Origin of the sequence: Streptomyces sp. NPDC050263 (assembly GCF_040655955.1) — a bacterium.
Lineage (GTDB): Bacteria > Actinomycetota > Actinomycetes > Streptomycetales > Streptomycetaceae > Streptomyces.
This window is the reverse complement of sequence record NZ_JBFAKW010000066.1, coordinates 1-53,202: the sequence shown is the minus strand read 5'-3', so window position 1 is coordinate 53,202 and position 53,202 is coordinate 1. Positions and strand designations below refer to the sequence as shown.

Annotated in this window: 50 protein-coding genes, 1 other RNA gene and 1 pseudogene; 25 read left to right on the top strand and 27 right to left on the bottom strand. The window is 71.5% G+C overall.

What is annotated here, in order from left to right; translation table 11 throughout:
* Positions 1-639: ATP-binding cassette domain-containing protein (locus AB0J04_RS26860; protein WP_363171112.1), on the bottom strand; the 639-nt coding region annotated here is incomplete at its 3' end.
* A gap of 131 nt (positions 640-770) precedes the next feature.
* Here AB0J04_RS26860 and AB0J04_RS26855 point away from each other — a divergent pair.
* The 4 genes from AB0J04_RS26855 (at position 771) to AB0J04_RS26840 (ending at position 4,077) form a co-directional block, all read left to right on the top strand.
* The gene (locus AB0J04_RS26855) at positions 771-1,976 is read left to right on the top strand and encodes a histidine kinase (RefSeq protein ID WP_363171111.1); all 1,206 of its coding nucleotides are present in this window, start codon (positions 771-773) and stop codon (positions 1,974-1,976) included.
* Positions 1,973-2,719 carry a response regulator transcription factor gene (locus AB0J04_RS26850; protein ID WP_363171110.1) on the top strand — a complete coding sequence of 249 codons (747 nt, stop codon included), beginning with the start codon at positions 1,973-1,975 and terminating at the stop codon, positions 2,717-2,719. Before AB0J04_RS26855 ends, AB0J04_RS26850 begins: the two co-directional genes overlap by 4 nt.
* Positions 2,720-3,160: 441 nt before the next feature.
* On the top strand, positions 3,161-3,511 hold the full coding sequence (locus AB0J04_RS26845; protein WP_363171109.1) for a type II toxin-antitoxin system Phd/YefM family antitoxin: 351 nt from the start codon (positions 3,161-3,163) through the stop codon (positions 3,509-3,511).
* Positions 3,512-3,537: 26 nt separating this feature from the next.
* Positions 3,538-4,077 (top strand): Fic family protein, encoded by a 540-nt coding sequence (locus AB0J04_RS26840; protein ID WP_363171108.1) that lies wholly within the window; start codon positions 3,538-3,540, stop codon positions 4,075-4,077.
* Positions 4,078-4,542: 465 nt separating this feature from the next.
* Here AB0J04_RS26840 and AB0J04_RS26835 read toward each other — a convergent pair whose 3' ends face one another.
* Positions 4,543-4,983 carry a MarR family winged helix-turn-helix transcriptional regulator gene (locus AB0J04_RS26835; protein ID WP_363171107.1) on the bottom strand — a complete coding sequence of 147 codons (441 nt, stop codon included), beginning with the start codon at positions 4,981-4,983 and terminating at the stop codon, positions 4,543-4,545.
* Positions 4,984-5,053: 70 nt separating this feature from the next.
* On the opposite strand from AB0J04_RS26835, the gene AB0J04_RS26830 reads away from it, so the two are divergent.
* Positions 5,054-5,428 (top strand): cupin domain-containing protein, encoded by a 375-nt coding sequence (locus AB0J04_RS26830; RefSeq protein WP_363171106.1) that lies wholly within the window; start codon positions 5,054-5,056, stop codon positions 5,426-5,428.
* A 24-nt stretch (positions 5,429-5,452) separates the two neighbouring features.
* On the opposite strand, the gene AB0J04_RS26825 is transcribed toward AB0J04_RS26830, so the two are convergent.
* Together AB0J04_RS26825 and AB0J04_RS26820 are read right to left on the bottom strand one after the other, a co-directional pair.
* The gene (locus AB0J04_RS26825) at positions 5,453-7,051 is read right to left on the bottom strand and encodes an IS1634 family transposase (RefSeq protein WP_363171105.1); all 1,599 of its coding nucleotides are present in this window, start codon (positions 7,049-7,051) and stop codon (positions 5,453-5,455) included.
* A 770-nt stretch (positions 7,052-7,821) separates the two neighbouring features.
* A complete protein-coding gene (locus tag AB0J04_RS26820; protein ID WP_363171104.1) occupies positions 7,822-8,808 on the bottom strand; it encodes an AraC family transcriptional regulator in 987 nt (328 codons plus the stop codon).
* Between the two features lie 158 nt (positions 8,809-8,966).
* On the opposite strand from AB0J04_RS26820, the gene AB0J04_RS26815 reads away from it, so the two are divergent.
* Positions 8,967-9,527, top strand: coding sequence for an NAD(P)H-dependent oxidoreductase (locus AB0J04_RS26815; RefSeq protein WP_330291455.1), 561 nt, complete (start codon positions 8,967-8,969; stop codon positions 9,525-9,527).
* A gap of 263 nt (positions 9,528-9,790) precedes the next feature.
* On the opposite strand, the gene AB0J04_RS26810 is transcribed toward AB0J04_RS26815, so the two are convergent.
* From AB0J04_RS26810 to AB0J04_RS26780, 7 genes and pseudogenes are all read right to left on the bottom strand, one after another.
* Entirely contained in the window at positions 9,791-10,132 is a 342-nt protein-coding gene (locus AB0J04_RS26810; protein ID WP_363171103.1) for a DsbA family protein, read from the bottom strand.
* A gap of 22 nt (positions 10,133-10,154) precedes the next feature.
* Positions 10,155-10,481, bottom strand: coding sequence for a TcmI family type II polyketide cyclase (locus tag AB0J04_RS26805; RefSeq protein WP_363171102.1), 327 nt, complete (start codon positions 10,479-10,481; stop codon positions 10,155-10,157).
* A gap of 48 nt (positions 10,482-10,529) precedes the next feature.
* Entirely contained in the window at positions 10,530-12,014 is a 1,485-nt protein-coding gene (locus tag AB0J04_RS26800; RefSeq protein WP_363171101.1) for an FAD-dependent monooxygenase, read from the bottom strand.
* Positions 12,015-13,220: 1,206 nt separating this feature from the next.
* Positions 13,221-13,624, bottom strand: an RNA gene (rnpB, locus tag AB0J04_RS26795) — RNase P RNA component class A.
* A 115-nt stretch (positions 13,625-13,739) separates the two neighbouring features.
* Positions 13,740-14,486: pseudogene (locus AB0J04_RS26790) on the bottom strand (DMT family transporter); the annotation flags it as partial.
* Positions 14,487-14,537: 51 nt separating this feature from the next.
* Complete coding sequence (locus AB0J04_RS26785; protein WP_363171100.1) at positions 14,538-15,368, bottom strand: AraC family transcriptional regulator; 831 nt, start codon at positions 15,366-15,368, stop codon at positions 14,538-14,540.
* 92 nt (positions 15,369-15,460) lie between these two features.
* Entirely contained in the window at positions 15,461-16,096 is a 636-nt protein-coding gene (locus AB0J04_RS26780) for a TetR/AcrR family transcriptional regulator (RefSeq protein WP_363171099.1), read from the bottom strand.
* Between the two features lie 48 nt (positions 16,097-16,144).
* Here AB0J04_RS26780 and AB0J04_RS26775 point away from each other — a divergent pair, with 48 nt between their 5' ends.
* Positions 16,145-17,809 carry an FAD-dependent oxidoreductase gene (locus tag AB0J04_RS26775; RefSeq protein WP_363171098.1) on the top strand — a complete coding sequence of 555 codons (1,665 nt, stop codon included), beginning with the start codon at positions 16,145-16,147 and terminating at the stop codon, positions 17,807-17,809.
* A 29-nt stretch (positions 17,810-17,838) separates the two neighbouring features.
* Here AB0J04_RS26775 and AB0J04_RS26770 read toward each other — a convergent pair whose 3' ends face one another.
* Positions 17,839-19,314, bottom strand: coding sequence for an RNB domain-containing ribonuclease (locus AB0J04_RS26770; RefSeq protein ID WP_363171097.1), 1,476 nt, complete (start codon positions 19,312-19,314; stop codon positions 17,839-17,841).
* 177 nt (positions 19,315-19,491) lie between these two features.
* Between AB0J04_RS26770 and yaaA the strand changes: the two genes are divergently transcribed.
* Both yaaA and eda read left to right on the top strand, forming a co-directional pair.
* Positions 19,492-20,274, top strand: coding sequence for a peroxide stress protein YaaA (gene yaaA, locus AB0J04_RS26765; protein WP_363171096.1), 783 nt, complete (start codon positions 19,492-19,494; stop codon positions 20,272-20,274).
* Between the two features lie 136 nt (positions 20,275-20,410).
* The gene (gene eda, locus AB0J04_RS26760; protein WP_363171095.1) at positions 20,411-21,091 is read left to right on the top strand and encodes a bifunctional 4-hydroxy-2-oxoglutarate aldolase/2-dehydro-3-deoxy-phosphogluconate aldolase; all 681 of its coding nucleotides are present in this window, start codon (positions 20,411-20,413) and stop codon (positions 21,089-21,091) included.
* On the opposite strand, the gene AB0J04_RS26755 is transcribed toward eda, so the two are convergent.
* The 3 genes from AB0J04_RS26755 to AB0J04_RS26745 form a co-directional block, all read right to left on the bottom strand.
* Positions 21,063-22,754 carry a bifunctional RNase H/acid phosphatase gene (locus tag AB0J04_RS26755; protein WP_363171094.1) on the bottom strand — a complete coding sequence of 564 codons (1,692 nt, stop codon included), beginning with the start codon at positions 22,752-22,754 and terminating at the stop codon, positions 21,063-21,065. The two genes, eda and AB0J04_RS26755, sit on opposite strands and share 29 nt — an antisense overlap.
* A 61-nt stretch (positions 22,755-22,815) precedes the next feature.
* The gene (locus AB0J04_RS26750; protein ID WP_363171116.1) at positions 22,816-23,559 is read right to left on the bottom strand and encodes a C4-type zinc ribbon domain-containing protein; all 744 of its coding nucleotides are present in this window, start codon (positions 23,557-23,559) and stop codon (positions 22,816-22,818) included.
* Positions 23,556-24,419, bottom strand: a complete 864-nt coding sequence (locus tag AB0J04_RS26745; protein WP_363171093.1) for a Nif3-like dinuclear metal center hexameric protein — start codon at positions 24,417-24,419, stop codon at positions 23,556-23,558. Before AB0J04_RS26745 ends, AB0J04_RS26750 begins: the two co-directional genes overlap by 4 nt.
* A gap of 208 nt (positions 24,420-24,627) precedes the next feature.
* On the opposite strand from AB0J04_RS26745, the gene AB0J04_RS26740 reads away from it, so the two are divergent.
* On the top strand, positions 24,628-25,884 hold the full coding sequence (locus AB0J04_RS26740; protein WP_363171115.1) for a hypothetical protein: 1,257 nt from the start codon (positions 24,628-24,630) through the stop codon (positions 25,882-25,884).
* A 96-nt stretch (positions 25,885-25,980) separates the two neighbouring features.
* Positions 25,981-26,139, top strand: coding sequence for a hypothetical protein (locus AB0J04_RS26735; RefSeq protein WP_363171092.1), 159 nt, complete (start codon positions 25,981-25,983; stop codon positions 26,137-26,139).
* A gap of 116 nt (positions 26,140-26,255) precedes the next feature.
* Here AB0J04_RS26735 and AB0J04_RS26730 read toward each other — a convergent pair whose 3' ends face one another.
* The 3 genes from AB0J04_RS26730 to AB0J04_RS26720 form a co-directional block, all read right to left on the bottom strand.
* Entirely contained in the window at positions 26,256-27,206 is a 951-nt protein-coding gene (locus tag AB0J04_RS26730; protein ID WP_363171091.1) for a 3-oxoacyl-ACP reductase, read from the bottom strand.
* A gap of 17 nt (positions 27,207-27,223) precedes the next feature.
* Positions 27,224-28,300: a Zn-dependent alcohol dehydrogenase gene (locus AB0J04_RS26725; RefSeq protein ID WP_363171090.1), complete on the bottom strand. Its 1,077-nt coding sequence runs from the start codon at positions 28,298-28,300 to the stop codon at positions 27,224-27,226.
* A gap of 77 nt (positions 28,301-28,377) precedes the next feature.
* The gene (locus AB0J04_RS26720) at positions 28,378-29,247 is read right to left on the bottom strand and encodes a MaoC/PaaZ C-terminal domain-containing protein (RefSeq protein WP_363171089.1); all 870 of its coding nucleotides are present in this window, start codon (positions 29,245-29,247) and stop codon (positions 28,378-28,380) included.
* A 321-nt stretch (positions 29,248-29,568) separates the two neighbouring features.
* Here AB0J04_RS26720 and AB0J04_RS26715 point away from each other — a divergent pair, with 321 nt between their 5' ends.
* From AB0J04_RS26715 to AB0J04_RS26705, 3 genes are read left to right on the top strand one after another with little or no spacing between them, the layout of a single operon-like run.
* Positions 29,569-30,912, top strand: coding sequence for a sensor histidine kinase (locus tag AB0J04_RS26715; protein WP_363171088.1), 1,344 nt, complete (start codon positions 29,569-29,571; stop codon positions 30,910-30,912).
* Between the two features lie 5 nt (positions 30,913-30,917).
* Positions 30,918-31,550 (top strand): response regulator transcription factor, encoded by a 633-nt coding sequence (locus AB0J04_RS26710; protein WP_363171114.1) that lies wholly within the window; start codon positions 30,918-30,920, stop codon positions 31,548-31,550.
* Positions 31,551-31,608: 58 nt separating this feature from the next.
* A complete protein-coding gene (locus tag AB0J04_RS26705; protein ID WP_363171087.1) occupies positions 31,609-33,084 on the top strand; it encodes a hypothetical protein in 1,476 nt (491 codons plus the stop codon).
* 12 nt (positions 33,085-33,096) lie between these two features.
* Here AB0J04_RS26705 and AB0J04_RS26700 read toward each other — a convergent pair whose 3' ends face one another.
* From AB0J04_RS26700 to AB0J04_RS26690, 3 genes are all read right to left on the bottom strand, one after another.
* On the bottom strand, positions 33,097-33,747 hold the full coding sequence (locus AB0J04_RS26700; RefSeq protein WP_363171086.1) for a class I SAM-dependent methyltransferase: 651 nt from the start codon (positions 33,745-33,747) through the stop codon (positions 33,097-33,099).
* Between the two features lie 86 nt (positions 33,748-33,833).
* Complete coding sequence (locus AB0J04_RS26695) at positions 33,834-34,859, bottom strand: helix-turn-helix domain-containing protein (RefSeq protein WP_363171085.1); 1,026 nt, start codon at positions 34,857-34,859, stop codon at positions 33,834-33,836.
* A 63-nt stretch (positions 34,860-34,922) separates the two neighbouring features.
* Positions 34,923-36,677, bottom strand: coding sequence for an MFS transporter (locus AB0J04_RS26690; RefSeq protein ID WP_363171084.1), 1,755 nt, complete (start codon positions 36,675-36,677; stop codon positions 34,923-34,925).
* 261 nt (positions 36,678-36,938) lie between these two features.
* On the opposite strand from AB0J04_RS26690, the gene AB0J04_RS26685 reads away from it, so the two are divergent.
* The 6 genes from AB0J04_RS26685 (at position 36,939) to AB0J04_RS26660 (ending at position 41,898) form a co-directional block, all read left to right on the top strand.
* The gene (locus AB0J04_RS26685) at positions 36,939-37,496 is read left to right on the top strand and encodes a SigE family RNA polymerase sigma factor (protein ID WP_363171083.1); all 558 of its coding nucleotides are present in this window, start codon (positions 36,939-36,941) and stop codon (positions 37,494-37,496) included.
* The gene (locus tag AB0J04_RS26680) at positions 37,496-38,338 is read left to right on the top strand and encodes a hypothetical protein (protein ID WP_363171082.1); all 843 of its coding nucleotides are present in this window, start codon (positions 37,496-37,498) and stop codon (positions 38,336-38,338) included. Before AB0J04_RS26685 ends, AB0J04_RS26680 begins: the two co-directional genes overlap by 1 nt.
* A gap of 23 nt (positions 38,339-38,361) precedes the next feature.
* Entirely contained in the window at positions 38,362-39,366 is a 1,005-nt protein-coding gene (locus tag AB0J04_RS26675) for an N-acetylmuramoyl-L-alanine amidase (RefSeq protein ID WP_363171081.1), read from the top strand.
* A gap of 187 nt (positions 39,367-39,553) precedes the next feature.
* The gene (locus AB0J04_RS26670; protein ID WP_363171080.1) at positions 39,554-40,387 is read left to right on the top strand and encodes a hypothetical protein; all 834 of its coding nucleotides are present in this window, start codon (positions 39,554-39,556) and stop codon (positions 40,385-40,387) included.
* 117 nt (positions 40,388-40,504) lie between these two features.
* Positions 40,505-41,515 (top strand): LLM class F420-dependent oxidoreductase, encoded by a 1,011-nt coding sequence (locus AB0J04_RS26665; RefSeq protein WP_363171079.1) that lies wholly within the window; start codon positions 40,505-40,507, stop codon positions 41,513-41,515.
* An 89-nt stretch (positions 41,516-41,604) separates the two neighbouring features.
* Positions 41,605-41,898 carry a hypothetical protein gene (locus AB0J04_RS26660; RefSeq protein WP_363171078.1) on the top strand — a complete coding sequence of 98 codons (294 nt, stop codon included), beginning with the start codon at positions 41,605-41,607 and terminating at the stop codon, positions 41,896-41,898.
* Positions 41,899-41,973: 75 nt separating this feature from the next.
* Here AB0J04_RS26660 and AB0J04_RS26655 read toward each other — a convergent pair whose 3' ends face one another.
* Genes AB0J04_RS26655 through AB0J04_RS26645 form a run of 3 tightly spaced genes read right to left on the bottom strand, consistent with a single transcriptional unit; the run spans position 41,974 to position 45,223 of the window.
* Positions 41,974-43,044: a prenyltransferase gene (locus AB0J04_RS26655; protein WP_363171077.1), complete on the bottom strand. Its 1,071-nt coding sequence runs from the start codon at positions 43,042-43,044 to the stop codon at positions 41,974-41,976.
* On the bottom strand, positions 43,041-43,802 hold the full coding sequence (locus AB0J04_RS26650) for a class I SAM-dependent methyltransferase (protein WP_363171076.1): 762 nt from the start codon (positions 43,800-43,802) through the stop codon (positions 43,041-43,043). The genes AB0J04_RS26655 and AB0J04_RS26650 overlap by 4 nt, the downstream gene beginning before the upstream one ends.
* A complete protein-coding gene (locus AB0J04_RS26645; protein WP_363171075.1) occupies positions 43,796-45,223 on the bottom strand; it encodes a glycosyltransferase family 4 protein in 1,428 nt (475 codons plus the stop codon). Before AB0J04_RS26645 ends, AB0J04_RS26650 begins: the two co-directional genes overlap by 7 nt.
* Before the next feature lie 177 nt (positions 45,224-45,400).
* Here AB0J04_RS26645 and AB0J04_RS26640 point away from each other — a divergent pair, with 177 nt between their 5' ends.
* A complete protein-coding gene (locus tag AB0J04_RS26640) occupies positions 45,401-46,021 on the top strand; it encodes a TetR family transcriptional regulator (RefSeq protein ID WP_363171074.1) in 621 nt (206 codons plus the stop codon).
* A gap of 229 nt (positions 46,022-46,250) precedes the next feature.
* On the opposite strand, the gene AB0J04_RS26635 is transcribed toward AB0J04_RS26640, so the two are convergent.
* Positions 46,251-46,523 carry a ferredoxin gene (locus tag AB0J04_RS26635; RefSeq protein WP_363171073.1) on the bottom strand — a complete coding sequence of 91 codons (273 nt, stop codon included), beginning with the start codon at positions 46,521-46,523 and terminating at the stop codon, positions 46,251-46,253.
* 5 nt (positions 46,524-46,528) lie between these two features.
* Positions 46,529-47,986: an aldehyde dehydrogenase gene (locus AB0J04_RS26630; protein WP_363171072.1), complete on the bottom strand. Its 1,458-nt coding sequence runs from the start codon at positions 47,984-47,986 to the stop codon at positions 46,529-46,531.
* 112 nt (positions 47,987-48,098) lie between these two features.
* Between AB0J04_RS26630 and AB0J04_RS26625 the strand changes: the two genes are divergently transcribed.
* The 3 genes from AB0J04_RS26625 (at position 48,099) to AB0J04_RS26615 (ending at position 51,377) form a co-directional block, all read left to right on the top strand.
* Entirely contained in the window at positions 48,099-49,127 is a 1,029-nt protein-coding gene (locus AB0J04_RS26625) for an MBL fold metallo-hydrolase (protein WP_363171071.1), read from the top strand.
* A gap of 42 nt (positions 49,128-49,169) precedes the next feature.
* Positions 49,170-49,616, top strand: coding sequence for a nuclear transport factor 2 family protein (locus tag AB0J04_RS26620; protein WP_363171070.1), 447 nt, complete (start codon positions 49,170-49,172; stop codon positions 49,614-49,616).
* 75 nt (positions 49,617-49,691) lie between these two features.
* Complete coding sequence (locus AB0J04_RS26615) at positions 49,692-51,377, top strand: serine/threonine-protein kinase (RefSeq protein ID WP_363171069.1); 1,686 nt, start codon at positions 49,692-49,694, stop codon at positions 51,375-51,377.
* Between the two features lie 120 nt (positions 51,378-51,497).
* Here AB0J04_RS26615 and AB0J04_RS26610 read toward each other — a convergent pair whose 3' ends face one another.
* Complete coding sequence (locus AB0J04_RS26610) at positions 51,498-52,157, bottom strand: phosphotransferase (RefSeq protein WP_363171113.1); 660 nt, start codon at positions 52,155-52,157, stop codon at positions 51,498-51,500.
* Positions 52,158-52,629: 472 nt separating this feature from the next.
* Here AB0J04_RS26610 and AB0J04_RS26605 point away from each other — a divergent pair, with 472 nt between their 5' ends.
* Positions 52,630-53,052, top strand: a complete 423-nt coding sequence (locus tag AB0J04_RS26605; protein ID WP_363171068.1) for a transglycosylase SLT domain-containing protein — start codon at positions 52,630-52,632, stop codon at positions 53,050-53,052.
* Positions 53,053-53,202: the final 150 nt, after the last annotated feature.

The window sequence follows — 53,202 nt, the reverse complement described above, 5'->3', positions numbered from 1 at the left end:
TACGTCCAGTACGAGGACTTCCGGCCGGCACACCGAGAGCACGCACCGGACGCCGCTCCTTGACGGGCAAACGTTGCCTGCCGCGGCACTAGACATGAACACGGTGCGTCCCTCGGCGGCCAACTCCCTGACCAGCGTACGGATCCAGCGCACGCCGTCCGGGTCCAGACCGTTGACCGGCTCGTCGAACAGGACGATGTCCGGTTCGCCGAGCAGCGCGGTCGCGATGCCGAGTCGCTGCCCCATGCCGAGCGAGAATCCGCCGGTACGCCGGCCTGCGGCGCTGTCCAGACCGGTCTGGGCGAGCACCTCGTCCACCCGGCGTCTGGGCAGCCTGTTGCTCTCGGCGACACACAGCAGGTGGTGATAGGCGGTGCGTCCAGGGTGCGCGGCCCTGGCCTCCAGCATCGCGCCCACCGTCCGCAGCGGATCGCGCAGTTCGCCGTACCGGCGTCCGTTCAGCAACACCTGTCCGCCGTCGGGGCGGTGCAGCCCGACCATGGCCCGCATCGTCGTCGACTTCCCGGCACCGTTCGGGCCGAGGAAGCCCGTGACGCGCCCGGGTTCGGCCCGGAAGGAGAGCCGGTCGACGGCGAGGGCCGTCCCGTACCGCTTCGTCAGATCCTGCACTTCGATCATGTCGACCAGACTGTCCCGGCCCTGCGCACGGCGCATCGGACCGCGGTCCACGGAACGACCGGGGATCCGACCCTGGTCGTATGTCCTCGGTCCGATGCGGTCCCCGACGGGCTGGATCTACCCTGGACCGGGTGTCGATCTCTGACCTGACCGTACGGTTCCCGCAGCGGCTCGGCCACCGCCAGTTGATCGGACTGGACGCGGCGGCCTCACTCGCGTATCTCACGTTCCTCGTACCGATCGTGATCGCCGGTGGGGGTGGTGCGGCACGGGTGCCCCTCTGGGCCCGGTGCGCGCTGGTCGCGGCGGCGGGGGTCCCGCTCGTGGTCCGTCGGCGGTGGCCCCGTCAGGTGTTCGTCCTCGTGTTGGCCGCCACCTTGTTCCAGGTGGTTCTCGGGATCGCCGTCGACCCCTTCGTCGCCGCGGCTTTCGCGCTGTATCCCCTGGCGCTGACGACCTCGTCGCAGCGCCTGGTCCCGACACCCGCGGTGGCCGTGTTCTGCGCGGCGGTCGTGCTGGCCGGAATCGTCGCGGGGTCGCCCCGTTCGTGGCAGAACGGGGCGGGGTTCCTCGTGGTCGGCGCCGCGATCCTCGGGGCGGTGTGGACCGCCGGCTTCGCGGTACGAGGACGGCGGACGCTGGCGCGGGTGGAGGCCGCACGGCGCGAGGAGCAGGCCGTGCACCGCGAACGCCTGCGGATCGCCCGCGAACTCCACGACGTCGTCACCCACAGCATGGGGCTCATCACCGTCAAGGCGAGCATCGCCAACCATCTCCTCGCGTCCCGTCCCGAGGAGGCGCACGACGCGCTCAAGGTGATCGAGACCGTCAGCAGGGAGGCCATGACGGAGATGCGCGGCATCCTGCGTGTCCTGCGTGTTCCTCCGGACGGCGAACCGGCCGATCTGGACCCGGCACCCGGCCTGTCCGACCTTCCGGCACTCGTACGGCGGGCCGAGCAAGCGGACGTCCGGATCGACCTTGTCATGAACCCGAACGTCCAGGTACCGGACGGGATCGGCCTGGCGGGCTATCGCATCGTGCAGGAGGCGCTCACCAATGTGCTGACCCATGCCGCTCCGACCCGCTGCACCGTCCGGATCGAGACGACCGCGGCCGAGTTGCGCCTGGAGGTCCGCGACGAGGGACCACCCGCCCGGGACCGAGTCCGACGCCGCACGAGGACGGGGGGCGGTCATGGCATCACCGGAATGTGCGAACGGGCCATGATGTACGGCGGCAGTCTCACCGCCGCCCCGCATCCCGACGGCGGATTCCAGGTGACCGCGTGCCTGCCGTTCCTGCCCTCCCGACCGAAGTCCCGGGAGTCCCTGTGACGACCTCCGCCGCGACCCGGATCCTGATCGCCGAGGACCAGGCCCTGCTGAGCGGCAGCTTCCGCATACTGGTCGACTCCGAACCGGATCTGACCACCGTGGGCGAGGCGAGCACCGGCGCGCAGGCCGTCGTCATGGCCCGCAGCGAACGCCCCGACCTCGTCCTCATGGACATCCGCATGCCCGAACTGGACGGCATCGAGGCCACCCGCCGTATCTGCGGATCACCGGTGACCGCCGACGTACGGGTCCTCATCCTCACCATGTTCGACATCGACGAGTACGTCTTCGACGGCCTGCGCGCCGGGGCCAGCGGCTTCCTGCTCAAGGACACCCCGCCCGCCGACCTCCTGACCGCCATCCGCGTCATCGCGGGCGGCGACGCACTGCTCGCCCCCGCCGTGACGCGCCGCCTGATCGCCGAGTTCTGCCGGCGCCCGGAAGGGCCGGCGTCCACGCCCAGTGGCCTCGACGGGGTCACCGACCGCGAACGCGAGGTGCTCCTGCTGATCGCCGGAGGCCTGTCGAACACGGAGATCTCCGACCGACTGCATCTGAGCCACGGCACGGTGAAAACCCATGTCGGTCGACTCCTGGCCAAACTGGAGGCGCGTGACCGTGCCCAACTCGTCATCGCCGCCTACGAATCCGGATTGGTCCGCCCGTCGGGCAGGGACGGTAAGGCGCATCAGGACGTCACCAGCCGAGCCCTGCCTCCCTGGCGCGGAGCGCCGCCTCGGTGAGACCGTTCACCCGCCAAGGCAAAGCCGCAAGCGGCGGCAGACGAGTCGGGCTGTACGCCGGGGAGAATCACCGCAACGCTATGACCTGCACAAACGTGCAGGGAGGACGTTTCCGTGGCTACCTTGACGGCTGCGCAGGGAGGCGCCTCGCGCCGGAGCGGTTCGGACGGGGGCTTCGTCGTTCTCGGAGAGGCCGGTTCTGGTGGCTACCGAGGCGGACGGCATCACCGCCGACATGGTGATCACCGAACTCAACCGGCGCGATGTACCGGTGGTCCGGTTCAACCCCGACGACATCGGCGAGGACCTCGCAGTTTCGGCTGGTGGCAGCCTCCGGGACGGGGTTGGGGATACCTCCAGGGCTGCCCGAGGCGGGACACTCACCGGAATCCGTACTAGAATCTGTACAGAATCAAGCCTCTATATGGGTACGGTGACAGCATGGAGATTCCTGAGGTCGTGACCGTCAGCGACGCGCGCGCACGACTGTCGCGGATCCTGACCGACCTGTCGGAGTCCGGCGCGGATGCCGACCCGGTCCTGATCGGCGCCCACCGCAAGCCCCAGGGCGTCCTCCTGTCAGTCGAGGCCTTCGAGGCGCTGAGCGGCCGCGCGGCACGACGTGCGGCCGTCGCCTCGGCCACCGGCTCCATCGAGGCCGAGGGGCTCCAGGCCTCCGAGGCCTCCGACCGCGACACCGAGGCGTACGTGAAGGGCGACCTCGACGTGGACACCCTTGTCGCCCGCGCGATCGCCCGCCACGGACAGACTTCGGAGCGGCGGGCAGGGTGAACGATCCGTACGCCATGCCGGGCGGCGTGCTGCGCAACAAGCTCGGCATCACCGACCATCAACTGCTCGCGGCAGCGGAGGCGGACATCACCCGTGCGCGCCTCGTCATGCTCGCCGAACGCCCCCTACCCGGCACGTACGACCTCGGCCATCTCCAAGCGTTCCATGCCGCGATCTTCGGTGACATCTATCCTTGGGCAGGCGAGTTACGCACCGTGAACATCGCCAAGCGCACACCGTTCTGCCCGGCGAGAAACCTGGTGCCCTACGCCGGAGAGGTATTCGGCCGTCTCGCCTCCTCCGGTCATCTTCGGGATCTCCCCCGGCAGGAATTCGTCATCCAACTGGCCACGTTGCACGGCGACCTGAACGTCCTCCACCCGTTCCGCGAGGGCAACGGCCGTGCCCAGCGGGCGTTCCTTGCCCAACTCAGCGCCGCCGCGGGATACGCCCTGAACTGGTCGGGCATGGACCCTCAACGCAACGAGGACGCCTCAGTGAAGAGCTTCCTCGGTGACAACAATCTGTTGGAGCAGCTACTCGACGAGCTGGTCACCACGAGCTGACGCCCATCACCCCGGCCGGCAAGGAAGCCCGGAACAGGGCGTCGCCCCTTGGGAACAGCCAGAGATCTTCAGGCGGGGAATCCGCCGTGGGTCAGGCCGCGCTGGGAGGAGAACCCGCTCCTCGCCGAGCACGAGCCCTGGTTCATGCTCACAGAGAAGCCGACGCAGGCCGAAAGGTCGCGACGACGGAGCGAGTTGCTGGAGGCGGGGCCCGTACGGCGCTACGTGCGGTGCGAGACGCGTGGCGCTCGCATCGGACGGTACTCCCCGCCCTCCCAGCGCCCTCACGCGTCGTCGGACCGCGCCGAGGACGTTCAGTACGGACCGGTCATTCAGCCTGTCCGGCTGGGGGTGCCTTGAGGTTGTGGGGCAGCTCGTCCAGCAGTGCCGTGTGGAAGACGGCGTTTTGTCTCCTCGCTCAAGGGGGCGAGGATGTCGTACGCGGTTGAGCGGTGGGCCATCGGCTCACCAGGCAGGGCGGATCGGTCCCGGCGGTGCAAGGAGTGTCAGGTCGGCGACGAGTTCGCTGAAGCGCGCCTCGCCCAGTACTTCTCGCCACGGTGCGACGGCAGCCCGGGCCGCCTGGTCGGCGGCGCGCGTGGCTGCCCAGCCGGTCTCGGTCAGTCCCAGGAGGCGGGCGCGGGCATCGTGCGGGTGTGGATGCCGCTCCACGTACCCCTTTCGGACCAGCTCCTCGACCAGCTGGGCGGCGGCCTGCTTGGTCACCCCCAGGTGCTCGGCCAGGGCGGCCGTGGTGGCGCCACCCACCGAGATGCGGGCGAAGGCGAAGCCGTGTGCAGGCCGTAGGTCCTCGAATCCCTGCTGGGACACGCTGGTGTGGATTTCCTGCACCAGCTGTCCGGAGAGTGCCAGCACGAGTGCGGAGAAAACCAGGGCGTCGTCCATGGGCTTGACTATAACTCGTCAAGCAGCTTGTCTATATAGACAAGAAACCTGTCTAGATGGAGGCCGCAGTATGCCGTTCATTCGCAGTGCCGATGCCGTCGTACACGAGATTCACGGTGGCCGTTTCGTTTCCTACGTCCGTCCGGACACCGGCAGCCGGGACCTCGCCGCCTGGCGCGTCGAGATTCCGGCCGCAATGGTGGGGCCGACCCACACGATCAGCGACGAGGAGACCTTCTACATCCTCTCCGGTCGTCTCCGACTCACCATCGACGGTGAGAGCGCCGAACTCCGCACAGGTGACGCGGCAGTGGCACCTGCCGGCTCCGAACTGGCGGTCGCCAACAGCACCGACCAGCCCGCCCACATGTGGGTCACCACACGTGTCGGGCTCACCGCCAAACTGGCTGACGGCAACACCATCACACCGCCCTGGGCTCACTAGGCCCGTACTTCGCAGGTCATCTATTCAGGTCTGTGGCCAGCGGGTTCGGGTGACTTCGACGCCGAGGAGTTCGAGGAGGTGGAGTTGGACGCCGCGGGTGATCTGGACGGTGGGCGGGTCGGTGACGTTGCCGATCCGCAGGGTGAGTTCGCCGAGGTGGTAGAGGATCATCCGGCCGGTGGGCCGCACCCGGCGGTTGTCCGGATAGAGGCCGACCATCGTGTGCTCGGGGCCCAGGGCTTGTCTGACCTGGCGTTCGATCAGGCAGAAGACCAGCAGGGCCAGGCAGATCACCTGGATCAGGGCGGCGACGCGGTGATTGTGCTGCACGAACAGCGGTGTGACGGCCAGGGGGCCCTTGAAGTCCGCGTACCGGCGTTCGACCGATCCCTGGCCCTTGTACTGGATCAGGACCTGGCCCGGGTCGGCCTGCTCGGGTGTCAGCGCGGTCAGCAGCGCGTACCAGCCGTCGGCCGCCGCCTCGGCCTGCAGGATGTCCTGGTCGAAGTGCCAGGCCAGGGTGGGCCGTCCGTCGTCGGCCGTGCCGATTTCGGTGCGCAGGCAGGAGGCGACCCGGCGGGTCTTGGTGATTACCCCGATCCGGGCGGTGATCTTCTCCGGGGTGTTGCAGTACCTGCCGCCGGCCCCGCGCCGGACTTTCTCCAGGTCCTCGGTGGCGCGGGCGAGGCGTTTGGCACGGGCGGCCTGCTGGCCTGCGGCGTTGCCGGTGGAGTGGACCAGGATCCGGCGCACGGTCAGGACCGGGTCGCGCTTGCGGGGAGCGGCCATCACATGGACGTCCTCCAGCACCCGGTAAACCTCCCGCCGGGCGGGGTCCCTGCCGGCGTCGCGGCCGGGGACCCAGTCGACCGGTGCGGCGGCTTCCAGGTCCAGGGCGGCGTAGACCTCGTCCTTGACCTGGGCTGCGGGGAGCGGGGCGATGAACGCCACCCCGGCCTCCAGCAGCGCGGCCACGTTCGGGTAGGACACCAGCTTGGAGTCGGCGACCAGCAGGAACTCCTGCTCGCCGGCCAGCTTCCGCAGGTCCTTCATCGCCCCGACGACCTGGGAGACCTCGGCCGCGCCGCCGCCGAAGACGCGGGCGTGGACCGGGATCCCGCCGTCGCCGGTGACCGCGAGCCCGGCCTGGACCTGCTTCAGGTCCACCCTGCGGTCCTTGGGACGCCCGTGCTTGATCACCGGGTACTGCTCGTCCTGGTCCTCGACGGGGTAGGCGCCGTGGACGGACATCGAGGTCATGTCCCAGTGCAGCCGGGAGACGTCGATGCCGAACTCGGTGATCGCCCGGGCCCCGACCGTGCCCGCGATCTGCTCCAGCCGGGGAGCGATCGCGTCCAGAGCCCGGGCCAGGCGGTCGTCGTTGAGCTGGCCGGACTCGATACCGAGCACCTCCTCGACCGCCCAGGTGCGGCCCCAGTCGGCGACCCGCATCAACGGCGCCGGCGAGGTCAGCCGGTTCGCCACCAGCGCCTCGATCACCTGGCCATGCGTCAGGTGAGCGCTCGCACCACCGGGGCACAGCTCGTCGACGATCCCCGCCACGTCAAGGCGGCGCAGAAACTCGGCAGCGACAGGCAGAGCGCCCAGACGCTTCTCCACCACAGACGTCACCACGCACTCAAGGCGCTGACGCTGGGACCGAGGCCGCGGGGACCGGGAAGTCATCGACACACCCAAGTAACGCCCACAACCCCGCCCCGGACACCGCCGAGCCCTCTACTCCATCCGATTCAACGACCTGCGAAGTACGGGACTAGCCGTTCGTGGCACCAGCGCGTCACACGGGCCTCGGTCTCGACGGGAGCTCGCAAAGCTCGGGCATATCGAGAGGTCACCATGCAGCGGGCTCGCACCACCAACGTCAACGAGCAAGCACGGCCTGGGGTAGTGGCGGTCACGCAGGTGCGAGCGCTTCGCTCTTCGCTCTTCGCTTCTCAAGCCAGGCTTCGTGTAGGAATCCGTCCGATGCCCACGCGACCACCACCACGAGTACGGGGACTGCACGCCGCTCTACGCGGAGGTCTCAAGGAACCCGGTTCGCCGGAGGCGTCGCAGCCCCCGTACTCGAACAACCCGCTGGAGCGACAACCGCTCTGTGTGGGCCGCTGAGAACGAATTAGGTTCGCCGGATTGGGTCAGGCGGCGGATGAGCCACGGCACCTGGGCCTACGGCAAGGACTCCTACACCGTGTCGGGGCCCGGGACGCCCACATCGTCAGGGTTCTGGACAACGGAAACGGGACCTTCGACATCGTGGCGCGAGACCTGAGCGATCCCGGCGACGCGACGCAGAATTACGTCGACAAGCAGATCCTGTGCTGCCCGAGTTGACCGCACCCGCCCGCAACTCGAGTCAGTGATACAGCCCCGTGTCACCCACCCGGCCGCGGTGACGTGCCAGGCCTGGCCCGGGGGCGTCTCGGGCCGGCTGTGGCCTCCTGCCGGCGATAGGCGCTGGGGGCGATTCCGAACTCGCGCCGGAAGGCGGAGGAGAAGGCGAACTCCGAGGTGTATCCGACCTGTTGTGCCACCGAGCTCAGCGGCTCCTCCGTCTTTCGAAGCCGCTCTGCCGCGGTGTTCATGCGGACCCAGGTCAGATGGCCGAGCGGCGGTCGGCCGACGAGGTCGGTGAACCTGCGGGCGAACGCGGAACGGGACAGGTCAGCCACCGCGCCCAGCCTCTCCACCGTCCATGGTTCCCCCGGGTAGTTGTGCATGGAGCACAACACCCTGCTGATCGCCCGGTCGTTGAGCGCCGGACCCCAGCCCGTACCCGCGCCGTGTTCTCGGTACCACCAGCGCAGGACGTACACCAGCAGGGTGTCCAGCAACGTGCCGATCGCCAAGTCGGAACCCATGTCAGGGTGCTCCAACTCATGGCACAGCGAGTCCAGGACCGCCCTCAGGGAAGGTTCCTGCTGCAGCCGCGCCGGGAGATATATGGCCTCCGGCAGGTCGTTGAGCAACGGGTGGCACAGACTCCGATCGAAGGGGAACATCCCACTGAGCACAACCGTGGAAGCCGTCTGACCTGCATCCGCGCTCTCTCCCAGGACGAGAGTGCGCGGTTCGGCCGAGAACTCCTGCCGCGTACCCGCCGATCTCTCCGCAGCGGGTACGTCGGGGCCGTCGGCCACGCCGTGTTCGACCCCGCCGGGGAGCAGAGCGATACATCCGGCGCCGAGTGGGATCTTGTCGTCGGCGTTGGGCATCAGGACGGCGGAGCCTTGCAGGACCAGGTGGAACGCCGCCCCCGGGACAGACTGGAATCGCTGCCCCCATGCACCACGCGCCTCAATGCGTACCCACCGCGGCCGACCGGATCGCATCGCGGCGGTGACCTGGCTGAGGAGATCCATCGCAGCAGTGTAGCGGTGCGGTCAGAACAGCAGCTCTGCGAGACGCATGCGTATGGATGGCGGACTGTGACGCATGGAACCTCTCAATCGATCTACGTACGCTGCAATTCTGTGGCGCCGGGGGCCCGTCTCCCACTTCGAACAGAGAGCGGCTATTCATGATCAAGGTCGGAATTGTCATCGCCAGTACCCGTCCGGGACGCGTCGGGGAGGACGTGGGCCGGTGGGTGCTCGACGTCGCCGAGCGGCATGGCGGCGCGGACTACGAGTTGGTCGACCTCAAGGACTACGACCTGCCGCACCTCGACGAGCCCGTGCCCGCCCTGATAGGCGGTTACAGCCAGCCGCACACGCGTCGCTGGGCCGAGAAGGTCAGCTCCCTGGACGCCTTCGTGTTTGTCACGCCCGAGTACAACCACAGTGTCCCGGGAGTGTTGAAGAACGCTCTCGACTTCCTGTACTCGGAGTGGAACGACAAGTCCGCGGGCTTCGTCGGCTACGGAATGGAGGGCGCCGGCCGCGCGATTGCACATCTGCGCAACACCATGGCCGCCATCGGCATCGCCGATGTACGCCATCACGCCGCCCTGCTGATGCACCACGACTTCGTCGACTTCAAGGAGCTCAAGCCGCAGCCCCACCAGGAGGACGCGGTGATCGCGATGCTTGACGACGTCGTCTCCTGGGGTACCGCCATGCGGACGGTGCGCGACAACTGACCACGCTCGACGCCTGGATGCCCCGGCAGGTTCCTGCCGGGGCATCCAGGCGTCGGTCATTGGCAGGTATCACCCCGGCGGACGGCGAAATCGCCGACCCTTGTGGAGTACCGCGATCTCGCGCGACCAGCGCGCCGCCCGGCTGCTGTTCCTGACCGCGGAAGGCCGGACGGGGCGGGCGGAGACCGGACCACTCGGCGTGTGAACCGTCGGATCCAGCACCGATCGCCGCCACGGGCAACCCGCTGTGCGGGCGGCTGAGTTCAGCCCCTGAGGGACGGATCCGGTTGCGTGGTGAGGGCCTGGAAATAGACGGCCTCCGGCTGCGCTCCGCCCAGGGCCGGCCCGCCCTCGAAGAGGACGAGGGGCACCGAGCTGATGCCGAGCGTGCGCACTCTGTCCAGTTCGGCGCGCAGGGCGGTGCCTCCGCCCTCACTGCGTACAACGCCGATCTCGTCGGCCAGCCGGGCGAGGGTGTGCGGATCACCGATGTTCGATCCATCCGTCAGGTAGGCGCGGAAGAGCCGCTCCGCCATGGCCTCACCCAGGCCCTGCCCGGCCGCATCGGCGAGCAGCCGGTGCGCCTCGAACGTGTTGGTGTACACGGCCCGTTCGAAGACATCTTCACTAGGACGCCGTCCAGTTGTAGAAACGGGTGGCCATCGCGTCGGCCGGCGAGCGCCAGGTGGCCGGGTCGTAGGCCTCGACGTAGGGCTTCAGGTCCTGGCTGATCCGGACGAAGCGATCCTCCGTCTTGGCCTCCTCGATGAGCGCACCGCCGTTGTCCGAGTCGAACTCCTGCAGGTGGAAGTACAGGCCTCGGAAGGAGAACAGCTGGCGACGCCGGGTTCCCATGCGGTGTGGCATGTCGGAGGCGTCGAACTCACCGAAGAGCTTGGCTACTTCGACGCTCGACGCGGCATCCATCCGCGCCACGATCAGGGTGCTGTGCATACTTCTTCTCTCATCCTTGGTCGAAGGGGCAGGGTGCGGGCCACGCATCTACAGCGCGCGTCCCGTCGAGTGGCTGCCGAACCAGCGCTCAAGGGCCATCGGCAGGTCGTGATGGGTACCCGGCGCAGCCCAGACGACATGGCCGTCGGGGCGGACCAGCACGGCCGCTGTGCCGTACAGCGGACTGCCCTCGGAGAGCCCGTGCGGCGTCGCGGTCACGATGTCCACCCGGTGCGCCCAGGCGGCGGCCCGGTCGCGGAGCCTGACGTTGTCCTCCAGATCGAGCAGTACGCCCCGGCCGGGATGCAGCAGTTCGGTGCTGCTGGTCTTGCGGGTACCGGCGATCAGCTCCAGATGCGGCATGCGCCGACCCAGCAACGGGTGACCACCGGCACCCACGTCATAGGAGATTTCCAGTCCGCTCACCATGCCCGCGAGGTGGCGGCTGACGTCCTTGTACCCGATGAGTTCGGTGACGACGTCACGCAGCGGCTGCACCTCCGGGCCGCTGAGGAACAGCAGTCCCTGGGCGCGGGTGTTCATCAGCAGCCGCTGACCGACCGGGTGCCGCTCTTCGTGGTAGGTGTCCAACAGGTCCCGCGCCGCCCATCCGTTGACGACGGCGGCCAGCTTCCAGCCCAGGTTCACGGCGTCCTGGATGCTGGTGTTCATGCCTTGCCCATCGGCCGGCAGGTGGATGTGTGCGGAGTCGCCGGCCAGCAGGACGCGGCCACGCCGGTACTCGGTCACCTGGCGGGTGGCATCGCCGAACGAGCTGACCCACTCGGGCTCACCGTGCGAGATGTCGGTGCCGGTGAGGCGCTTCCAGGCGGCTGCGACCTCCTCGTAGGTGGGCGGCACGGCCCGCCGCTGGGGCGGGGTACCACGTTCGCAGACGATGAGGCGGGTGATGCCACCGGGCAGTGGGCCGACCATCACCATGCCGCCGGGCAGTGTTTCGCCGATCATCCGGGGCTCGAGGTCGAGGCCTTTGACGTCGGCGAGGAACATCTCCAGTGTCGCGGGCGAGCCCGGGAAGTCGAAGCCGCCGGTCTTGCGCACGCGGCTGCGCCCCCCGTCGCAGCCCACCAGGTAGCCGGTGTGCAACGTGTGAATGCCGCTTGGACCGCGGACCTCGACCTCGACGCCGTCGCCGTGGTCCGTGAAGGAGAGGAGTTCATGGCTCCGCCGGATGTCCACGCCCAACTCGCCGGCCCAGTCCTCGAGCTTGGTCTCCGTGGCGGACTGCGGCACAGTCTTGGCTGCCTGCCAAGCGCCCTCCAGCACCCCGAAATCGACTGGCAGACCACCGAAGTGGCCCTGGGTGCTGGTCTCGATCTCGCCGAACCTGGGCAGTAGGCCCCGCTGGTCGAAGACTTCCATGGTGCGCGCGGTGAAGCCCAGCCCACGAGATTGCCCGGTCCGTTCGGCGAGCTTCTCCAGCACGATGACTTCGACTCCCGCGAGCCGAAGCTCACCAGCGAGCATGAGCCCTGCCGGGCCGGCTCCGGCGACGATTACCGCAGCGTCCATATACCTCTCCTTAGCGGGGTCAGAAATGCGAATCCGTGAAGGGGAAACAACGGTTCTTCGAACCGCTCGACCAGGGCGTTCGGCCGTTCGCCAAGGCTCGCGCGAGCGCCGTCGAGGACTCCCCGCTCAAGTTCGAAGACCCGGAATAACGCGACTACCGCAGCAACGTCGAATGCAGCAAAAACGCGGAAACTCGTTAAAGCTCATCGAATGCCATGGAAAATCTTCTTCGCTTCGGAATCCCGCGTCAAGAGGACCCTATTCAGATCCCTGTCAGAGAATGTCAGGAGACTTGAGAAAGGACAGTTCGAGGCCATCACAATGTCAGAAAACTGCAAAGCCGCGTGTCTGGAGATCTTCAAACTCGATTCGTCAACAGGATTCGGTGGCCGACCTGCTCGGCAGTTCGCCCGTAATGTCCTCGGCCCGATCGAGGTGGGCCGTCGCGTGACGCCGCGGGAGCGCTGGGTTCCACGGGGCAGCGCCCTGCCGTCAGGGGACAGCCGGGAGGGCGGTGAGCCGCTGCCGGCAGGTGGTGAACGCCCAGGCCCAGGGCCAGGTCGCGCCGATACGCGGCCATCGGCGTCGGGCGTGGTCGGCGAGGCGGGCGGGCAGGCAGGGCCGGCAGCCGCACCCACGCGTCGAGGTCACTCGCGAGGTCTGCGGCGAGCATCCAGCCGCAGTTCACTTCCGCGGGTGGGCCTGACGCGGCACACGATCAGCCGCATGCTCTCCGGCCGCTCCTGCCGGGTGTTCAGCCCGGTCAGCTCGGCGACGAGGTAACCCTCCTGGAGGCTGCCGTCCGGGTGAGCACCGTGATGCGGTCGGCCACTGTGTTCGCCCCGGCATACCCCGGCCGCAGGCACAGAACCGTCCCGGGTAGTCCGCAGCCCGCACCGGAAGTAGGCCGACGGCGAGGGACCGAAGGCGGTGTCGTGCAGGCCCAGCCCGCAGGGGGCCTGCCGTAGACGGTCAATCCGGAATCATCAACTCCGGCAGCGCGACGGCCAACGCCGGGCATTCAGCGGAATTGTTCCAGCAGAACAGGCTGGTCGAGGGCCGTCGCCTGCGCCTTCTGGCAGTGCATCAGTTCTGCCGGAGCCCCGGCCCGTCGGAGCCTGAGACGGCGCTGAGATGTTCAGCGACCTTCCGGGAGTGCGGTCGGATACTCCGAGGAGATCGCCAAGGCGAAACCGCGAGTAGCGGCAGACGAGTCGGGCTGTACGCCGGGTTCTGTCGCCCGGGTGCCTTGCGGCGGCCCGGGGAGACGGCCATCCATCTAGGGCCGGCGTTGCCGCCGGCCTCGTGCGGTCTACCCGTGGACTCGGGCGGGCAGCCCTCGGACGTCCACGCAGAAACACCGGGGTGTTTCCTTTTGACCTTGCTCCGGGTGGGGTTTACCTAGCTGCCCAGGTCGCCCTGGGCACTGGTGGTCTCTTACACCACCGTTTCACCCTTACCGAGGACCGAGGTCCCCGGCGGTTTGTTTTCTGTGGCACTGTCCCGCGGGTCACCCCGGGTGGCCGTTAGCCATCACCCTGCCCTGTGGAGCCCGGACGTTCCTCGGGAAGCCCCCTAAGGGGACTCCACGCGGCCGTCCGCCCGGCTCGTCTGCCGTGTCGACCATGTTACCGGGCGGGTGCCCTTGCCAGGACCGCCCGCCGTCGCCAGCACCGAACCCGCCAGGATCAGGAGGAACGCGGCCACGATTCCTGCCGTCAGGCGCTCGTCGAGGAAGATCGCCCCGACCGCCACCGCCACCGCCGGGTTGACGTACGTGATGACCGTCGAGCGGGTCGGGCCGATCTCCTTGATGAGTTCGAGGAAGGCGACGAAGGCGACCGCCGTGCAGACGGCCCCGAGGGCCGCGAGGGAGGCGAGGACCTCCGTCGACGGGAGTGCGGACGGCCATGACGCCGCCGCCGCGGGGGCGTAGACCAGGGCGGTCAGGGTCAGGCAGGGGGCGATCAGTTGGAGGGTGGGGACGTCTTTGAGGCGGCGGGCGGCTATCAGGGGGGCCGTGGCGTAGCCGACGACCGTCAGCAGCACCTCGCCCAGCGACTTCACGTCCCCTCCCGTCAGGTGCGGGACGGTGAGGACGCCGACGCCGGCCAGACCGAGGGCCAGCCCGGTGATCCGCCGGGCGCCCAGTACCTCCGTGTCGCCGAAGCAGCGGGCCGCCAGGACGCCGACGATCGGGACGCCCGCGATCAGCAGGCCGGCGGTGGAGCTCGACAGGTGCCGCTCGGCGTCCGTCAGGGTGAACCAGGGGCCCATGATCTCGATGCACGCGAAGGCCAGCATGGGCGCCCAGTGCGCCCGGACGGTGCGGATCAGACCGCCCTGGCGGATCGCGAAGGGCAACAGGAGCAGCGCGCCCAGCGCACAGCGCGTGAACACCACCATGGACGGGGAGAGGTCCTCCACCGCCACCTTGATCAGCAGATAGGGGATGCCCCAGACCACTCCCATCAGGGAGAACAGAAACCAGCCGCGTGCAGTCATACGGCCATGCTCGCCGCTTCAGCGAAGCCCGTCTTGAACGCTGTTGCGGTACGCCGCCGGGGTCACGCCCAGCACGCGGCGGAACCAGCGGGTCAGATGGGCCTGGTCCGCGAAGCCGACCAGGGTCGCCACCTCGGCCGGGCGCAGTCCGGCTTCCAGCAGGCCGCGGGCGCGGGCCACCCGGTGCTGGGCGAGCCAGGCATACGGCGGTATCCCCATCGTCGTACGGAACGCCCGCAGGAGCTGGTAGCGGGACAGGCCCAGGTCGGCGGCCATATCGGCGAGGGAGGGCGGCTCGACCAGTTCGTCGGCCAGCCGGTCCCGCACGGTGAGGGCGATACGGCCGACGCCGGGGACGGTGTCGGTGTCCCCGCGAGCCGTGGAGTGGCGGCGGACCAGGGCCGTCAGCAGCCAGGGGAAGCGGGACTCGGCCTCCAGGGGGTCGGGGCAGGCGGCCAGTTCCGTGTGGGCGCGGCGTAGGGCGGCGGCCAGTTCCGGGTCGTCGACGACGGCGTCGCGGAAGTGTGGGACGCCGGTGCCGAGGGTGCCGTCGGTGAGCAGGCCGGGGGCCGCGTAGAGCGCGCGGTAGGCGTAGCCGTCGGTGTCGTTGCCGGGGCCGCCGGTGTGCATCTCGCCCGGGGCCAGGACGACGATGGCGCCCGGGCCGCTGCGGATGTGGCCGCCGCGGTAGTCGATGATCTCGGAACCTCCGACGCAGACGCCGACGGTGAACTCGTCGTGGGCGTGCGGGGCGTAGACGTGCTTGTCGAAACGGGCGGTCAGCAGGTCGAGGGGCGGGCCGCAGCGGCCCAGCCGGGCTCTCGTCCACAACGCCTGTTCACGACTCACGCGCCGATCCCCCTCATATTCCGCCGACCCCTTCGTGCCACTGGGAGTGCAACGCTTTCCGGCCGCGGTTCCATGCCGCTGGGCGTTGGACGTCAGGCTCCCGCTCCGAACACCCCCTCCAGCGCGTCGAAGGCTGCCTCCAGGCGCGCCCGGTGTCCGTCCACGAGCGTCGCCGCCCGCTCCCCCGCCAGCATGCGGCGCGCGGTGGCGACGTACACCGCGCGGTACGCCGCGACCGTCACGGCGGCCGCCAGGTACGGGTCGGGAAGTTCGGGGGCGGTCTCCGCGAGGGCCTGCGCCAACGCCTCCTCCACCTCCTCGACCCCCTCGCGGGCTCGGGCCCGCAGGGCCGGCGACTCGACGACGATCCGCCAGAAGTGCGCGAAGTCGTCGTCGAGCCCGCCCAACGGGTGCCGCTGCCCCAGGAGTCGGAGCGCGAGGACGCGGAGCGCGGCGAGCGGGCTCTCGTCGGGGCCGCGTCGGCGTACCGCCTCCGTGAACAGTTCGACGGCCTCGGGGATGCGGTCGAGGAAGAGGTCCTCCTTGCGCGGGAAGTAGTTGAAGACGGTCATCGCGGACACCTCGGCCACCCGGGCGATCTCCGTGACGGTCACCTCGTCGAAGCCGCGCTCCACGAACAGGCCCGTCGCCACGTTCGAGATCCGCTGCCGCGTGGCCTGCTTCTTGCGCTCCCGAAGGGACGGTTCCGCTTTCTTTTCCTCCACCATGAGGAAAACTATAGCGGCAACAAACTTTTAGTGACTAAAGTGAAAGGCATGACGGATGACGTGGTGCCGGATGACGGCGTGCCGGATGACGGTGTGACGGAGTACGACGTGGTGGTGGCCGGGGCCGGGCCGGTCGGGCTGATGCTGGCCTGCGAGCTGGCGCTCGGCGGGGCGCGGACGCTGGTCGTCGAGCGGCTGGCCGAGGTGGACGAGACGATCAAGGCCGGCGGGATCAACACACCGACGGCCGTCGCCCTCTACCGGCGCGGACTGCTGCCCGCGCTCTCGGAGGTGCAGGAGGCGGCGATGAACCGGTTCCGGGAGTTCCGGGAGTCCTATGAGTTCCGGAAGTCGCGGGGCGGCGAGCCGATCGCGGCGGCCGTGCCTCCGCCCAGGTTCGCCGGGCACTTCGCCGGGATCATGCTCAGCGCCGAACTGCTGGACGAGTCGGACCCGGCCTTCGCGGACCTCGGCCCGGCCGACGGCATCGGCCTGATCCCGCAGGCCACGCTGGAGCGGCTGCTCGGCGAGCGCGCCCGGGAGCTCGGCGTGGAGGTACGCCGACAGGTCGAGCTGACCGGCTTCGACACCCACGAAGGCGGCGCCCACGAAGGCGACGGCACCGAGGACGGTGACGGCGGTGGCGTCACCGTACGTCTCTCTCGTCTCGGGGACGTGCGCGCGGGCTGGCTCGTCGGATGCGACGGCGGCCGCAGCACCGTGCGCAAGCTCGCCGGGTTCGGCTTCCCGGGCACGCCCCCGGAGATCACCGGCTACCAGGCGATCGCGGACCTGACCGGCGTCGAAGGGCTGCAGGGCGGCTGGAACACGACGGAGTCCGGGACGTACGCCTTCGGTCCGATGCCCGGCCGCATCCTGACCGTGGAGTTCGACGGACCGCCCGCCGACCGCGAAACGCCCGTCACCGCCGAGGAGTTGCAGGCCAGTGTGCGCCGCGTGACCGGAGTGGACGTCACGGTGGGCGAGGTGCGCTCGCTGACCCGGTTCACCGACAACTGCCGCCAGGCGAGCACCTATCGGGCAGGCCGGGTGCTGCTCGCGGGCGACGCGGCGCATGTGCACTCGCCGTTCGGCGGACAGGGTCTCAACCTCGGCATCGGGGACGCGATGAACCTCGGCTGGAAGCTCGCGGCGGTGGTGCGCGGGGACGCCCCCGAGGGGCTGCTCGACTCCTACACGGACGAACGCCGTCCGATCGGCGCCTGGGTGCTGGAGTGGACGCGGGCCCAGATCGCGCTGATGCGCCCCGAGTCGCACGCGCGCGCCCTGCGCGAGGTGGTGACCGGCATGGCGGGAACCGTCGGCGGCACCACCTACCTCGTCAAGAAGATCTCCGGTGTCTGGCAGCACTACGACCTGCCCGGCGGCTATCCGCTGGTCGGCCGCAGCGCGCCCGACCTGGAGCTCGCCGACGGCACCCGGCTCGCCGACCGTCTGCACGGCGGCCGCGCCCTGCTGCTCGACCTGGCCGACGACCCGAAGCTGCGGGCCCGCGCGGAGGGCCACGGCGACCGGGTGGACGTCCGCACGACCGTCGCCCCCGGCCACCCGGAGCTGGCGGCGCTGCTCGTCCGGCCGGACGGATACGTGGCATGGGCGGCGGCGACCGACGGCACGCAGGACACGGGCGACGGTCCCGAGGACACGCTCGACGCGGCCCTGGAGCGCTGGTTCGGCGCGCCCGTCTCCTGACCGCCGCGTCGGAACCGTCGTCGCGGCCGTCAGGCGGGCGCGAACCGCACCTTCCGCGTCGCCGGGTCGGCCTGGGTCAGCCGGACCCTCAGCCGTTCCCCCAGGGGGAGGTGGTCGCCCTCGATCCGGCCGACGACCGCCGGGGACTCCAGCTGGACGGTTCCGACGGACGGGCGGCGCTCCTCCACGTCCACCACGCAGCCGTCGAAGACCTCGCCGAGGCGGTCCTTCAACAGGGCGGCCTCGACGATGTCGACGCAGCCCCGCTCGACGGCGTTCGCGCGCCGCCCGCCCGCCGCCATCTCCTTCGGCAGGGCGTCGAGCGCGGCGAGCACCCATTCGGGCGGGGGCTCGTCCGCGACGGCGGCCAGGCACAGCTCGGTGGCGTAGCGGTCGGCGAGGCGGCGGAGCGGGGCCGTGCAGTGGGTGTACGCGGCGGCGACGGCGGCATGGGTCGTGATGTCGGGGAGCCTGCCGTCGCGGAAGACGGTGTAGCCGACGCCCCGCAGCAGGGTCGTGCACTCCTGGAGGAAGGCCGCGTGGCGAGGCTCGTGCGGGTCCAGGGAGCGGACGAGCTGCGCGTACGAGACATGGTGCGGCCAGTCGATGCGCAGGGCGTGCGCGGTGCGGCGCAGCCGGCCGACATCCCCCACTCTCGACTTCGCTCGAGCGGGGGGACCCCCATCGTCGGGAGCGGCGGGCAGCGTGCGCAGGACGCCCGTGCCCGAGGCCAGCATCAGGTCGGCCGCGGCCATCCCGGTGAGGAGGGAGAGCTGCGCGTTCCAGCCGTCGGCGGGGAGCGGGGCGCGGTAGGTCAGTTCGTAGCCGTCGGCGCGCTCGACGATCTCCTGCTCGGGCACGTCGAGGGAGATCCCGCCCCGCTCGACCTCCAGGCCCTCCCGCAACTTCCCCACCACGGGGAGGAGTCGGAGCGATTCCTCGGCGGTCCCGTCGTCGATCCGGCGCTGTACGCCCGCGTAGTCGAGCTTGGCGCGGCTGCGGACCAGGGCGCGCCGGACGTCGACGGCGACGGTACGGCCGTCCGCGTCGAGGTCGATCGTCCACAGGGCGGCGGGGCGGACCTGGCCCGGCAGAAGGCTGGCGGCCCCCTCGCTCAGCACGGCCGGGTGCAGCGGAACCCTGCCGTCCGGGAAGTACAGGGTGTTGACCCGGCGGTGTGCCTCGGCGTCCAGAGCTCCGCCGGGGACGACGAACGCGGCGACGTCGGCGATGGCGTACCGGACGCGGTGGCCGGCGCCCTGCCGGGAGAGATGCAGCGCCTGGTCGAGGTCGGTGGAGGCGGGCGGGTCGATGGTGACGAAGGGGATGTCCGTGGCGTCGTAGGACGGGGCGGGGAGGGCCGGGGTCCGCGCGGCGCGCTCCGCCTCGGCCAGCGCCTCGGGCGGGAAGTCGCCGGGCGCGCCGAGCTCGGTGCGCAGTGCGGTGAGGGCGGCCCGGAGGGGAGTTTCGGGGGCGCCGGTCACGCGGATGTGGCGGCGGGGCATGCAACGAGCGTAGGACCGGGGCGGCCTGGCGGCACGCCGTACGCTGTCGCAGCACAGTTTTACGTTCTGCCCAGTTCTACGTGCTGCCCAGTTCTACGTGCTGCACAGATTTACGTGCTGCACAGATTTACATGCTGCACAGATTTACGTTCTACCGAAGTCCGAAGGAGATTTTCCGTGCTGGTCCTGCTGCCGCCCTCCGAAGGCAAGGCGTCCTCCGGACGTGGCGCCCCGCTCAAGCCGGAGGCGCTCTCCCTGCCGGGGATCGGCACCGCCCGCGAGGCGGTCCTCGACGAGCTGGTCGAGCTGTGCGCGGCCGACGAGGACAAGGCGCGCGAGGTGCTCGGACTGAGCGAGGGGCTGCGCGGCGAGATCGCGAAGAACACGGAGTTGCGCACGGCGGGCACCCGGCCGGCCGGGGAGATCTACACGGGGGTCCTGTACGACGCCCTCGGCCTGGCCACCCTCGACGCGGCGGCGAAGAAGCGCGCCGCCAGGTCGCTGCTCGTGTTCTCGGGGCTGTGGGGCGCCGTCCGGGTGACGGACCGGATCCCGTCGTACCGCTGCTCGATGGGTGTACGGCTGCCGGGGCTGGGGGCGCTGGGCGCGCACTGGCGGGCGCCGATGGCGTCCGTGCTGCCCGAGGTGGCCGGCGACGGGCTGGTGCTCGACCTGCGGTCGGCGGCGTACGCGGCCGCGTGGAAGCCGAAGGGCGAGGTCGCGGGGCGGACGGCGAGCGTACGGGTGCTGCACGCGCCGACCCGGAAGGTCGTCAGCCACTTCAACAAGGCGACCAAGGGGCGGATCGTACGGAGCCTGCTGACGGCGGGGATCGCCCCCAAGGGTCCGGCGGAGCTGGTGGAGGCGTTGCGGGACCTCGGGTACGTGGTGGAGGAGCAGGCGCCGACGCGGACGGGGACGGCCTGGACGCTGGATGTGCTGGTGGACGAGGTGCACTGAGGTGCGCTGAGGTGCGCTGAGGTGCGCTGAGGTGCACTGAGGTCCACGGACCGTCCTGCGACACGACACCACACCGCTATTGCAACATGTGCAACGTCCTTTGCGCGGGCTGCACACCAGGGGCAGGATGAGGCGCATGACCTCACCTCTGCCCTCCCCTTCGGCTGCCCCGGATGCCTCGGCCGGCTCGGTACTGGATCTGGCTCCCGTCGTGCCCGTGGTGGTCGTCGAGGACGCCGCCGACGCCGTGCCGCTGGCGCGGGCGCTGGTGGCGGGCGGGCTGACCGCGATCGAGGTGACCCTGCGGACGCCCGCCGCGCTCGACGCGATCCGGGAGATCTCCGGGGCGGTCCCGGAGGCGGTCGTCGGGGCCGGGACGGTGATCGCACCGGAGCAGGTGACGGCGTGCGCGGCGGCCGGGGCGCGGTTCCTGGTGAGCCCCGGCTGGACGGACGTCCTGCTGACGGCGCTGCGCGCGTCCGGGCTGCCGTTCCTGCCCGGGGTGTCGACCACGTCGGAGGTCGTGGCGCTGCTGGAGCGCGGGGTCCGGGAGATGAAGTTCTTCCCGGCGCAGGCGGCGGGCGGCACGGCCTATCTGCGGTCGCTCGCCGGGCCGCTCCCGCAGGCGCGTTTCTGCCCGACGGGCGGGATCGGCCCGGACAACGCGCCGGAGTACCTGGCCCTGCCCAACGTCGCCTGCGTGGGCGGGAGTTGGATGATTCCGGCGGACGCGCTCGCGGCCCGGGACTGGTCGCGCGTCGAGGAGCTCGCGCGGGGTGCCGCGTCCCTCAGGGCCGCAGGTGGGACGTCTCGTTGAACAGGCGGACGCTGGCGTTGCCGTCCGCGTAGTAGGCCACCGCCGACAGCGAGGCCGCCGACAGCTCCATGCGGAACAGGGACTCGGGCGGAGCGCCCAGGGCGAGCCGGACGAACGTCTTGATCGGGGTCACGTGGGTGACCAGCAGGACCGTGCGGCCCGCGTACTCCGCGACCAGCCGGTCGCGGGTGGCCGCGATCCGGGTCGCGGTCGCCGCGAAGCTCTCACCGCCGCCGGTCGGCTCGGCCTCCGGGTCGGCGAGCCAGGCGTTCAGGTCCTCCGGGTGGCGCTCGCGGACCTCGCCGAAGGTCAGCCCCTCCCACGCCCCGAAGTCCGTCTCGATCAGCCCGTCGTCGACGGTGACCTCCAGCCCGAGGCGGTCGGCGACGGCGCCGGCGGTCTGCCGGGTCCGGGCGAGCGGGGAGGCGAGGATGTGCTGGACGGTCCCGCGCCGGGCCAGCGCGGCGGCGACCCGCTCGGCCTGCTCCCTGCCGACGTCCGAGAGCGAAGGATCGGTGCCCCCGCTCCCGGAGAACCGCTTCTGCGGCGTGAGCGGAGTCTCCCCGTGCCGCAGCAGCACAAAGGTCGCCGGCGCCCCGAGGTCAGGCGCGGCGCCCCAGCCGACAGAGGGGCTGGAGGACGCGGGGACGGCAACGGCGTGGGCAGCCCGGCGGTCGGCATCGCGCTTCACATCGCCGCCCCGCACGTCGCCCGCCGGGCCGGCGCCACCCGCGGCGGAGTCGGCGACCGGGCCGCTCGCGGCCGACCCGCCCGTACCCGTACCGGACCCGGCGGCCGACCCGCCCGTACCCGAGCCCGTACCCGACCCGGCGGCCCCAGCCTTCGCCGCGTCGCCGCCCGTCGCCGCCTGAGCGCCCATCGCCGAGTCACCATCCGTCACCAAGTCGGCGGCCCTCGCCGCGCTGTCGCCCGCGGCCACTCCGCTGCCCGTGCCCGTGCCCGTGCCCGTGCCCGACATGACAGCCGTCGCCACGTTGCCGCCGCCGGCGGACCCGACAGCCGTGCCGCCCGCGGCCGACTCGGCAGGCGTCGTCGATCCGGCGGCGGTCGCCGACCCTGCGGCCGTCGCCCGCCTCACGCCCGTCGCGACGGCCGGGCGGGCCGAGGCCAAGGCCTCGCGGGCCCGCGCCGCTCCCGCGGTGGCGTCGCCGGGTGGGCCGGACGGCTCCGGGGCCGACGCCGCGGGGCGGGCCTTCAGCGCCGCCCGGGACGCTTCGGCGTCCCATTGTTCGCCCCGCTTGCCCGCGTCCATCGCCTCGTTCGCCAGGCGGTCGGCGTGTTTGTTCTGCTCGCGCGGGATCCACTCGTAGGTGACCTGCGCGCGCGGCAGGATCCGCGCCGCCTCCGCCGCGAGGGGCTTCATGTCGGGGTGCTTGATCTTCCATCGGCCGGACATCTGCTCGACGACCAGCTTGGAGTCCATGCGCACGCGCACCGCGGCCGACGGGTCGAGTTCACGGGCGGCACGGAGGCCGGCCAGCAGCCCCCGGTACTCGGCGACGTTGTTCGTGGCGACGCCGATGTACTCGGCGCGCTCCACGAGCGTCTCCCCCGTCGCCGCGTCGATCACCACGCTGCCGTAGCCCGCGGGCCCCGGGTTGCCCCGCGACCCGCCGTCGGCCTCGACGATGAACTCCCGCACGCCTCAGACCCCTCTACAGAACTACAGAACTACAGAACTAGAGAGCTACAGAACCAGAGAGCTACAGACCGGACTCCGACGTGCGGACCAGGATCCGACGGCAGTTCTCGCACCGGACGACCGTGTCGGACGGGGCCTTGCGGATCTCGTTGATGTCGGTGATCGACAGCTCCTGGCGGCAGCCCTGGCAGGTGCGCTGGTAGAGCTTGGCCGCGCCGATGCCGCCCTGCTGCTCGCGCAGCTTGTCGTAGAGCTTGAGCAGGTCGGCCGGGACGGAGCCGGCGACCACCGCGCGCTCCTTGGTCACGGTGGCGGCCTCGCCGTCGAGCTCCTCGAACGACGCGTTCCGGCGCGCGGTCGCGTCGTCGATCCTGCCCTGGACGGAACCGACCCGCTCGGTCAGCTCGGCGACCCGCTCCTGCGCGCTCTCGCGCCGCTCCATGACCTCCAGGACGACGTCCTCGAGGTCGCCCTGGCGCTTGGCGAGGGAGACGATCTCCTTCTGGAGGTTCTCCAGGTCCTTCGGCGAGGTGACGGCCCCGGAGTCGAGCCGCTGTTGGTCGCGGGCGGCACGCTGCCGGACCTGGTCGACGTCCTGCTCGGCCTTGGTCTGCTCGCGGGCGGTGTCGCTCTCCTCGGTCTGCGCGGCCACGAGCAGGTCGCGCAGCTGGATGAGGTCCTTGTTCAGCGACTCGATCTCCGCGTGCTCGGGCAGCGACCTCCGCTTGTGCGCGAGCTGCTGGAGCCGGACGTCGAAGGCCTGGACGTCGAGGAGTCGGATCTGGTCGGCGGTCGCGGCGTTCAGTTGGGGGCTCCCATTGAGCTAGAGGTGAAGTTGGGGTCGGACGCCGCGTGGGCCGTCCAGGGATCGGTGACCGTGCGGGAGACATGGACCCGGAGGTCCCAGCCCTGCCGGTCGGAGATCTCGTCGAGCTGGGCGGCCGCCAGCTCGCACCAGGGCCACTCGGTGGCCCAGTGCGCCGCGTCGAGCAGCGCGAGCGGACTGTGGGCGCGGGCCTCGGAGACGGGGTGGTGGCGCAGGTCCGAGGTGAGGAAGGCGTCGACGCCGGCCGCCCGCACCTGGTCGAACAGGCTGTCGCCGGACCCGCCGCTGACGGCGACGGTCCGTACGAGCGCATCCGGGTCGCCCGCCACCCGGATGCCCTGCGCGGTGGCGGGCAGCCGCTCGGCGGCGCGGGCGGCGAACTCACGGACGGTGAGCGGGTGGTCCAGCTCGCAGACACGCCCGAGGCCGCGCCGCCCCTCGGGGTCGGCCGGATCCGGTACGAGGGGCCGGACGACGCGCAGGTCGAGGGCGCCGGCGAGGGCGTCGCTCACTCCCGGATCGGCGGTGTCGGCGTTGGTGTGGGCGACGTGCAGGGCGATGTCGTTCTTGATGAGCGTGTGCACGACACGGCCCTTGAAGGTGGACGCCGCCACGGTCGTCGTCCCGCGCAGATAGAGCGGATGGTGGGTGACGAGCAGGTCGGCGCCGAGCTCGACGGCCTCCTCGACGATCTCCTGGGTGGGGTCGACGGCGAACAGGACCCGGGAGACCTCCAGGTCGGGGTCGCCCACGACGGTGCCGACCGCGTCCCAGGACTCGGCCCACTCGGCGGGCCACAGGTTCTCCAACGCGGCGATTACTTCAGACAGACGGGGCACGGGTGAAAGGCTACCTGGCCACCCCACGGGCCCGTACCGCTGCCGTCACAGCCGACGCCGCCTCCGCACGGGACGATGCACACCCCTTCCGACCCCCTCAGGCGAATCGCTTCTGCGCCACTCTTATGAGGGAAGAAGCCCGCCCGTCGGTCCCACGTCCGCGCGTACGAAAACTAGCTTCGTCGCCGGAGGTGACGGACCGATGACGATGCCGGCCTGTGTGATCGAGCCCACCGCGACGGACGGCGGGGAGCCCGATGAAGGCGCCGACGAAGGCGAGGGCGCGGGCGAGGGCGCGGGCGAGCGCTTCGCCGAGCACCCGCCGCCGACCGCGGACGTCGCGGTCGCGGGCTGCGTGATCACGGCGAACGGCGCCTACGCCGCGCGCCTGGCCCGGGACGGCGACTCCTGGTTCCCGGAGCGCTGGACCCTGGACGGCCCCGAGCCGTACGCCGTGCCGCTGCCCGGCAACCAGCCGGAGGAGCCCGGCACGGAGGTGCAGCCGATGGCCGACGGCCGGGTCCTGATCCGGCGGCCGACCGACGGCCGGCACCACTTCTCGCTGCTGTATCCGACCGGCCCCGGCACGGGCGAGCTGCCGCTGGGCGGCGTCGAGTGCCCGGACGAGGGCACCCGGCTGCGCCTGCTCCCCCCGGCCCCGTGCGGCGAACGCGCGTACGCCCTCGCCGTCGGCCGCTGCACGACGACCGTGTGGCTGGTCGCGGGCGGCAGCTTCGGCCCGGAGCACGTCGCCGAGATCCCCGGCCGCTGCTCCGGGGGCGTCTGGCTGGACCGTACGGGCCGCATGCTCGCGCTGGACCGGGAGATCGGCGGCCGGACCAAGGCCGTCGTCGTGGACCTGGAGCGCGGCGGCGAGGTGTCGCCCCTCCTGCAGATCGCCGCCGACAGCGACGACCGTCTGCTGCTCGCCGACCCCGACAGCGGCCTGCTGCTCATCGGCTCGGACGCCCCCTCGCCGGGCGAGTCCCGGCTGGGCTGGGGGGTGCTCGGCAGCACGCTGCCGGTCCGCTTCCCGGAGTCCCTGCGACTGCCCGACCTCACCGTCACCCCGTTCGCGATCCAGCCGGGCCGGCTGCTCGTGCCGGAGACCTGCGCGGTCGCGCTCCGGATCGACGGCCCCTTCGGCGCCTGGGTCGGCGTATGGCGTCCGGCGGAGCGCCGGCTGCACCAGTTCGCCGCCCCGGAGGGGTGGTTGACGGGCAGCGGGCTGTGGACGGCGGAGGGCGTGCTGCGGCTGCCGTACGCCTCGGCGGCGGAACCGTGCGCGGTGGCACCGCTGAGGGCGCCGATCGCGGCCCCGCCCCCCGAAGAACCGTCGGACCCCTCGTATCCCTCGTATCCCTCGTATCCTTCGGAGCCCTCCGGACCGGCGGATCAGGCGCCCACCGCCCTCCGCCCGGTCCCGCTCCAACAGGCCCCGCTCGGCAGACTTGTAACGAACTAGCTGCGGTTGGCGTGGCCGCCTGGATTCGCCCCTCGGTGTGCTGGATAAAATCGCCCGGCTGTAAAAAAGATCATGTTGACGGGGTGAACACTTCCGATGAGCGACGCAAGCACGATGCAGCCGCTGTCCGCCGACTCCCACGAGGCGGCCGGTCACGGCCGGCACCGGGGCCCGGTCTCGTCCCACGACGGCGACTCGGCCCCCCACGGCCGGCACCGCAAGCCGGCCGAGAGCAAGACCGAGGACAAGGCGTAGGACAAGGCGTAGGACAGCATTCAGTGGCTGCCTGACGTAACGCAGATACACCGAAGGACCGAAGGGGCTCCGGTCGTCCATGGACGACCGGAGCCCCTTCGCATCCCCCCTTGCCGCTATCCCTGCCCCCTCCGCAGGCCCAGCACCTCCGCCGCCGCGAACGTCTCCCCCGTCGGCCGCTCCGCGAAGTGCGCGCCGAGGACGGCGTCCAGCTCTGCATGGCTGAACACGTCCTCCTTGCTGTCGAACTTCGCCTGCACACGCGGCCGTTCGACGACGGCCACCATGCCGCCGTGCACGACGAGCAGCTGTCCGTTGATCCGGGCGGCGGCCGGCGAGGCCAAGTAGCCGACCAGCGGGGCGACATGCTCGGGCGCGAGCGGGTCGAGCCCCTCGGCGGGCTGCTCGAACCCGGCGAAGACGTCTTCCGTCATCCGGGTGCGGGCGCGCGGGCAGATCGCGTTGACGGTGACGCCGTACTTGGCGAGGGCCAGCGCGGAGGAGGTCGTCAGCCCGACGATTCCGCCTTTCGCCGCCGCGTAGTTGGGCTGTCCGGCCGATCCGGCGAGGAACGCCTCCGAGGAGGTGTTCACGATCCGCCCGTACACCGGTGCGCCCGCCGCCTTGGACCGCTCCCGCCAGTGCGCGGCGGCGAACCGGGTGGTGTTGAAGTGCCCCTTGAGGTGGACCCGGATCACCGCGTCCCACTCGCCCTCGGCGAGGGAGAAGACCATCCGGTCGCGCAGGATGCCCGCGTTGTTGACGACGACGTCCAGCTTGCCGAACGTGTCGACGGCCGACTCGACCAGCTCACGGGCCTGTCGGAAGTCGGAGACGTCCCCGGTGTGGACGAGCGCGGTGCCGCCGGCGGCCCGGATCTCCGCCGCGACCTGCTCCGCCGGTCCGGCCGACGCCTCGCCGGAGCCGTCCCGCCCAGGCTGTCCGTAGTCGTTGACGACGACGGCCGCGCCCAGCCGGGCCAGCTCCAGCGCCTCCGCCCGGCCGAGCCCGCGTCCGGCGCCGGTGACGATCGCCGACAGCCCCTCCAACGGCAGTGGCAGTGTCATCCGCAAGTCCCCACCCCTCAGATCTCGATGCAGGTCCGCAGCGCGGCCCCGGTGCGCATCTGGTCCAGCGCCTCGTTGATCTCGGCGAGCGGGACCCGGTGCGTGATCAGGTCGGTGAGGTCGATCCGGCCGGCCCGCCACAGCGCGATGGTCCGCTCGTAGGAGCGCAGCACGTCCCCGCCGCCGTACATCGAGGGCAGGATGCGCTTCTCGTCGAAGAACAGCTCGAACATGCTGAGTTGGAGGAAGTCGTCGAGGGCGCCCGCGCCGACGACGACCAGGGTGCCGCCGCGCCGGGTGGTCTCGTAGGCGGTGCGGGCGGTGGCGGAGCGGCCGACGACCTCGAAGACGTAGTCGAACCCCTCGCCCCCGGTGACGAGTTGCTTCGCCTCGCCCAGCTCCTCCGGTGAAACCGCCTTCGTGGCACCGAACTTGAGGGCGGCCTCCCGTCGGGAGGCGACCGGGTCGACGGCGACGATCTCGGCGGCGCCCTTGAGCCGCACGCCCTGGATCGCGGATATGCCGACCCCGCCGCAGCCGATGACGGCGACGGACGAACCGGCCTCCACGTCCGCGGTGTTGAGCGCGGCGCCCAGACCGGTGGTCACCCCGCAGCCGATGAGCGCGGCGATGTCGAAGGGCACGTCGTCGGGGATCGGGACGGCGCAGCGGGCGTCCACCACGACCTCCTCGGCGAAGGTGCCGGTGCCCGCCATGCCGAACAGATCGCCGCCCGGGCGGCGGAAGTTGGGCGTGCCGGCGTTCATGAACCCGGCCAGGCACAGCTCGGTCTGGCCCCGCTTGCAGGCCGGACAGGCGCCGCAGGCGGGCAGCCAGCAGACCACGACCCGGTCACCGGGCTTGACGTCGGTGACGCCCTCGCCGACCTCCATGATCTCGCCCGCGCCCTCGTGGCCGGGCACGAACGGCGCGGGCTGCGGCAGCACCCCGCCCATCGCGGAGAGGTCCGAGTGGCACAGCCCGGTGGCCCGCACCCGGATCCTGACCCGCCCCGGGCCGAAGCCCACCGCCTCGACGTCGTCGAGGACCTCCAGCTTGTCCTGGCCGATCTCGTGCAGTACGGCTGCGCGCATGGTGCGGCTCCCCTCAGGTCATCAGGTCATCAGGTCATCGGTCCGTCAGGTCGTCGGTCCGTCAGGTGATCCGGGCTTCAGGAGTGTTCGACGACGGTGTCGGCGAGGACGGGCGCGTCGTCCCGGTCGGCCGCGCTCACGGCCACCCGCACCTCGCCCTCACCCGCGCCCGCGCTGCGCCACATGCGGATGCGCAGGGTCTCGCCGGGGAAGACGACCCCGGCGAAGCGGGTGGTGTACGAGCGCACCCGGGTCACATCGCCGTCGAGCAGGGTGTCGACGACCGCCTTGAGCGTGATGCCGTAGGTGCACAGGCCGTGCAGGATGGGCCGGTCGAACCCGGCGAGCTTCGCGAACTGCGGGTCGGCGTGCAGCGGGTTGTAGTCGCCGGAGAGGCGGTACAGCAGCGCCTGGTCCTCGCGGACGGCCCGCTCGACCACCTTGTCGGGCTCGCCGGCGGGCGGTTCGAGCCGGGCGGACGGGCCCCGGTCGCCGCCCCAGCCGCCTTCGCCCCGGACGAAGATCTGGGCGTCGTTGGTCCACAGCGGCCCGTCCTCGTCGGCGACCTCGGTGCGCATGACGAGGACGGCGGCCTTGCCCTTGTCGTACACGGCGGCGATGCGCCCGGTGGCGCTCGCCCGGCCGGCCACCGGGATGGGGCGGTGGATCTCCAGCCGCTGGCCGCCGTGCAGGACGCGGGCGAGGTCGACGTCGACGCCGGGCATGGCCAGTCCGCTGATCACACCGGGCGAGCCGGAACCGGCGACGGTGGCGAAGCTCGGCAGGACGTGCAGCCGGGACTCCAGCGTGTAGCGCAGTTCGTCGGGGTCGGTGGCCGGAACGCCCGCGCCGATGCCGAGGTGGTACAGCTGGACGTCCCTGCGGTCCCAGGTGATCTCGCCGGTCCGGGGCTCTGCGGCGAGCGCCTTGGCTGCGTCGATGGGCATGGAACTCCTGATCGCTCGGATCGTTCAGAGACGGCGGCAAGACCTCGGCACGGCCGTCCGCACCGATCGGCCGCACCGAGGTCGTCACGGTGGCCGATCTAGAACGCGTTCCAGTCCGGCGTCCCCTGTATAGCCGAGCGCTCCACAGTTGTGAAGGCTCCTGACGGAGTGTCAGACCCCGCTGTCGGACGCCGCCGTGGGCGGCCGTGACATATGTACTGCCCGACCGGTTACATCCCGACCTGCCGGTCGCGCGCCCGGGAACGTAGCGTCGAAGACGGGCAGAGCGCCCGGAGCGGGATCGGGGGAAGGGACACGACCATGTGGACTGCGGTGAGGTACCGGTGGACCGCCGCGCGGGAGCAGCGGCGGCGCTGGACGGCCCAGCGGGAACGGTGCAAGGACGGGCAGGTCCCCGAGGCCGCCCAGGTCGAGGACCCCGGCCCGCCGGCCAACGGCTTCTCCCTGCTGCCGTGGCTGCTGATGGGAATGGGCGCGTGCTCCAACCTCTTCCAGGGGGACACCCCGAACCCGTGGATCGGCGGCCTCGGCCTGCTGACGTTCAACTCCCTCTACGTCTACGTCGCCTTCCGCTCCTTCGTGAAGGTGGCCCGCGAGGCGACCTCCACGCGGGTGGCCCTGGTGCTGATGGGCCTGGTGACCTACGGACTCGCCCTCGGCTACGGCGGCAACTGGCTCCTCTTCCTCCCGCTGTTCGGCCTTGCGACGGGCGCGGTCCTGCGCGGCCCGCAGCTGCGCACCCTGGGCACCGCCGTCGCCGTCCTGGCGGGCGCGGTCTCCTGCGTCCACGACGGCTGGGGCGGCCTGACCATCGCCTACGCCACCTGGATCTCGACGATGGTGACGGCCGCGATCCTGTCCCTCTCCGAGGCCGTGCGCGAACTGCGCGCCGCCCGTGAGGAACTGGCCCGGCGGGCGGTGGAGAAGGAGCGGCTGCGCTTCTCCCGCGATCTGCACGATCTGCTCGGCCACACCCTCTCGGTGATCGTGGTGAAGTCGGAGGCGGCCAGACGGCTGGCGCCGCGCGACATGGACGCGGCGCTCTCCCAGGTCACGGACATCGAGGCAGTGGGCCGGCAGGCGCTGACCGAGATCCGGGAGGCGGTCACCGGCTACCGCGAGGGCAGCCTGGCCACCGAGCTGGACCGGGCCCGCTCCGCCCTGACGGCGGCGGGCGTGGAACCGTCGGTGAGCCGGTCGGGTCCGCCGCCGCAGCCGCAGACGGCGGCCCTGCTGGGCTGGGTGGTGCGCGAGGCGGTCACCAACGTCGTCCGGCACAGCGGGGCGACCCGGTGCCGGATCACCGTGTCGGGCACACCGGAACAGGTCCGGCTGACCGTGACGGACAACGGCACAGGTACCTCCTCCGCCACCGCCACCGCCACCGCCACCGCCACCGCCACCGGCGACTGCTGCACGCCAGGCGGCGGCACCGGTCTGACCGGGCTGCGCGAGCGCCTCGCGACGGCGGGCGGCTCCCTCACGGCGGGCCCGGGACCGCAGGGCGGCTTCACGGTCACGGCGGAACTGCCGATGACCGCGGACGACAGCAGCGACGGCGGCCACAGCAACGGCAGCGGCAAGCCCGGCGGCAGAGCGGACACAGCGCCGTACGCGGCCACCGCGCATAGCCTTGCCCCGTGACCGAGATGCCCCGCGACCACCGTCCCGCCAAATCCATCAGGGTGCTGCTCGCCGAGGACCAGGGAATGATGCGCGGGGCGCTGGCCCTGCTGCTGGGGCTGGAGGCCGACCTGGAGGTGGTCGCGCAGGTGGGCAGGGGGGACGCGATCGTGGACGCGGCCCTCCTCCACCGCCCGGACGTCGCGCTCCTCGACATCGAGCTCCCCGGCATGAGCGGTCTGGAAGCCGCCGCCGAGCTGCGTGAGCAGGCGCCCGACTGCCGGGTGCTGATCCTCACCACGTTCGGCCGACCCGGCTATCTGCGCCGGGCCATGGAGGCCGGGGCAGCGGGCTTCCTGGTCAAGGACGGCCCGGTGGAGGAACTGGCGGCGGCCATCCGCCGGGTGCTGACCGGCGAGACGGTCGTGGACCCGGCCCTTGCCGCCGCCGCGCTGAGCGCCGGCCCGAACCCGCTCACCGCCCGCGAGCGCGACGCGCTGAAGGCGTCGGCGGACGGCGCGACGGTCGCCGACATCGCCGCCGCGCTGCACCTCGCGGAGGCCACGGTCCGCAACTACCTCTCCTCCGCGATCGGCAAGACAGGCACCCGCAACCGCATGGAGGCCATGCGGGAGGCCCGTCAGCAGGGCTGGCTGTGAGGGCCGGTTGTGGAGGGGCAGCCGTAAGGGTCCGGATCGGCGCTGGCATAGTGCCCGCATGCTGTCACCGATACGGAAGCGTGTGGTCCGGCACATGGCCGCCCTGTTGTCGGGTCTCGCCGCCGCCGTCCTCGCCATGTCCTCGGCGCCCGCCGCGGCCGACGACTCCGGACAGGTCGTGCTGCGCTTCGAGACCGCGGCGACCTACGTCATGTACAACGCCGACGAGGGGGCCGAGGCCCGCGACGACGACTTCGTCGTGCCGGTCTTCGTCGGGGCGAGCAAGGGCGGGCCGGCGCGCAATGTCCGGGTCGTCGTGGACGCGTCGGGGCTGACCGGCGTCGCGCGGCTCGGGGAGAACCGGGCGTGTACGTCCGAGGGCCCGATCTACACCTGCGTGTACGGCGACCTGCAGAACGGCGACGGCGAGAGCTACCGGCCCCTCACCCTCCTCGGCGTGGACGGCGTCCGGCCGGGCGCCGCCGGGACGGTGACCTACACGGCGACCGCCGACAACGCGGCCCCGATCACCGGCACGACCCGGATGACCGTCGGCGGTCCGACGCTGTCCGCGCCCGGGCGGGAGAAGGGCGTGAGCGGGCTGGCGCCGGGCACACCCACGAACCTCACCCCGAGGCTCGCCAACAACACCCGGTTCCCCGCCACGAAGGGCGTGGCGCTCCAGGTCGACGTGTCGGACGGGGTGACGCTGACGGCCCGGCACAGCAACTGCTTCTACGCGGGCCCCGCGCCCACCTCGGCGTGGTGCACGTTCCCCACCAAGGCCGCGGCCGGCGCCGCCTACCGCACGAGCGCGCCGCTGGTCTACACGCTCACCCCGCCCGGGCAGCTGACCGCCGAGGTGGTCTACACCTGGTCGTCGGCGCCGCAGAAGCCCGCCGACCACACCGTGCGCGGCACGGGCGGCCCGCTCACCCTGGTCCCGACCGCGAGCCAGGCCTTCGGCGACAGCCATGGCCGGGTCGGGATCACCACCACCGTGCAGACCGACTACCGTCCGGTCGCCGCGGCCGTGCGGGGCCGGGTCGGGAACACGGTGAAGGTGCGGCTCGGGCTGGCGGACCTCGGCCCCGGCCGGATCCGGGGCGCCGAGGAGATGGGCCGCTTCGAGGTGATCCCGCCGGAGGGCACCACGGTCACCTCGATCCCGTACGAGTTCGAGGAGGACGGCGGGAAGTGGGCGTGTGACCGGCCGAAGAAGCCCGGCGGGGCGTTCGTCTGCGAGATCGGCTCCGACTCGTTCTTCGACGTGCGACACGAGGGCGGGACGACCGCCATCGACTTCCACATCCGCATCGACCGGCAGGTCCCGGGCGCGCAGGGCAGCATCCGCACGTACAACCCGTTCGACCGCACCCCCGCCAACGACGTCGCCGTCATCCCGCTGGAGGCGTTGCCGGCGCCGTTCTACCTGCCGTCCCGGCATCCCGCCGTGTGGACGGCCGTGGCCGTCGGCGCCGTGGTGGTCGTCGTCGCCGGGGTCCTGTACCGCCGTCGGCGCGGGGCGGCCTGAGCCGGCCTCGGTTCAGATCCCCTTGCCCGTACGCCGCAGGACCCGCAGCGAGCCGGTGTCCGAGACCTCGGTGAAGGCCCCGGAGGCAAGGGCGCGCAGGTAGACGCGGTAGGGGGCCTGGCCGGTGAACTCGTCGACCGGGTCGGGGAACACGTCGTGGATGACGAGGAGGCCGCCCTCGGCGACCTGCGGCGCCCAGCCCTCGTAGTCGGATCCGGCGTGCTCGTCGGTGTGGCCGCCGTCGACGAAGACGAGGCCGAGGGGCGAGTTCCAGAACGCGGCGATCTGCGGCGAGCGTCCTACCAGGGCGACGACGTGCTCCTCCAGGCCCGCCCGGCGCAGGGTCCGGCGGAAGGTGGGCAGCGTGTCCATCAGGCCGATCTCGGGGTCGACGGTCTCCGGGTCGTGGTACTCCCAGCCCGGCTGCTGCTCCTCGCTGCCCCGGTGGTGGTCGAGCGTGAGCGCGGTGACCCCGGCGGCGCGGGCCGCGTCGGCGAGCAGGATCGTCGATCGCCCGCAGTAGGTGCCGACCTCCAGCAGCGGCAGTCCGAGCGCACCGGCGTCGACGGCGGCCGCGTACAGCGCGAGCCCCTCGTCCACGGGCATGAAGCCCTTCGCCGCCTCGAACGCGGCGAGGATCTCGGGCGCGGGTGCCGCGGGCATGGTGGCCTGCCTTCCGGTGGTCGTACGACGGTGTCGGCGGCCCATGCTGCCGTACGCCCCGCGGGGCGGCGACCGAGGGGTGGCGGCTATTCCTTCTGCTCGCTCCCCTGCTCCCGCTCGGCCGCCGCCCGGAGCCGGTACTCGCTGGGCGCGACGCCGTGCGCGCCGCGGAAGGCGCGGGTGAACTCGGAGGCGCGGGGCATCCCCCAGCGGGCGGCGACGGTGTGGATGGAGGTGGCGCGCAGCGCGGGGTCGGCCAGGTCGCGGCGGGCGCCCGCCAGCCGCTGGTCGCGGATCCAGGCGGCGACGGTGTCGCCCTGGGTCTGCTGCTGGAAGATCCGGTGCAGATAGCTGAGCGAGATGTGGTGGGCGGCCGCGATCACGGTCGGGGTCAGCGTCGGGTCGTGCAGGTTCTGCCGGATGAACGCCCGGATGCCTGCGACGGTGACCCGGTGGCGGGTCTCCGGGTCCAGGGCGTCCTCCGTCTCCAGGAGGTGGGCGAGCCAGGCCGACACCAGGTCGAGGACGATCCTGCCCAGGCGGGGCGCGTCGGCCGGCCCGAGGTGCTGGGCCTGCCGGTCCACGCCGACGAGGAAGTCGGTGAGCAGGGCGCCGACGCCGTCCTGCCCGGGCAGCCGTCGGCACAGCAGCTCCCGGACCTGGTGCGGCGGCACGGACAGCAGCGCCTTGGGGAAGTCCACGCCCACGCCCCGGACGACCTGCCGCTCCCGGACGTCGTGGGAGGGGACGTCGTGGGGGAGGACGTCGTAGGGGCGTGAGCTGTCGGTCATGAGCAGGTCGCGCGGGCCGAAGGTGTTGGTCCGCCCGACGTGGTCGACCGCGAGTCCGCCCTGGAGCAGCAGCGTCAGGTGGTAGCGCTCGGGGTCGGAGCGGCGTACCAGCCGCTGGTTGCGGCGGAACCGGGACGGCTGGTACGACGTCGGCCACACGGTGACCGGCCCCAGCTCCATGAGGTGGTACTCGGCCCAGAAGTCGGCGGCGTGCGCGCTGGTGATCTCGCTGGGCGAGCGGGTCGCCGCGAGCAGGTCCCGCCAGAGGTCGAGCCTGCCCTCCACGGGTACGTCGTCGGTGCTGAACACCGTGCCGAGCATGCGCGCCGCCTTCCGATCCCAGGCCCCGGATCCCCGGGACCAAGGATAGGTGTGCCTGTGACCTCAGCGGGCGGGGACGGTCTCGGTCGCCTCGGGCAGCGGCAGGGTGAGGTCCAGGGCCACCGCCCGCTCGTCGCCCGCGTGGGTCGCGGCGCTCGCCAGCGGGCCGTGGCCGGTCGCCTTGGCGGCGAGGACGTACGCGCCTTGGGCCGGGACGGCGAGGGCGTAGCTGCCGTCCGGGGACGACAGGGTGGCGCCGGCCTGCCGGCCGCGGCGGTCGATCAGGGTGACCTTGGCGCGGGCGACCGGGGCGCCGGCGGCGTCCAGGACCCGGCCGCAAAAGCCCCGCAGAGCCGCCTCGGCACGCTCCGGGCCGGCCTCCTCCTCGCTGCTGGCGCGCAGTTGCGTGGCCGCCGAGGGGCGCGGCCGGCCGGGCAGGAAGAGCGCGAGGACCAGGCCGATCGCGACGGCGGCCGTGGCGATCAGGAAGGAGACGCGGAAGCCGTGCATGGTCGGGACCGCGACGCCGCCGACGTCGTTCGCCGTGTTGGCCAGCACCATGCCGATGACGGCGCTGGACACCGAGGTGCCGATGGACCTCATCAGGGTGTTGAGCCCGTTGGCCGCGCCGGTCTCCGAGGCGGGGACCGCGCCGACGATCAGCGCGGGCAGGGAGGAGTAGGCGAGGCCGATGCCGGCGCCCAGGACGACCGCGATGACGAGGCTCTGCCAGGCGGCGCTCATCAGGCCGAGTCCGGCGCCGTAGCCGATCGCGATGATCAGCATGCCGAGGATCAGGGTGACCTTGGGGCCGTACTTCGCGGACAGCCGGGCGTAGACGGGCGCGGTGATCATCATCGTCAGGCCGAGCGGCGCGACGAGCAGACCGGCGGTGACCATCGACTGGCCGAGCCCGTAGCCGGTGGACTCCGGCAGCTGGAGCAGCTGCGGGAGCACCAGGGAGACGACGTAGAAGGAGACGCCGACCATGATCGAGGCGAGGTTGGTGAAGAGGACGGCGGGGCGGGCGGTGGTGCGCAGGTCGACCAGCGGGGCCTTCAGCCGCAGCTCCATCACGCCCCACAGGAGGAGGACGACGGCCGCGGCGGCGAACAGGCCGAGCGTGGTGCCGGAGGTCCAGCCCCAGTCGCTGCCCTTGGTGATCGGCAGGAGGAAGAGGACGAGCCCGGTGGAGAGGCCGATCGCGCCGAGCACGTCGAAGGTGCCCTCGGCGCGGGCCGGGGACTCGGGGACGACGAGGAGGGTGAGGCCGATGGCGAGGACGCCGAGGCCGGCGGCGCCGTAGAAGAGGGCGTGCCAGTCGGCGTGCTGGGCGACCAGGGCCGCGGCGGGCAGGGCGAGGCCGCCGCCGACGCCGATCGAGGAGCTCATCAGGGCCATCGCCGAGCCGAGCTTCTCGCGGGGCAGCATGTCCCGCATCAGGCCGATGCCGAGCGGGATCGCACCCATGGCGAAGCCCTGGAGGGTACGGCCGACGATCATCGTGAGCAGGTCGCTGGTGAGCGCGCTGACGAGGGCGCCGACGACCATCACCGCGAGGCTCAGGATCAGCAGCCGCCGCTTGCCGTACAGGTCGCCGAGGCGGCCCATGATCGGGGTGGCCACGGCGCCCGAGAGAAGGGTGGAGGTCAGGACCCAGGTGGCGTTGCTGGGCTCGGTGCCCAGCAGCTGCGGCAGATCCTTGATGACCGGAACGAGCAGGGTCTGCATCACCGCGACCACGATGCCCGCGAAGGCGAGCACCGGGACGACGGCTCCGCTCGCTTGGCGGGTGGGCCGGTCGGTCGTGTGCGTCATGAGGGGGTGCCTCCGGGGCGGTGGTTCGGGGATTACATGGGACCTGAACCTGTATGCATGGGCAACTATTCCGATGCTTCGGCGTACTAACGATTTCTTTAGGTTCTCTTGGGAAAGCGACGCCTCCCCCCGCCCTGGCCGGCCACGTCCGGCGAGGGCGCTGCTGATGCCGCTGTGGCTGCCGCGGAGAATCTCTCCGTCCTGAGGCAACGATCCGGGCCGCTCATGGCCTCCTTTGAACATCTAGGAGGTGCAGTGCCCATGGGGGATCGGGATCGGAAGCAGGACAGGGACGGCAGGGACACGGAGTTCCAGGCCTTCGTCGTCGGCCGCTGGCCACGGCTGATGCGCACGGCATTTCTCCTCACGGGGGAGCAGCACGCCGCGGAGGACCTGGTCCAGTCGACGCTGGAACAGGTCTACGTGGCCTGGCGCAGGGTCGGCGCGGCCGACGAGCCGGAGGCGTACGTACGGCGCGTGATGATCAACGCGCATGCCCGCAAGTACCGCAGGAAGCTCCGCGAGTTCCTCGCGCCGAGGGACGACGGCTCGGGCCCGGCGCACGAGGTCGCCGACACCGGCGACCTGATCGCCCGGGCCGACGACCGGCACACCCTGCTGAAGGCGCTGGCCGCGCTGCCGCCGCGGCAGCGGGAGGCGGTGGTGCTGCGCTACTGGGAGGACCTGACCGAGACGCAGACGGCCGAGGCGATGGGCTGTTCGGTCGGCACGGTGAAGAGCAACGCGGCCAAGGGGATCGCGAAACTGCGCGCCATACCGGAACTGGCGGACACGGTGACGTACGGAGGGCGGAAGTGATGAACGCGGACCGGGAGACGAGCCACGACATGACACAGCACGACATCTCCCTCCTGCTGGCCGAGGCCGCGGGCGAGGTGGAGATCGGCATAGCCCCCACCCAGGCGCTCATCCGCGGCGGCCGCCGCCGCAGGGCCCGCCGCTGGGCGGTCGCCACGGCCACGGCCCTGGTGGTCGCCGGCTCGACGGGGGCGCTGGCGGCGGGCGGTCTGCCGGGGGGCGGCGGGGAGCGAGGCAGGCCCGCGGCGACGCAGCCGGCGGTCACCGAGACGTCGTCGTTCCGGCCGACGAGCAGGATCACCCTCTGGGCGGGCTCGGACGGCGGCAAGGAGTGGAAGGTCACGCTCGACGTCTGGTCGGCGCCCGGCGACCTCCGGGACGCCCGGGACATGATGAAGTCGATGGAGGAGTACGGCGAGCCCCCGACGGCCGCGAACACGCCTGCCGACCTGGTCGGCAAGAGCGCGTACTTCGTGCACCGCGGCACCGAGGAGAACGGCGTCGCCTGGCAGCACCTGACCCTGCACGGTCTGACCGCCGCGGGCGACACGATGTCGGGCGCGGACATCGACGCCTTCGCGGTCCCGCTCGACCCGACCGCCGAAGGGCCCGACCGGCTGGTGATCGGGCATGTGGCCAGGACTGCCCGGCAGGTGACCTGCACCTGGAAGGACGGCACGAAGACCGAGGTCCGCAGAACCCCCTCGACCACCGTCGGCAGCGGCGAAGGCGACGGCGGCGACGCCCCGGCCCTGCACACGGCCGACGGCTCCCCGTACGACTGGTTCGCCTGTCTGGCCCCACAGGGCACCGAGTACGAGTCGGCGGAGGTGACGCGTTAGAGGTGCCCGCTAGGGTGGCGGACGTGTCGTACACAGGCTCGAACCCCGGCCCCGCCGACCCCTTCGGCGCTTCCGACCCCTTCGGTCCCCCGCCGCCGCGCCGCTCGCCGCTGCGCCGCCCGCTGACCGTGGCGCTCGCCGTGCTGGTGCCCGGGGCGCTGCTGGGATGGCTGGCGTTCGAGGCGCTGGGCGGGACCGGGAACGGCGGAAGCGACGGGGGCGGTGGAGCGGACCGGGTGGCCGGGGCCGGGGCGGGCGTCTCCGCCGGCCCGAGCGTCCTCGACCCGGCCCCGACCCCGGCCGGCGGCAACGACAAGCCGGGCACGCTCTCCGCGTCGCCGAGCGAGACCACCGCCTCGCTCAAGGGCAAGGTCGTCGTCATCGACCCCGGGCACAACCCCACCAACTTCGAGCACACCGCCGACATCAACCGCAAGGTGGACATCGGCACCAACCGGAAGGAGTGCGACACGACGGGTACGTCCACGAACTCCGGTTACAGCGAGGCGAAGTTCACGCTGGACGTGGCCCACCGGCTGCGCACGCTGCTGCAACAGCAGGGCGCCACGGTGCGGCTGACGCAGGACGCGGACCGGCCGTTCGGCCCGTGCGTCGACGAGCGGGCCCGGATCGGGAACGCGGCGCACGCCGACGCGGTCGTCTCGATCCACGCCGACGGCGCCGGGGCCGGGCAGCGCGGCTTCCATGTGATCCTGCCGGGCGCGGTACACGAGGGCATCGCCGACAACCGGGCCATCGTCGCCCCGTCGAAGGACCTCGGAAAGCTGATCGCGGGCGACTTCGCCCGCACGACGGGCAGTTCGCCGTCGAATTACATCGGGGACGGAACCGGTCTCGTCACGCGGGAGGACCTGGGCGGTCTCAATCTGTCAACGGTTCCCAAGGTGTTCATCGAGTGCGGCAATATGCGCGATACCAAGGACGCGGCGCTGCTGACCAGCAGCGCCTGGCGGCAGCAGGCGGCGCGAGGGATCTCTGAGGGAATCGTGAGTTTCCTGCGCGGGTAGTGATCAGCGGACCGATCCGGGCGGACAGCTCAATCGTGTGGACGATAGTGTCGTCCCTACGATGAGGGGCCACCCCCGCGCTTCACACAGGGGCCTTACGGCGACATGGTGACAGCGACGCCTCTACCCGCTACGTGTATGCGTACATGCGTGTACCGACGACGAGACGACTGACGAAGGACCTGAAGTGAATATCCGCTCCCTCACTCGAGGCGACGGCGTGGTGATCGGAGCAGCGGTATTGCTGTTCATCGCGTCGTTCCTGGACAACTACTCGTACGACGGCGTCGCCAGCGGTATCGACATTCCCAGCCTCTGGTCGAGCGGACCGGTCCTGCTCAGCGTCGTCCTGGCAGGCCTCATCGGCACCGCGCTGATCGTCGTCGCCCGCGCGCTGCCCCAGCCCCGCAAGGTCGCCGGTCTGGACCTCGGCCCGTTCGGCGTGGCCTTCGTGGTCTTCGCCGCGTGGAGCGCTCTCGGCAACGTCATCGACCCGATCGGCGGCCTGGACAACTTCGGCGGCGACAACTCCAACGCCCCCTCCGCCGGCACCGGTCTGATCCTCGCCCTGGTGGCCACGCTGGTGATGGCCGGCGGCGCGATCGCCACCCCGCTGGTCCCGGCCCTCCAGGCCGGGCTCATCCCGGCGCCGAAGCCGCCGACGCCCCAGCCGTACGGTGCGCAGCCGCCGGCCGGTTACGGCTACCCGGGCGCGCCGCAGCCGTCCGCGTTCGGCGCTCCGCCGCAGCAGGGTCAGCCCGGCCAGCCGGGCCCGCAGTCGTTCGGCGGCGGTCAGCCGGCTCCGGCGCAGCCGCCGGCCGGGGACTTCTCGCCGTTCTGGTTCGCCGTGCCGGTGCCGCGTCCGCTGTACGCGGAGGACGGCGCGCCGATGCCCATCGCCGAGCTGGCGCCGGGCACCTGGTACCTCGCGGTCGAGCAGGGCGGCCAGGGTCTGATCGCCCAGACGCAGGACGGCCGTCGCGGCGTGCTGCGGGACACCTCCGGGATCCAGCGCGGCTGAGCCCCACCCCGCGACAGCGGCATACACGACAACGGCTCCTCGCCCTTCCGGGCGGGGGGCCGTTGTCGTACAGTCGCAGCCCATATCCGCGATCTGACGAACCGTCAGGAGGCAGCCATGCGGCTCGGTCTGGCGCTCGGCTACTGGGGCCGCGGCCCCTCCCTGGGCCATGTGGAGCTGGCACGTGAGGCGGAACGGCTCGGCTACGACTCCGTGTGGACGGCGGAGGCCTGGGGCTCGGACGCCTTCACCGCCCTCACCTGGATCGCGGCCCGGACGTCGACGATCCGGCTGGGCACGGCGGTCGCCCAGATGGCGGCCCGCTCCCCCACCACGACCGCGATGCACGCGCTGACCCTGGACCATCTCTCCGGCGGCCGCATGATGCTGGGGCTCGGTCTGTCGGGCCCGCAGGTCGTCGAGGGCTGGTACGGCCGCCCGTTCCCGAAGTCGCCGCTGACCGCGACCCGGGAGTACGTGGACGTCGTCCGGCAGGTGCTGCGCCGCGAGGCGCCGGTCGAGATGGACGGCCGCTTCCACGCCCACCCCTACCGCGGACCGGACGCGACGGGCCTCGGCCGGCCGCTGAAGTCGATCACCCACCCGCTCCGTCCTGATCTGCCGGTGCTGCTGGGCGCGGAGGGGCCGAAGAACGTGGCCCAGACGATCCGCATCGCCGACGGCTGGCTGCCGCTGTACTGGTCGCCGAACCGGCCGGACGCGTACGGCCCGGCGGTGGCGGAGCTGCCCGAGGGCTTCCGGGTGGCCCCCCTGGCCCAGGCACGGGTGTGCGACGACCTCGCCGAGGGCCTGCTGCCCGTGAAGGCCATGCTCGGCTTCTACATCGGCGGCATGGGCCACGCCACCCGCAACTTCCACGCCGACCTGATGGCCCGTATGGGCTACGAGGCGCAGGCCCGGCACATCCAGGAGCTGTTCCTGGCCGGCCGGCGCGAGGAGGCCGTACTGGCCGTCCCGGACGCCTTCGCCGACGAGATCTCCCTCGTCGGCCCGCGCGAACGCATCGCGGAGCGGCTGGAACTGTGGCGCAAGGGCCCGGTGACGGACCTGCTGGTCGTGGCGCCGGACCCGGACACGCTACGGGTGCTGGCGGAACTCACCGCCTAGGAAACGGATTTCCTTCGGACCGGGTTTCACGCGGACCGGGTTTCACGCGGACCGGGTTTCATACGGGTGCGAACGGCAATCCGGAGAACATGTCCCCTCGATATCGCAACGGCGCCAACCAGGCCGGGACGGTCATCGCGATCGTCGCAGACGTGATGGCTTTGATCCTGGGCCTGTGGATCGTGATGTACCTGCTCGACGCCAACCCCGGCAACGACTTCGTGCAGTTCGTCCACGACACGGCCCGCTGGCTCGCGGGCTGGTCCTACGACCTGTTCACGTTCGACAAGGCGTGGGCGCGGGTGGTGGCGGGGTACGGCCTGGCCGCGGTCGTCTACTTGTTCATCGGCCACGCGATCGCAGGCCGCGTCCACCGCCACTGAGCCGCCGCCCAGCCCGTCCGAGCCGCCACCCGGCAGCCGCCCGGCAACGCGCGCCGCCGCCCGGCAACGCGCGTCTCAGGCGCAGCAGTCCACCTCGAGCCCGGAGGGCAGCTGCTCCCCGCCGAACACCGCGCAGGTGGCCTCATGACCGCCCAGGGCCGCGACGGCGAGCAGCAGCGAGCCCGCGGTCCAGGTGGTCAGCTCGCGGGGCCAGATCGCCTCGTCCTCGAACACGAACCCGGTCCAGTACAGCCCCGACTCCGCGTCCCGCAGGTGCTGGATCGCCTGGAGGATCTCCAGCGCCCGGTCGGACTCGCCCACCGCCCACAGCGCGAGGGCGAGTTCCGCGGACTCACCGCCCGTCACCCACGGATTGGGGACGACGCACCGCACGCCCAGACCCGGCACCACGAACCGCTCCCAGTCCGCCTCGATACGGGACTTGGCCTCGGCGCCCGTCAACGCGCCGCCCAGCACGGGGTAGTACCAGTCCATCGAGTAGCGGTCCTTGTCGAGGAACCGCTCCGGATGCCGTCGTATGGCGTGCCGCAGCGCGCCCGCCGCCAACTCCCAGTCCGGCTGCGCCTCTTCGCGCTGCTCGGCGATGGCCAGCGCGCAGCGCAGCGCCTGGTGGATCGAGGAGGAGCCGGTGAGCAGCGCGTCGGCGGTCGGAGTGCCGTCGTCGTCGCGTCGCCAGCCGATCTGGCCGCCCGGCTGCTGGAGCCGCAGCACGTACTCGATCGCCGCGTAGACGGCCGGCCACATGCGGTCGAGGAAGGTGTCGTCGCCGGTGGAGAGGTAGTGGTGCCAGACGCCGACGGCTATGTAGGCGACGAAGTTCGTCTCGCGGCCGCGGTCGGTGACGTCGTCGCAGTCCCCGTCGGCGTACGCGGCGAACCACGATCCGTCGTCGTTCTGGTGCCGGGCCAGCCAGGTGTAGGCCCGGTCGGCGGCCTCGTGCTCGCCGGCCGCGTCCAGCGCCATGGCGGCCTCGGTGTGGTCCCACGGGTCGAGGTGATGGCCCCGGAACCACGGGATCGCGCCGTCCTCGCGCTGCACGGCGAGGATGCCGGCGACGGTCTCGGCGGCCTGCTCGGCGGTGAGGACCCCGGGCAAAACCAGGTGTTCTGTCCGGGGGGTGGTCACTTGGCGGCCGCCTCGGACAGCGTCGGGACGTGGGGGAGATTCGGGAGATGCGGCTTGGTCGCGTAGGCCACGAAGCTCTTGCCGATCAACGGGTTCAGCGCCTGCTCGGCGACCCGGGTGGCCAGCGGCTTCTTCATGATGTCCCAGACCAGCAGCTTGTGGTACGCCCGCACCGGCAGCGCACGGTCGTTGTCCACGCCGAACGCGCACTTCAGCCACCAGTACGGCGAGTGCAGCGCGTGGGCGTGATGGGTGCCGTACGGCTTCAGCCCGGCTTCCTTGATCTTCGTGAGCAGTTCGTCCGCCTTGTAGATGCGGATGTGGCCGCCCTCGACCTCGTGATAGGCGTCGGAGAGGGTCCAGCAGACCTTCTCGGGCCCGTAGCGCGGGACGGTGATCGCGATGCGGCCGCCCGGCTTGAGCACCCGCACCATCTCGGCGAGGACGCCCTTGTCGTCCGGGATGTGCTCCATGACCTCGGAGATGATGACGACGTCGAAGGACTCGTCGGGGAAGGGGAGCGCCAGGGCGTCGCCCTCCACCGCGGTCGCCGTCGCGCCCTCGGGTGCCTCGCCGGCCTCCTTCATCGCCGCGAACCACTTGGCGACCTCGCGGATGTCCTCGGCGTTCTGGTCGAGGGCCACGACCTGCGCGCCCCGCCGGTAGCACTCGAAGGCGTGCCGGCCGGCCCCGCAGCCGAGGTCCAGGACCCGGTCGCCCGGGGCGAGCGGGAACCGGGAGAAGTCGACGGTCAGCACGTGGCCCTGCTTTCGCGATCGGATGCTTCGGTTACGACGTCGACGTCAGGGTCGACAGCTTGAGGAACCGGGTCCGGCGCCGGGGCCGCGGACGCCCGCGGGTGACGGCCGTCGGCTATCGCCTCGCGGTAGCGGGCCACGGTCCCCTCGGCGGCCCTGGCCCAGGTGAACCGTTCCAGCACCCGTTCCCGCCCGGCCGCGCCGAGCCGGGCGCGCAGCTCGGCGTCGCCCAGGAGCCGGCTCAGACCCACGGCCAGCGCGCCCGCGTCGCCCGTCGGCACGGCCAGACAGGTCTCGCCGTCGCGCCCGGCGACCTCGGGGATCGCCCCGCCGGTCGTAGCGAGCAGCGGGGTGCCCGTGGCCATGGCCTCGGCGGCCGGCAGCGAGAAGCCCTCGTAGAGCGACGGCACGCAGGCGACCTCCGCCGAGCGCACCAGGTCGACCAGTTCGGCGTCGGAGATGCCCTTGACGAACTCGACCGCGCCTTCGAGGCCGTACCGCTCGATCGCCTGGGCGACCGGCCCCTCCTGCGGGCGCTTGCCGACGACGACGAGGTGGGCCTTCGGATGCTCGGTGCGCACCTTCGCCAGCGCCTCGACGAGGAAGACCAGGCCCTTGAGCGGGACGTCCGCGCTGGACGTCGTCACGATCCGGCCCGGCACCCGCGGCACGGCCGGATCCGGCCGGAACAGGTCGGTGTCCGCGCCGATGTGGACGACGTGGATACGGTCGTCGCGGACTCCGAGGTGGTCGACGATCTCCTGGCGGGAGGTGCCGGAGACGGTGAGCACGGACGGCAGCCGGCGCGCGACGCGCTTCTGCATGACGGTGAACCCGTACCAGCGGCGCACGGAGTACCGCCGCCGCCGGCCCTCGGCGGCGTCCAGCTCCAACTGCCGGTCCACGGTGATGGGGTGGTGGATGGTGGTGACCAGGGGCGCGCCGAGGTCCCCCAACAGCCCGTAGCCCAGGGTCTGGTTGTCGTGCACGACGTCGAACTCGCCGCTGCGGGCGCGCAGATGACGGCGGGCGCGCAGCGAGAAGGTCAGCGGTTCGGGGAAGCCGCCGGTCCACATCGTCGCCACTTCGAGGGCGTCGATCCAGTCGCGGTACTCGCCGCGCTTGGGGGTGCGGAAGGGATCCGGCTGGCGGTAGAGGTCGAGGCTGGGCAGTTCGGTGAGGGAGAGGCGGCTCTCGTGCTCCGGGTCGAGTACCGGGTCCAGCACCGGATAGGGCTGGGAGCCGATCACCTCGACGCGGTGACCGAGGCGGACGAGCTCCCGCGAGAGATGCCGTACGTAGACGCCCTGGCCCCCGCAGAACGGGTTCCCCTTATAGGTGAGGAGCGCGATGTCGAGCGGTCGCCCGCCGTCAGCGGCAAGGTCCTTCCGGGACCCCGCCCGACTGGCCTCAGCGGTCACTCCGGGCCCCCTTCTGCCTGCATTGTCCCGCGAGACTACGACGGGACGCTAATCTAGAACAAGTTTCAGACTTGATCGTTCGGGAGGCTCTGAATCTACCGGCAGGTAGCTGCGCTGTGAGCGGTGGATCAGGTGATTCGCGCCACGACGGAACGGAACGGAACGGAAACGGGACCCATGCCTGCGGAAGTGACCCCTCAGCGCCCCGCGCACTCCCCCCTCACCGAGCGGCAGGAGGCGCGCCGCCGCCGCATCCTGCGCGCGAGCGCGCAACTGGCCAGCCGGGGCGGTTTCGACGCGGTGCAGATGCGGGAGGTCGCGGAGTCCTCGCAGGTCGCCCTCGGCACCCTCTACCGCTACTTCCCCTCCAAGGTGCATCTGCTGGTCGCCACGATGCAGGACCAACTGGAGCACATGCACGGCACGCTGCGGAAGAAGCCCCCGACGGGCGAGAGCGCGGCGGACCGGGTCGCGGAGACCCTCATGCGCGCCTTCCGCGCCCTCCAGCGCGAGCCGCATCTGGCCGACGCGATGGTCCGCGCCCTGACCTTCGCCGACCGCAGCGTCTCCCCGGAGGTCGACCAGGTCTCCCGGCAGACCACGGCGATCATCCTGGACTCGATGGGCCTGACCGATCCCACCCCCGAGCAGCTCTCCGCGGTCCGCGTCATCGAGCACACCTGGCACTCGGCGCTGATCACCTGGCTGTCGGGCCGCGCGTCGATCGCCCAGGTCCGCATAGACATCGAGACGGTCTGCCGCCTGATCGACGTGACGGACCCTCGGACGGACGCATAGAACTGCGGACAGACAGAACCTACGAGACGAAGAGGGCTTTCCGTCAGGCCCGGTCCTGCGACCTTCCGGTCCCTCAGTCCGTCCGTCGACGTCGGCCCCAGCGGATGCCCGTACCTCTCGGCGTCTCGCCAAAGTCGGCTACTCCGGTCGAACTCCCTCATTCGCCTCGTAGGCCACTACCAGAATAGAACACGCAGAGCGAAAAAGAACACCCCAAAAGGGATATTTTTCACTCTTCTGGAGGAAAGACCGTCTCGTCGCTCCCCAGCAGCGTGATCGTGATCGCCTCCACCGGGCAGCTCTCCGCCGCCGCCAGCACCCGTTCGTTCGCGTCCGTGTCCGGATCCGCCGGATGGGACTGGCGCGCGGTGTCCAGCCGGAAGCCGTCGGGCGCGTGGTGGATGCACTGGGCCGACCCGATGCACAAGGCGCGGTCCACCTCGACGTGCCACCGATCGCCCGCCCCCACGCCCGAATCCGCTCGCGCGGGAGGCACCCCCATCGCCCTCATCCCTCGAACCCGGCCGGCAGGTGGATCATCTTGTGCTCCAGGTACGCGCCGAAGCCCTCGGGCCCGAACTCCCGCCCCAGCCCGGAGTTCTTGTAGCCGCCGAACGGGCCGAGCATGTCCAGGCTGAAGGTGTTCACCGAGTACGTCCCCGTACGGACCTGGCGCGCGATCTCGATGCCGTGCTCGACGTCGGCCGTCCAGACGCTGCCGCTGAGCCCGTAGTCGGAGTCGTTGGCGATCTTCAGCGCCTCGGTCTCGTCGCCGTAGGGCAGCAGACAGATCACCGGTCCGAAGATCTCCTCGCGGGCGATCCGCATGGAGTTGTCGACGTCGCCGAAGAGCGTCGGCTCGACGTACCAGCCGCGGTCCAGGCCGGGCGGACGGCCGCCGCCGGTGAGGATCTTCGCGCCCTCCTCCTGCCCGATGCGGATGTAGTCGAGGTTGCGGCGCTGCTGCCGCTCGGCCACCAGCGGGCCGACCTGGGTGGCCGGGTCCAGCGGATCGCCGACCACGAGGGCGCTCGCCGCCGCGGCGAAGGCGTCCGCGAACTCGTCGTAGCGCGAGCGCGGCAGCAGGATGCGGGTCTGGGCGACACAGGCCTGTCCGTTGTTCATCCAGGCGGCCGAGACGATCCCGGGGACGGCCGTGGCGATGTCCGCGTCCGGCAGCACGATCGCCGCCGACTTGCCGCCCAGCTCCAGGGTCACCCGCGTCAGGTTCCTGGACGCCACCTCCATGACCCGTCGGCCGGCCGCGACCGAGCCGGTGAACGCGACCTTGTCGACGCCCGGATGCCCGACCAGGTACTCGCTCACCTCGCGGTCCGCCGGCAGGATCGACAGCACGCCCTCCGGCAGTCCTGCCTCGCGCGCGATGTCCGCCAGGATGTAGGCGTCGAGCGGCGTCTCCGGGGACGGCTTCAGCACCACCGCGCAACCGGTGAGCAGCGCGGGCGCGAGCTTGGCGGCGGCCACGAACTGCGGGACGTTCCAGGGGACGACGGCCGCGACCACGCCCACCGGCTCACGCCGGACGAGGATCTTCCCGAGCACGCCGGCGCGCCGCTCCTCATAGGTGAAGTCCCGGGCGACGGTGATCGCCGCGTCCCACACCATCATCGCGCCGAGGGCCTGCGCGAGGACGCTCCAGGAGTACGGGGAGCCGTTCTCGGACGAGATCACCCGGGCGATCTCCTCGTGCCGCGTGAGGATCCCGTCCTTGATGCGGGTGACGACCGCGAGCCGCTCGTCGAGAGACAGCCGCGGCCAGGGCCCCTCGTCGAAGGCCTGCCGCGCCACGGCGACGGCCCGGTCCACATCGGCCGCCGACGCGTGCGGCACCCGCCCGATGACCTCCTCGGTGTGCGGGGAGATCACCTCGATGACGGCGTCGCCCAGCGGGTCCGTCAACTCTCCGCCGATGACCAGCTTTCCGTGTTCCACGAGCTCAGCCATGTCCGTTGCCTTCATTTCTGACGGTGTATCAGCTGTCCTCAGAACTGATACCAGTTCTAGTTATAGTGAGCAATGGCCGTGCGGACGCGGGGCCACAGGAGGGGGCGGGCAGATGACGGCTACGTTCGATCACGGCGGGGGTGTCAGGTCTCTCCGGGTGCCGATCCCCGACAACCCGCTCGGCCACACCCTGGTGTACGTCGTCGACACCGACCGCGGGCCCGTGCTGATCGACACCGGCTGGGACGACCCGGCGTCCTGGGACGCGCTGACCTCGGGGCTGGTCGCCTGCGGCACGTCGGTCGACGCCCTGCACGGGGTCGTCGTCACGCACCACCACCCCGACCACCACGGGCTGTCCGGCCAGGTACGGGAGGCCTCCGGGGCGTGGGTGGCGATGCACGCCGCGGACGCCTCGATCGTGCGGCGGACCCGGGAGACCCGCGCCGAACGCTGGTACACGTACATGACGGACAAGCTCACGGCGGCCGGCGCCCCCGAGGAGCACATCGCCCCGCTGCGCACGCCCCGGGCCCGCCGCACCGTCCCCAGCCTGGCTCCCGCGCTCCCCGACCGCGAGATCGTCCCCGGTGAGTTCCTCGACCTGCCCGGCCGGCGCCTGCGCGCGATCTGGACGCCGGGCCACACCCCTGGCCATGTCTGCCTCCACCTGGAGGAGGAGCATCCTGCCCGACTGCCGGGCCACGGACGCCTGTTCTCCGGCGACCACCTGCTCCCGGAGATCACCCCGCACATCGGCCTGTACGAGGACCCCGACGACGCCACCGTCACCGACCCCCTCGGCGACTACCTCGACTCGCTCGAACGCGTCGGCCGCCTCGCCCCCGCCGAGATCCTCCCGGCCCACCAGTACAGCTTCACCGACGCGCCCTCCCGGGTAAGGGAGTTGCTCACCCACCACGAGGACCGCCTCACCGGCCTGCTCACCCTCCTGGCCACCCCCCTCACCCCCTGGCAGCTCGCGGAACGGATGGAGTGGAACCGACCCTGGGACCAAATCCCGTACGGCTCACGGAACATCGCGGTCTCGGAAGCCGAGGCCCATCTGCGGCGACTGGTGAAGCAGGGACGCGCGGAGGCGGTGACCGGGAGCGATCCGGTAACGTACGCGGCGGTGTAAATCACTCGCGGCGGGCGTCGGCTCCTTGATACCAACGCCCTCATGGACCCCCTGCAGCGGCTGCTCGCCGAACGCGCCTGCGAGCGCCTCGTCGTCGACTTCGTCCACCGGCTGGATCTCGGCGAACCCGCCTCGGTGGCCGAGCTGTTCACCGAGGACGGCACCTGGGAGTGGCCGGAGGGCGAGCGGGTGGTCAAGGGGCGGTCGGCGCTGCGGGAGTACTTCGGTTCGCGTCCCTCCGACCGCCTCTCGCGCCGCCTGATGTCGAACATCCTGGTCACGCCGACCGCGCCGGACACCGCCCTGGCCACTTCGTACTTCTCGACGTACCGGGTCGACGGCTACGAGGGCGGCGTCGTCCCCGCCGGACCACCCGTCCAGGTCGGGCACTATCAGGACGCGTTCCGCCGGGTCGACGGGGTGTGGCTGCTGGAGACCCGGGTGCTGTTCCTCCCCTTCGGCGGACCGACACCCCGCGTAGGCTGCTGACTTGATCGGATCGTCGGATCGTCGGATCACGGGGGCCGGGCCGGGGGGCCATGGGCATGAGGGGGATGAAGGCCGATGAATCATGCGACTGAGGCGTTCCAGCCACTCCAGGCGGACGATCCGCCCCTGGTGGCCGGTTACCGTCTCGCCGCCCGGCTCGGGGCGGGCGGCATGGGACGGGTCTACCTGTCGCACACACAGGGCGGCCGGCCGCTGGCGATCAAGGTGGTACGCCCGGAGTTGGCCGACGACCCCGCCTTCCGGCGGCGGTTCCGCCGGGAGATCAAAGCCGCCCGGCGGGTCCGTGGCGCGTACACCGCCGAGCTGATCGACGCCGACGCGGACGGCGTACCTCCCTGGCTGGCCACGCTGTACGTGCCCGGGCCCTCGCTGGCGGAGGCCGTCGCCCGGCGCGGGCCGCTGCCGGTGCCCGCGGTCCTGTGGCTGATGGCGGGGGTGGCAGAGGCGCTCCAGGCCATCCACGGTGCGGGAATCGTGCACCGGGACCTGAAGCCGTCGAACGTACTGCTCGCCGCCGACGGGCCGCGCGTGATCGACTTCGGCATCTCGCTGGCCTCCGACGTCACCTCGAACACCGCCACCGGCCTCGCCGTCGGCACCCCGCAGTTCATGGCTCCCGAGCAGGCGACCGCGGGTGAGGTCACCGCGGCGACCGACGTGTTCGCGCTCGGTCAGACGGCGGCGTTCGCGGCCCTGGGCGAGCCGCTGTACGGGGACGGCCCCTCGGTCAGCGTGCTGTACCGGATCGTGCACTCGGAACCCGATCTGTCCCTGCTGCCCGAACCGCTCCGTCCGCTGATCGCCCGCTGCCTCGCCGCCGATCCGGCGGAGCGGGTCACCCCGGCGGAGATCGTCGAGTGGTGCAGGCGGCGTCTGGACGGAGACGCGGAGGACGGCGCCGGCCCGACCGTCTGGCAGGAGGTCACCGGGCCGGAGGTGACGGTTCCGTCTCCGGTCCCCGATCCCACCCCGGTGCACATACCGACGTTGCCCGCGCCGCCCTCGCACGAGGCGCACCGGCACATGACGGCCTCGAACGCGATGGCCCCCCATGCGATGCCCTTGATCGCGCCGGTGCAGTCGCAGCTCACGCGGCCGGACGGGCGGTCGACCCGCCGTCGGCGCACCGCGTTGCTCACGGCTGCCGCCGTGACCGCGGGTGCACTGGTGCTGAGCGGCCTGGCGTGGACGGTCATGGAGGCGGCGGACCGACTCCGCCACCGGGACACGGCCGGGGCGTCCTCGACGCCCGTTCCGTCCGGGTCCGCACGGTCTTCGGCGCCCTCGTCGACAGCCGCGCCGGACTCGGTGGCCGGCGACCGGACAGCAGAGGGGTCGGGCCCCTCCTCGACCGTGCCCAAGACGCCGCAGGCCACCGCGTACCCCCTCCAGTGGCTGGACGCGAAGACCTCGCTGGACGTCAAGGAGCCGGTCCGGCGCGAGGACGGCAAGGGGGACATCCGGTTCGCCTGCAAGCAGGACGACTGCGCGCTGGAGAGCGACACCAGCGTGCTCTCCATGGTGTACGGCGACCCCGGCGGCGGTCTCGACACGTGCCGCATCCTCCTCACCGGCGCCAAGAGCCACCGGCTTCCCCTCGCCGCGGCGGCGGCCGGCAGCGAGATCTGCGTCAAGCACCCCTCCGGGGACATCGCGCTGCTCGTGATCCAGGTGAAGTCGACCGCGCTGCCGGAGATCGGCTTCGTGACCGCGGACATGACGGTCTGGCGGGCGGCCTAGGGGGCTTCTGATGGATCTCCGCGGCGTCGCGACGCCCGGCACGCACTCTCGCCGCACCGGGCGAGAGCACGCACCGAACGCCGCTCCTTCTCCCACGGAGATCCATCAGAAGCCCCCTAGTCAGCAGCCCGCCGTCGACCTGATCAACTCGGCGGCCGGTAAGAGGAGTTCCGTCTCCTCGCGGCTCATCGTCGGGTTGGCCGCCCGCCTCCGCAGGGCCTCCGCCAGGCCCTCCTCGGTGAGGTCGCAGGGGTCGGCGAGCAGCGCGGTCAGCATCGCCCGGGCCGGGTCGGCGATGGGCTGCGCAGAGACGGCCACCTGGGCGAGGATCACCGCGGACATGCCCCAGTCGAGGCCGGGGTCGCCCTCCTCCGCGTTGGCCCAGTCGATGACCCGCGGGCCGTCGGACGTCAGCATGACGTTGTCCGGGTGCAGGTCGAGGTGGAGGATGCGGGCGCGGGAGTCGGCCGAGACCCGTCCCGGGACGGCGTGCAGCGCGCGCAGCAGCCGGGCCAGCACGATTCCCGCCTCCTCGGCGTCCAATGTGCCCGCCGCGAACGCCTGGAGCATCGTCGGCCCGTCCAGGCGCTCCATCACCAGCTCGGTGCGCGAGCCGGAGGGCCGAACGGCGGGCGCGGGGTAGCCGTGCGCCCGCACATACGCCATCACCGCGCCCTCGGCGGCCGCGTCCCCCCACCCTTCGCGGTCCCGGCGCAGTACCCACGCCTCGTCGATCTCGTAGACGTCGGCGGTACGGCCCGAGCCGAGCAGCCGCCCCATCCCCGCACCCATCCCCGCACCCATCCCCGCGCCTATTCCCGTCCCCGTTCCTGTCTCCGACATGGCCATGAACGTACCCGTTCGAGACCGCGGTCACATTCGAGGGTCCTACGACGGGCCCGGAAGGCCGTTGACCGGTGAACCACCCCACATGACTCACATCACCTACTAATTACCCTAGTCGGATAAATCGGTTACCATGCCCATGACATTACTACCCCTGACCTGCACATTGAGAGCCAGGTCACACAAGCGACCTTCGCCGCGAATACGACCTCAACTAGCAAAGAGGGTCTTTGCGGACGGCTCCCGACCCTGCTTCTCTGGATGACGTCGCAAGGTGCCGACGAGCCCACGGGCCTCGGCACCGACGCATGCAGCCGCCACCCACCGCACACCACGCGGTGCGGCCACGCACCGCGTGACTCCGGCATGCAGCGACCGACTCTGCCCCCGAAGAAAAAGGTTCTCCGTGTCCGTCTCCGTCATCCGTCGCATCGCTTCCCCGAAGAAGGCCCTCACCGTCGTCGCCGTGGCCGCCGCCACCGCCGGCATGGCGCTGTCCGCGGCGCCCGCCCAGGCCGCGACGTCGTCCGTGGCCTCGGCCTCCCAGGCCAAGGCGATCGCGCACAAGATGATCCCGAACACGGCTCAGTACAACGCCTTCGCCAACATCGTGAAGCACGAGAGCGGCTGGGACGTCGACGCCACCAACGCCTCCTCCGGCGCCTACGGCCTCGTCCAGGCCCTGCCCGGCTCCAAGATGGCCTCGGCCGGCTCCGACTGGAAGACCAACGCCAAGACCCAGATCAAGTGGGGTCTGGACTACATGAACTCCCGCTACGGCAGCCCGGTCGGCGCCTGGAACTTCTGGCAGGCCAACGGCTGGTACTGAGCCACGCCGCCCTCCCCCAGAGCCGCCGGAGGCGGGGGGCCCCCCCAGCCCCGGGGGCGCCCGCGTGCGGGGGTTGGGTTTACAAACCGCCGGCCCGCCCACCCCGCGGGCGTCTCGTCGGGGGGGGGGGGGGGGGGGTGCCCCGCGCCC

Coding starts and splice junctions, on each gene's coding strand:
- AB0J04_RS26770 (WP_363171097.1), bottom strand. CDS start 19,314: ATGCCCCGCCGCCACATCCGCGTGACCGGCGCCCCCGAAACTCCCCTC.
- AB0J04_RS26845 (WP_363171109.1), top strand. CDS start 3,161: ATGGAGATTCCTGAGGTCGTGACCGTCAGCGACGCGCGCGCACGACTG.
- AB0J04_RS26735 (WP_363171092.1), top strand. CDS start 25,981: ATGAGCGACGCAAGCACGATGCAGCCGCTGTCCGCCGACTCCCACGAG.
- AB0J04_RS26635 (WP_363171073.1), bottom strand. CDS start 46,523: ATGGGGGTGCCTCCCGCGCGAGCGGATTCGGGCGTGGGGGCGGGCGAT.
- AB0J04_RS26820 (WP_363171104.1), bottom strand. CDS start 8,808: ATGGATCTCCTCAGCCAGGTCACCGCCGCGATGCGATCCGGTCGGCCG.
- AB0J04_RS26800 (WP_363171101.1), bottom strand. CDS start 12,014: ATGGACGCTGCGGTAATCGTCGCCGGAGCCGGCCCGGCAGGGCTCATG.
- AB0J04_RS26775 (WP_363171098.1), top strand. CDS start 16,145: ATGACGGATGACGTGGTGCCGGATGACGGCGTGCCGGATGACGGTGTG.
- AB0J04_RS26720 (WP_363171089.1), bottom strand. CDS start 29,247: ATGCCCATCGACGCAGCCAAGGCGCTCGCCGCAGAGCCCCGGACCGGC.
- AB0J04_RS26705 (WP_363171087.1), top strand. CDS start 31,609: ATGCTGTCACCGATACGGAAGCGTGTGGTCCGGCACATGGCCGCCCTG.
- AB0J04_RS26700 (WP_363171086.1), bottom strand. CDS start 33,747: ATGCCCGCGGCACCCGCGCCCGAGATCCTCGCCGCGTTCGAGGCGGCG.
- AB0J04_RS26610 (WP_363171113.1), bottom strand. CDS start 52,157: ATGGGGCGGCTGCTCGGCTCGGGCCGTACCGCCGACGTCTACGAGATC.
- AB0J04_RS26630 (WP_363171072.1), bottom strand. CDS start 47,986: ATGGCTGAGCTCGTGGAACACGGAAAGCTGGTCATCGGCGGAGAGTTG.
- AB0J04_RS26710 (WP_363171114.1), top strand. CDS start 30,918: ATGCCCCGCGACCACCGTCCCGCCAAATCCATCAGGGTGCTGCTCGCC.
- AB0J04_RS26805 (WP_363171102.1), bottom strand. CDS start 10,481: ATGCACAGCACCCTGATCGTGGCGCGGATGGATGCCGCGTCGAGCGTC.
- AB0J04_RS26690 (WP_363171084.1), bottom strand. CDS start 36,677: ATGACGCACACGACCGACCGGCCCACCCGCCAAGCGAGCGGAGCCGTC.
- AB0J04_RS26730 (WP_363171091.1), bottom strand. CDS start 27,206: ATGACACTGCCACTGCCGTTGGAGGGGCTGTCGGCGATCGTCACCGGC.
- AB0J04_RS26725 (WP_363171090.1), bottom strand. CDS start 28,300: ATGCGCGCAGCCGTACTGCACGAGATCGGCCAGGACAAGCTGGAGGTC.
- eda (WP_363171095.1), top strand. CDS start 20,411: ATGACCTCACCTCTGCCCTCCCCTTCGGCTGCCCCGGATGCCTCGGCC.
- AB0J04_RS26740 (WP_363171115.1), top strand. CDS start 24,628: ATGCCGGCCTGTGTGATCGAGCCCACCGCGACGGACGGCGGGGAGCCC.
- AB0J04_RS26660 (WP_363171078.1), top strand. CDS start 41,605: ATGTCCCCTCGATATCGCAACGGCGCCAACCAGGCCGGGACGGTCATC.
- AB0J04_RS26665 (WP_363171079.1), top strand. CDS start 40,505: ATGCGGCTCGGTCTGGCGCTCGGCTACTGGGGCCGCGGCCCCTCCCTG.
- AB0J04_RS26640 (WP_363171074.1), top strand. CDS start 45,401: ATGCCTGCGGAAGTGACCCCTCAGCGCCCCGCGCACTCCCCCCTCACC.
- AB0J04_RS26685 (WP_363171083.1), top strand. CDS start 36,939: ATGGGGGATCGGGATCGGAAGCAGGACAGGGACGGCAGGGACACGGAG.
- AB0J04_RS26620 (WP_363171070.1), top strand. CDS start 49,170: ATGGACCCCCTGCAGCGGCTGCTCGCCGAACGCGCCTGCGAGCGCCTC.
- AB0J04_RS26835 (WP_363171107.1), bottom strand. CDS start 4,983: ATGGACGACGCCCTGGTTTTCTCCGCACTCGTGCTGGCACTCTCCGGA.
- AB0J04_RS26625 (WP_363171071.1), top strand. CDS start 48,099: ATGACGGCTACGTTCGATCACGGCGGGGGTGTCAGGTCTCTCCGGGTG.
- AB0J04_RS26680 (WP_363171082.1), top strand. CDS start 37,496: ATGAACGCGGACCGGGAGACGAGCCACGACATGACACAGCACGACATC.
- AB0J04_RS26830 (WP_363171106.1), top strand. CDS start 5,054: ATGCCGTTCATTCGCAGTGCCGATGCCGTCGTACACGAGATTCACGGT.
- AB0J04_RS26715 (WP_363171088.1), top strand. CDS start 29,569: ATGTGGACTGCGGTGAGGTACCGGTGGACCGCCGCGCGGGAGCAGCGG.
- AB0J04_RS26780 (WP_363171099.1), bottom strand. CDS start 16,096: ATGGTGGAGGAAAAGAAAGCGGAACCGTCCCTTCGGGAGCGCAAGAAG.
- AB0J04_RS26615 (WP_363171069.1), top strand. CDS start 49,692: ATGAATCATGCGACTGAGGCGTTCCAGCCACTCCAGGCGGACGATCCG.
- AB0J04_RS26815 (WP_330291455.1), top strand. CDS start 8,967: ATGATCAAGGTCGGAATTGTCATCGCCAGTACCCGTCCGGGACGCGTC.
- AB0J04_RS26695 (WP_363171085.1), bottom strand. CDS start 34,859: ATGCTCGGCACGGTGTTCAGCACCGACGACGTACCCGTGGAGGGCAGG.